Genomic DNA, 57,671 nt, shown 5'->3' with positions numbered 1-57,671 from the left:
TGTTGCAGGAGAACATGGGAATATTGCTGATCGGGAACCTGGTTGCTTTTGTAGTGGCCGTTATCGCGATCAGGTTCTTTATCGATTTTCTGACCAGGCACGGGTTCAAGGCGTTTGGATGGTACAGAATCATCGTCGGGGGAGTGCTGATTGCGTTGCTGTTGTCCGGAACTGTTTCAAACATAGCCTGATGGATTTTATTGAAGGAGAGATCTTACATATAGATAAACCCCTGCACTGGACTTCATTCCGGTTGGTGAGGGTGGTACGGGCAAAACTGTGCCAGAAACTGAAGATAAAAAAACTGAAGGTGGGACATGCCGGTACGCTCGATCCGCTAGCCACCGGCGTCATGACCATCTGCACGGGGAGAAAGACAAAAGAGATCGAGCAGCTGCAATACCTGACCAAAGAGTATATCGCCGAGATTATGCTGGGTGCAACTACACCCTCTTTCGATCTGGAGACGGAGGTGGATGCCGTATACCCTACCGGACACATTACCCGCGAAATAGTGGAAGAGTGCCTGAAGCAGTTTACAGGCAGGATTGAGCAGGTACCACCCCTCTTCTCGGCAGTGAAGGTAGATGGCAAACGGGCCTACGAATTTGCCCGCAAGAAAGAAGAGATTGAACTAAAACCAAAGATTTTGGTTATAGAGGATATTGAACTGTTAAGTTGCAATTTACCAACCATAACTATCCGGGTTGTCTGCAGCAAGGGTACATATATACGTGCTCTGGCGCGCGATATAGGTGAATGCCTGAAATCAGGTGCTCATCTTCTTGCACTCAAGCGAACACGAGTTGGAGATGTTACATTGAACGACTGTCTACAGGTGGAGGAGCTGGACGATTTTTTCAACAGGCAGATAGTTGCCGCAGATGACGACAGGCGTTGACGATGGAAATTTTTTCGATAGTAATTAATAAAGTATCAGTATAGTTATATATGAAGCTTTCTCAGTTTAAGTTTAATTTACCGGAAGAATTGATTGCCAAGTTTCCGAGTAAGCATCGCGATGAATCCCGGCTGATGGTGGTTCATCGGAATTCCGACAAAGTAGAGCACCTTATCTTTAAGGATATTCTGAACTATTTTGACGCTCACGATTTTTTTATTTTCAACGATACCAAGGTTTTTCCCGCACGACTGTTCGGGAACAAGGAGAAGACCGGTGCAAAAATTGAGGTGTTTCTGCTCAGGGAACTCAATCCTGCACAACATCTGTGGGATGTGCTGGTCAATCCCGCCAGAAAAATCAGGATTGGGAATAAGTTGTACTTCGGTGATAACGAGGAGCTTGTTGCTGAAGTAATCGACAATACCACTTCGCGTGGACGGACACTCCGTTTTCTTTACGACGGACCCTACGAGGAGTTCAAGGATCTGCTCTTCTCCATCGGGGAGACCCCCATACCGGAATATATGGAACGTCCGGCAGTTCCGGAGGATGCCGAGAGGTATCAGAACATTTTTGCATCGAACGAGGGGGCTGTCGTTGTTCCTGCCGCCGGGCTGCACTTCAGCCGTGAATTGATAAAACGGATGGAGATCAAGAATATCGATTACGGCTTCCTTACGCTTCATCATGGACTGGGTGCCTACCGTGATATCGATGTGGAGGATCTCACCAAGCACAAGATCGATTCGGAGCAGATGATCATTTCTCAGGAGTTGTGCGACAGGGTGAATACTGCAAAAGATAACGGACACAAGATCTGTGCCGTAGGCACGTCGGTGTTGCGGGCCATCGAGACCACCATCAGTACCGACGGACATATCAAGCCGAGGGAGGGTTGGACCAACAAGTTCATTTTCCCGCCCTACGACTTCACCTTGCCCGATGCGCTGATCACCAACTTCCACCTGCCTCTCTCCACGCTCTTGATGGTTACGGCGGCTTTTGGCGGATACGAACGGATCATGGATGTCTACCAGATAGCCATCAAGGAGAAGTATGAGTTTGGCGCTTACGGGGATGCGATGCTGATCATCTAGGTAACGCTGCTATGCAGAAAAATGGCGGATAAGATTTCGCATACCGTATTCCTTTCACTGGGCTCCAATCTGGGAGACAGGATAGGTGCTATCGGACGCGCATACGAAGAGATTGAAAAGCGGATCGGGAAGATTATCTCCCGTTCCGCTTTTTATCTTTCCGAACCCGAAGGGTTTGAATCGGAAAACAGCTTCGTCAACTCCGTTTGCAAGGTGGTTACCGACTTGTTACCCTACAAACTGCTGGAGGAGACCCGGCAGATCGAGAAGGAGTTGGGGCGGTGCGGGAAATCGATCGATGGGAGGTATGCCGACCGCATTATCGATATCGATATGCTGATGTATGATAGCCGGATAATTGAGGATCAGTTGTTGACGGTACCACACCCCCGGTTTCATCTGCGTGGATTTGTGCTGGTTCCGTTTGCTGAGATATCACCCGATACGGTGCATCCGGTTCAGGGTAAAACCATTCTGGTACTGAGAAATGAGCTGAGAGAGCCAACCGGTGTTCATCCCATCCGGTAGGGCAATTTTTTTTTGGGGGGTCACATTTTTTTACCATATTTGCAATAACTAAAAGGTACCGTCGTGGGAATATTTGGAAAAGATTATGACTACTATCTGGGCTATGCGCTGAGCGGTGGCGGTGCAAAAGGGTTTGCCCATCTGGGGGCTTTCATGGTATTCGAGAGCTACGGCCTGAAGCCGGATGTGATTGTAGGAACCAGTGCCGGCGCATTGGCCGGCGTATTCTATGCCGACGGTTTCACACCGGAAGAGATCAGCGAGCTTTTCAGAAAGCATGAGTTTCGTGAGTTTTTTGAATTTTCAGTACCCAAGGCAGGTCTCTTCAAGAATTCGGGATTGGAGAAATTTCTGAAGAACAATTTGAGGTCCTCCTCTTTCGAGCAATTGAAGGTCCCCTTCAAGGCGGTTACAACCGATTGGGAAAGGGCCCGTACCGTGGTCTTTTCGGAGGGACGTTCGTTGGTGGATGCCGTGGTGGCCTCATGTTCCGTTCCTATCGTTTTTACACCCAAGGTTATCGGCGGAACCCCTTATGTTGACGGGGGACTACTGAAAAATTTCCCGGTTTCGGTCATTCGGGACAACTGCAAATATGTTATCGGGGTAAATGTTTCGATGATCACCTCCCCGCCAGAAAAGGTGAGCATCAGGACTACTGCAGAACGTACATTCAAGTTGATGTCCAACTCAAATACACTGGTCGACAGGAGCATGTGCGATATTCTCGTGGAAACTGCAGAGGCCCAGAAATATTTCATGTTCGACCTGAACAATATCGACCGGATAAGGGAGATCGGGTATGAGTCTGCATCGTCGGCACTGGGTGAAGAGAGATCGCTGGAGATTGTCAAAAGATGTCACCGGCACTATCAACTGGAGGAGAGAGTGAAGCAGCAAATCGACAAAATAAGAAAATTAAGTTCATGAAGCCGCGGAAAAAGTTTATCTATCAACTGTTGCCGCGATTGCTCGGAAACACCAAAACCACCAACATCCCGAACGGAACCCTGGAGGAGAACGGGTGTGGAAAGTTTAACGATATCAGCGATATATTTCTCAATCAACTCAAAGAGAGTGGATATACCCACGTCTGGCTTATCGGTATTCTGGCACATGCTTCTGCCACCGATTACACCCGGTTCGGCATTCCTGCGGAGTATCCCGAAATCGTTAAGGGGAATGCGGGTTCACCCTATGCCGTGAGGGATGTATACGACGTGGATCCCGATCTGGCGGTGAATGTGGCCGACAGGATGGGCGAATTTGAGGCGTTGGTGGAGGGGATCCACCGTGCTGGCCTGAGCGTGATTATCGATTTCATTCCCAACCACCTGGCAAGGAACTTCAGATCTGTCAACCTTCCCGAAGGGGCTGAGGAGTTCGGGAGCAACGACGATACATCTGTAGCTTTCTCTCCTCAAAACAACTTCTATTACTTGCCGGGTGAGGAGCTGGAGATCCAGTTTCCGGTCAGAAAAAAGGCGGAGATAACCTATAGGGAGCGGCCGGCGAAGGTAACCGGGAACGACTGTTTTACGAGCAAACCGACGCAGTTCGACTGGTATGAGACGGTGAAGCTCAACTACGGTGTTGATATTCAGAATGGTTACACTAAACATTTTTCCGAAATTCCAGATACCTGGAAGAAGATGAGGAACGTGCTGGTATACTGGGCAAAGAAGCGGATAGATGGCTTCAGGGTAGATATGGCCGAAATGGTCCCGCTGGAGTTCTGGCAATGGGCGATTCCTCAGGTGAAACAGGAGTTCCCGGACATGATCTTCCTCGCCGAAGTCTACAATCCGGATGCTTACCGGTCGTTTCTCAGCCAGGGCAATTTCGATTACCTCTACGACAAGGTAGGGCTTTACGACGTTCTGCGCGATGTAGCCTGCGGCTATCGCCCCGCCTCGGATATCACCTTCGCCCTGAATGGTGTGGGTGATATTCAGCATCATATGCTCAACTTTATCGAAAACCACGATGAACAGCGGGTGGCTTCAGATTTTTTCCTGAAGGATGGAAAGAGGGGGAGGGCAGCCATGATTGTCACCGCATGCGTGAATCTCAACCCGGTGATGATCTATTTCGGCCAGGAGTTGGGTGAGCGTGGAATGGACGAAGAGGGTTTCAGCGGAAGGGATGGCCGTACCTCCATCTTCGACTACTGGTCGGTCGACACCATCCGGCGCTGGAACAACAACGGGAGATGGGACGGAGCCTTGTTGACCGATGAGGAACGGGAACTGAAGGGGTTCTATGCAGATCTCCTTACTTTGTGTAACCGCGAAACCGCCTTGAGTAACGGGCTTTTTTACGATCTGATGCCGGCAAATTACGAGAACATGGCATTTGATTCCACCAGGCAGTTTGCATTCCTGCGCGGATCTGCCGGCGAGTTGATCCTGGTGATTGCTAATTTCGATGACCATGAGGTTGAGGTTGAGGTAAATATTCCTCCTCATGCGTACGATTTTTTCGGTCTACCCTGCAGCGGGAGCTACAACGCCATGCCGTTGCTGGCCGGCAATGGTTCCGGTATCGTTTTTTTAGCAAATGATCCGGTTCGGGTAAAGGTAGCTGCAAACAGTGGTGAACTGTACAAAATTTCCTCTTTTTAAGCGATTTTCAGAATATAGTTTGTACTTTTGTCACTGCAAAGGTTATTAGCAAGAAAAAATCAGTCAATAGTATACTAACTCTATCATTATCAACAAAATCATGCAAGAAAAGCCGTTTAAGATCTTCTCGGGAACAAAATCACGCTATTTTGCCGAGAAGGTTTGTAATAGTTTAGGATGTCCGCTCGGGAATATGATTATCGAACATTTTGCCGACGGGGAATTTTCGGTTTCATACGAGGAGTCGATCCGGGGAAGACAGGTATTCCTTATCCAGTCCACGTTTCCCAATTCAGATAACCTGATGGAACTGCTGCTCATGATCGATGCCGCCAAGCGGGCATCGGCCAAGTCCATTATAGCGGTGATCCCCTATTTCGGATGGGCACGTCAGGACAGAAAAGATAAGCCTCGTGTAAGTATCGGAGCGAAGCTGATAGCCGACATGTTGAGTACAGCCGGTATCAGTAGATTGATAACCATGGACTTGCATGCCGACCAGATACAGGGATTTTTCAATGTGCCGGTTGACCATCTCTATGCATCCGGTGTATTTGTAGATTATATGAAGAGTATGAACCAGGAGAACCTGGTGATTGCCACACCAGATGTGGGTGGAACCAAGCGTGCCAGCGCCTATGCCAAGTTTCTGGGCTGCCCCATGGTCATCTGCTACAAGATCCGCAAAAAGGCGAACGTAATTTCTGACATGCAGATCATCGGAGATGTTGAAGGAATGGATGTGTTGCTGGTAGACGATATCGTGGATACGGCAGGAACCATGACCAAGGCTGCCGAGCTGATGATGCAGAAAGGGGCGCGGTCTGTAAGGGCCGTTGTCAGTCACGCCGTGATGTCGGATCCCGCCAGCGAACGGATCGAAAACTCCTCGCTCAGCGAGATCATCTTTACCGACAGTATTCCCTACACAAAATCGTGCAGCAAGGTAAAGGTGCTGTCGGTGGCCGATATGTTCGCAAATGCCATCCTGAGGGTATGTAACAACGAATCGATAAGTTCTCTGTATGTAGTATAATTTAAAAAAAGGAGTATGAAAAAGCTGGTAGTTGTCGCTCTTCTATTGTTGTGCTTCACCGCCCTCGATGCCCAGAAACTGATTTTTAACGAGGAGGGTACATTCAAGATTGTACAGTTTACCGATGTCCATTATGTACACGGCAATATCAAGTCGGATACGGCATTAATGGCAATAAACCGGGTACTGGATGCCGAAAAACCGGATATGGTGATCTTCACCGGAGATGTTGTCACCGGAAGGCCGGTAAAAGAGGGATGGGATGCCGTGACAAGACCGGTTATCGACAGGAAGATCCCGTTTGCCGTTACCTTTGGAAACCATGACGATGAGCAAGGCATGACCCGTTTGGCGCTGGAAAGACTGATCACTTCATACCCCTATAACTGCAACTATCCTACAGGCGGTGAACCCTCCGGCGTGTTGAATAACGTGATTCCCGTCTACGGGGGAAAGAGCGATATGGAGGTGAAAGGATTGATCTACTGCTTCGATTCAGGAGCCTACTCAACGGTGAACGATGTATCGGGATATGGCTGGATAACAACTGAAATTATCGAGTGGTACAAGAAACAGAGTTTACGCTTTACCCGCCAGAATAATTTCCAGCCGTTACCTGCATTGGCCTATTTCCATATTCCGCTTTCGGAGTACCAGATAGCTTTTGATGACGAGAGCAACAAGAGGGTGGGGGTGCGCAAGGAAGAGGAGTGCGCTCCAAAATTGAATCCGGGGATGTTTCTCGCCATGAAAGAGATGGGCGACGTGATGGGCACCTTCGTCGGTCACGATCATGTCAACAACTACATCGTGGATTACTACGGTGTGGCATTGGGATATGGTCAGTTCACCGGATGGCGGACCACCTATGTCCCTGAAATGAACGGAGCAAGGATTGTAAGGCTGAAGGAGGGGAAGCGCGAGTTCGATACCTGGATCAGGCTGCTTGACGGACGGGTTATCAACAACGTCTCCTTTCCTGCCGATCTGAAAAAGGAGCAGAAAAAGGATTGAAAAACTACCTGCCCTGGTAGTGGTAGGTGGGGATATACTCCTTCTTCAACCTCTTGGCGAGCAGATTGCTCTTCCGGGCCTTTTCGTAGAGCTTTTCCAGCGCCTTCATCTTCTCCTTGCCAGGGTCAAAATTATCTGTCAGCAGGAGGATGGAGAGAGTCTCTTCATCTTCCCTGCTGATCTTTAAAGCCACTGTCTGATTTTCGATAACGTTGTCCTTGGCAAGCGTTACCCTGAAATCGTTTCCCTCAGTTACATCAAAACGGATTTCGTCATACCCCAGGTTGGAGACCCTTATCTTTCTGATTTTCCGGTCACGGGGCAGCTGCGATTCACCCAGTTCATTGCTGATGTCGCTCCGGATAACCTTGCCCGATTCCGACATATACTCCAGCAGTGCTCCCTGAAGTGGATAGTTATTTGGTCCCAATACTTTTACAGTTACACTGTCCCTGCTGACGCCGTCAAGGATCTGAACAGCCGATTTTTCCCCGGGGTATTCGTGGGTATCTATCAGCAGGTAATCACCAACCAGTTCGTAACTCCCCTCGCCGATGATGCGGGTAACGAGGGCTCCGAAACCGCTCAGGCTGAAGGAGACCTTCCCTCTGGAAAAGGAGAGGGAGTCGCTCTTTTCCTTGTAATTGCCTTCCAGCTGCTGTGAAAGAAGCGAAGAGGAGAGTGAAATGAGTGCAAGAAGGATAAAATATTTTTTCATGTCGTTAGTATGAATCATCTCGTTTATGGCAATACAAAAGTAACATTTTTTTGTCAATATTCACCCTCCCGCCGATGTTGATTGGGGCCTGACGGACCCGAAAATTGCGCCATCCGCTTTTGTTTCGTATCTTTAACCCAAAAACGTGAAGATGCGTTACAGGCATATTGTTTTTGATATCGACGGCACCATGCTGGATACGGGAAGGGCCGACATGCTTGCCACACAGGAGACCTTCTTTCAACTTACCGGTGAGTGGAGGGCACCAGAGGAGTTCAGATTTGCCTTGGGCATTCCCAACTCAACGGTGTTTGCCCGGTTGGGGATTGAAGATGTTGAAGAAGCCAGTCTGATGTGGGAGGAGAACTTCAGCAAGTACCACCCGACGATCCGCCTTTTTGATGGGATCGTGGAGATTCTGAAAGCGTTGAGGGAGCTGGGTATTTACCCCGGAATCGTCACTTCCAGAAGGCGGCGGGAGTTTAATGCCGATTTTGCCGCATTCGGGCTGAACCACCTTTTCGGGACAGTAATATGCGTGGATGATACCCCTCGGCCGAAACCCTATCCCGATCCCCTGCTGGAATATCTGAAGCGGGTGGATGGTGTGCGCCAGGAGACCATATATATCGGCGACACCCTCTATGATGAGCAGTGTGCCCATGCCGCAGAGGTAGATTTTGCCCTCGCCGCCTGGGGTGCCCACAGTCGTGAAGGTATACGGGCCGACCATCACCTGGAATCACCCGGCGAGGTGCTGAAACTGGTGGTTGACGACCTATGACAGAACAGGGGCAGCCCGTCCGGACCGCCCCTGTTTGGATTAAATGGTTGTGAATGGAGATTGGTTTAATCCTCTTTCTCTTCTGCCTCATACTCTTTCAGCAGTCTTTCCTGTACATCCGAAGGAACGAGTTCATAGTCGGCAAACTTCATCGTAAACGATGCGCGGCCGCCGGTAATCGAACTCAACGAAGTGGAGTAGCTCGACATCTCTTTCAGCGGAACACGGGCTTTCAGCTTCTCAAACCCTTTCTCGCTCTCCATGCCCATGATCATGGCGCGACGTCCCTGGAGATCACTCATCACGTCACCCATATAGTCGCTGGGAACGGAAACAACCACGTCGTAGATCGGTTCCAGGATCTTGGGGCCGGCATTCTTGAATGCGGTGCTGAAAGCGTTGCGTCCGGCCAGCATGAATGAGATTTCGTTGGAGTCTACCGGGTGCATCTTGCCGTCGTAGACGATAACACGTACATCGCGGGCATAGGAGCCGGTCAGTGGACCCTGTTCCATGCGTCCCATGATTCCCTTCAGGATGGCCGGAAGGAAACGGGCATCGATGGCACCTCCCACGATACTGTTGACGAAAACGAGTTTACCTCCCCATTCCAGTTCGATGGTCTGTATGTCACGCGACTGTATCTTGAACTCCTGGCCGTTAAAACGGTACACTTCCGGCAGAGGCATACCTTCGGTATAGGGTTCCACGATCAGGTGAACTTCCCCAAACTGTCCGGCGCCGCCCGACTGCTTTTTGTGGCGATAGTCGGCACGCGCCTGCTTGGTGATGGTCTCGCGATAAGGTATCTTCGGTTCGAGGAAATCGATCTCAATCTTGTCATTGTTTTCGAGCCTCCATTTCATCGTCTTCAGGTGGAATTCACCCTGACCCGAAACGATGGTCTGCTTCAACTCTTTGGAGACTTCGATAACCAATGAGGGATCTTCTTCCCGCATACGGGTAAGCGCTTCGTTCAACTTCTCGGCGTTGGCTTCAACCTTGGCCTTTACAGCCCTGCGGTAACGCGGTTCGGGGAACTGGATGTAGTTGAAACGGTTATCACATCCCTTGGCATTCAGTGTGTTGCCTGTGCGTACATCTTTCAGTTTGACTGCTGCGGCAATACTTCCTGCCTGCAACTCCTCCACCTTGTTTCTCATCTGTCCGGCAACCAGGTAGATCTGGGCAACACGCTCCTTCGAGCTCCTGTCGGCATTGGTGAGGTCATCGCCCTCTTTCACCTTTCCGCTCATCACCTTGAAGTAGGAAACCTCGCCGATATGCGGCTCAACAGTAGTCTTGAAGAAGAAAAGCGATGTGGGGCCGTTAGGGTCGGGCTCGATGGTGACGCCATCTCTGTTTTTAGGTGCGGGAACCTGATCGGGCGAGGGTGCGGCCAGGCTGAGGAAGTTCATCAACCGGTGAACAGCCATGTTTTTCTCTGCAGAGACGCAGAACACCGGGAAAAGTCCCCTGGTGATCATCCCCTTCTGGATCCCTTCGAGCATCTCCTCTTCCGAGAGTGTTCCATGCTCGAAATATTTCTCCATCAATGTCTCGTCATTCTCAGCCGCAGCTTCCAGCAGCACCTGGTAATATTCGGCCGCCTTCTCCTTTTCGCTGTCGGGTATCTCCAGCACGTCTGGCGCGGTGGCTCCCGGTTTCCATTTGTAGAATTTCTGCTTGAGCACATCCACGATACCGTCGAATGCCAGACCGCTTCCGGTTGGATATTGGATGGGGGTTACCTTGCTCCCGTAGAATTCTTTCAGGTTGGTAATGGTGTTTTCAAAGTCGGCTTTTTCATGGTCGATCCGGTTCATTACAAACATAATAGGCTTGTTGAGCGTCTCGATCTGGCGGAATTGATTGATTGTTCCCACCTCCACTCCACTGGTCGCGTCGATCAGCATTACGGCCAAGTCGGTTACCCCAAGTGCCGAGGCAATATTCCCTGAAAAATCGTCCGACCCCGGACAATCGATCAGTGTCATCAGCTTGTTTTTCCATTCATATGAAAATACGGTAGAGAAGACCGAGTATCCATACTCCTTTTCAACTGGAAAATAGTCGCTCACGGTATTTTTCCCTTCGATCGTGCCGCGTCGTTTTATAAGACCACACTCGAAAAGCATTGCTTCTGCGAGAGTGGTCTTGCCCGATCCTGAATTGCCAACGATAGCAATATTCTTGATTTCGTTTGTCTTGTAAACTTTCATGATTAAAAATTTTATGTGTTTTAAAAGTATAAGCCGCTACAACAAAAAGGACTCTGCTCTTTTTAAAGATGCAGAGCCGCACTGCAAATGCGACGCAAGTTAGCCATTTTTAACGATATCACCCCTTGAGAAAAATATGTTTTATAACATATACAGAGCCTGTTAAACCGCAATTCTCCCTTTCTGGATTTGCCGTTGGAATTGAGATTTCCGGAATTGTTCCATTGCCGCGATGATGATGGAGGGTGTGAGGGGTGAACCAGCCAGAGTCGTGATCTCTCCACTAAAACAACATGATTTTCACCTGCTATTTATGCTTATAAATTGTAAATTCAAATAAAGAATTAGTATCTTTGCGTTCAAAATTTGATATCATTTGTTTCAAATAATAAACTGGCTTCTGTTTGTTGACAGTAATTTTCTAATAAACAATCAATAATGGGTAAGTACAAGATTAAGACCCTGAATGGAATCTCAAAAACGGGGTTGGATAAATTTGGTCAGAACTATGAGGTAGGGAGTGACATCGACACACCGGATGGTATCATCCTTCGCAGTGCTTCGCTGCACGAGACGGAGTTTCCCGGCAACCTGCACTGCATTGCACGTGCCGGAGCAGGTGTAAACAACATTCCGGTGGAGAGATGTTCGGAAAAGGGAATTGTTGTATTCAACACGCCCGGAGCAAATGCCAATGCGGTAAAGGAGCTTGCTGTTGCAGCCATGTTGCTGTCGTCGCGCAAGATTGTAGAGGGAATCAACTGGGCAAGGTCGCTTAAGGGTGATGATCTGCCTAAGCAGGTAGAGAAAGGAAAAGCACAATTTGCAGGTCCGGAGATCAGCGGGAAGAGGCTGGGAGTGATCGGACTGGGGGCCATCGGAGTGATGGTGGCAAATGCGGCGGTGAACCTGGAGATGGAGGTTTATGGCTACGATCCCTACATCTCCGTCGACCATGCATGGGGACTGTCTCGTGCGGTGAAGAAGGCCAATGACCTGCGAAAGCTCTTCAAGCATTGCGACTACATCACCCTCCATATCCCGTTGACCGACGAGACGAAGCATATGCTCGGCAAGGAGGCGTTTGCCGAGATGAAGGAGGGGGTACGGATCATCAACCTCTCCAGGGGAGAGCTTGTCAACGACGAAGATATCATCGATGCGTTGGGAGCCGGTATCGTGAGCGAGTATGTGACTGATTTTCCCAACGAGAAGCTGATTAATGTTCCGGGGGTTATTCCCGTGCCTCATCTGGGTGCCTCTACCCCCGAAAGCGAAGATAACTGTGCCGTGATGGCCGTAATGCAATTGAAGGATTTTCTTGAGAATGGCAATATCCGTAACTCGGTCAATTTCCCTGCATGCGATATGGGTGTCAGCATCGTCAAGCACCGACTGACCATTGCACATAAGAATATTCCCAAAATGTTGGGACAGATTTCGGCAGTACTCTCCGAACAGGGCACCAATATTGCCAACATGATCAACCGCAGCCGGGGTGATTATGCCTATACCATGGTCGACCTGGAGGAGGAGATTATCGATGAGAACGTGAAACGGATTAGAAATATTACGGGCGTATTGAGAGTGAGGGTGATTTAACCCCCGCTCTCACCCATTACTCATCAATCGAGGTGATCTCCACCAGTAACTCGTCCTGCATGATCGATTGACCGGGAGAAACGTGAATTTTGCGGATTACTCCGTTACAGCTGGCGTTGATCTCGTTCTGCATCTTCATCGCCTCAAGTCTCAGTATCGGCTCATCCTTGTTTACCAGGTCGCCTTCACTTACAAAAATGTCGACGATCTTCCCCGGCATGGGAGATTTCAGTTCATTGCCGACATCTACTTCAGCTCCCTTGTTGAGGAGGTTGCGGCGCAGATAGGAGAAGATGGACTCAATGCTGAACTTGTACTCCACGCCGTTCACCTTTACCGTGATCCGGTGCTGGTCGCGCTGGGTGATCTCGCACCGGTAGGTGACATCGCCCATCCTGAAAGAGGAGAAGTTGTTCTTGTGCTCCAGGAAAAAGACATCTCTCTCCTCACCGTTAATGATCGGCTTCGACTCCTTGGGCAGGTAGATCTTATACCTGTCGCCATTGTCGCGCATAGCGATGAAGAGCCTGGTGGCATCTCTCTTGTATACATATGATGTTGCCATATTGTTAACGCTTATTTATTTATTCGTTTATTCAATACCCAGACGTTGAGCGATTCACTCTTGAACATCGGGGAGTCGGAAGAGTATTGCAGATACTCTTTGGCATAGGTGATGGTTGCAGCCAGTGCTGCCATCATCGCTTCATCTTCCGACTCGAGCATGTCGGTTGTAAAGACCGAATCGACCCAATGGGTGGTGTAGGTGGCCTCCCTGAACTCCTTGCTGCGCAGGACGGTCCTGCAGAACGGCACGGTAGTTTTCAATCCCGAGATGGAGAACTCTTTCAGGGCACTCAGACTCTTGTCGATACAGTCGTCCCGGTTCTCACCATGCACAATGATCTTGGCGATCATCGAATCGAAATAGGGAGTAACCACCGAGAAATCCTTGACCCCGGTCTCCACACGGATATGATCTCCATGAGGAAAGGTGATCTTCTCGATAAATCCGGTCTGCGGTGAGAAGCGGTTCTGCGGATCCTCCGTGTTTACCCTGCACTCGATAGCCCAACCGTTGAAGGTGATCTCCTTCTGTTTCAACTGGAGCTTCTCGCCCATGGCTATCCGGAGCTGCCATTCGATCAGGTCTACCCCGGTAACCATCTCCGTTACGGGGTGTTCCACCTGGATGCGGGTATTCATCTCCATGAAATAGTAGGAGCCATCCTCGTCGAGAATAAATTCGATTGTTCCTGCAGAGTAATAGCCGATGGTTTTGGCGAACTTTACTGCCAGCGCGCCCATCTGCTCCCTCATTTTGGCATCGATACTGGCCGAGGGAGCCTCCTCCACCAGCTTCTGGTGTTTCCTTTGCAGGGAACACTCCCGCTCACCCAGATGGATGACATGCCCGAATTTGTCGCCAAGGATCTGGAACTCCAGATGCTTGGGATTGGTCAGGTACTTCTCGATAAAGATATCCCCGTTCCCGAAAGCGGCCACTGCCTCGTCGTAGGCCGACCTGAAATGGCGCTCCATGGTCTCCGGTTTCTCCACAATACGCATGCCTCGTCCGCCGCCACCGGCCGACGCCTTCAGGATGACCGGATAGCCGATCCTGTCGGCAAACTCCTTGGCGACCCTGGCATCGGTAATTGCGCCGTCGCTACCCGGCACTAGCGGCATTCCCGCCTCTGCCGCCATCTTCTTGGCGATGGTCTTGATTCCCATGTTGCGGATCAGCTCGGATGAGGGGCCCACAAAGATGATGCCGTTCTGTTCACACATGGCAGCGAAGTCGGGATTCTCCGACAGATAGCCGTAACCGGGATGGATCATGTCGATCTTATGCTCAAGAGCGAGCCGTATAATCTCTGCGGGATTGAGGAAGATAATCTTGTCGGCCAGATTCTCCCGGATAGGGATCACCTCGTCGGCATATTCCAGGTACATGGCGTCCGGTTCACGATTGCCCTGGATGACGCAGGTGGTCAGGCCCAGTTTTTTTGCAGACCGGATGATGCGTATGGCTATTTCTCCCCGGTTGGCGATTAGGATTCTTTTATTCATGCTGTGACTCTTTTTTTGTTTTACAGGAGAGGAACAGTTTTGTTCCACAGTGTATTACAATGGTATATTCCCGTGTTTTCTCTCGGGTTGGGAGTACTGTTTGTTGGCCAGTATCTCAAAAGCGGTGATAAGTACCCTCCGGGTATCCGACGGTTTGATCACGTCGTCGATCATTCCCAGCTCTTCTGCCTTGAAGGGATTGGCGATCTCCTCCTTGTACTTTTCCACCAGCTCCTGTTCGGCCGCCTTCCGGTCGGCCGCCGCGGCAAGCTCTGCCCTGTTTATGATCTTGATGGCTCCGGCAGGTCCCATGACGGCAATTTCGGCCGATGGCCAGGCGAAATTGAAATCACCCCCGATGCCGAGGCTGTTCATCACGATAAATGCTCCCCCGTACGCCTTGCGGGTGATTACGGTGACTCTGGGAACTGTAGCCTCACAAAAGGCGTAGAGCAGCTTGGCACCGTTGCGGATGATTCCGGTGTGCTCCTGTTCTGCACCGGGCATAAATCCTGGAACATCTTCCAGTACAAGGATTGGTATGTTGAAACTGTCGCAGAAGCGTACAAAGCGGGCCCCCTTTATGCTGGCGTTGATATCCAACGTACCAGCCATCACTTTCGGCTGGTTGGCCACAACGCCAATCGTCTTTCCGTTGAGTCGGGCAAAACCGACGAGGATATTCTGTGCGAACTTCTCATGAATTTCGAGGAACGTATTGTTGTCAACCAGGATGTTGACGATCTCTTTCATGTCGTACGGCCGGTTGGGATCGTCGGGAACGATCTTGTTGAGATACTCCTGCCGCTCCGCATTGAAATTGACATCCATCGAGACGGGTAACGGATCGAAGTTGTTCAGCGGCAGATAGGCCAGCAGTTTGCGGACCTGGATAATGGCATGCTCCTCGTCCTCGAACACGAAGTGTGCCACACCGCTTTTTTCAGCGTGAACATTTCCACCGCCCAGCTCATCCATGCTGATCTCCTGATTGAGCACCTCTTTCACCACGTCGGGTCCTGTTACAAACATGTAAGAGGTCTTATTGGTCATTATTACGAAGTCGGTCATGGCGGGCGAATAGACTGCTCCTCCGGCTGACGGTCCGAGGATGACGCTTATCTGCGGGATGATTCCGGACGACCGGACGTTGTTTCTGAAGATCCGTGCATATGCCGACAGGCTGTTGATGCCCTCCTGGATCCTCGCGCCGCCACTGTCGATCAACCCTATGCAGGGAGAACCGAACTTGAGGGCCATCTCCTGAACCTTGGCAATCTTCATCCCATGTGCATAACCCAGCGAGCCGCCCATCACGGTAAAATCCTGGGCATAGGCAAACACGCTACGTCCCTGTATCAGACCGCGGCCGACAACGACCCCGTCTCCATATGCATTCTGACTCTTTTTGATCTCCTTTGCCGGTTCAACGAAGGTGTTGAGCTCGAAGAAGCTTCCCTCGTCGAACAGGATATTCAATCTTTCGCGTGCAGTAAGCTTGAGCTTGGCATGTTGTTTTTGTACGGCAACCTCTTCCATCTGTTGCAAAAAGTGCCTCCGTTGCTCGAATATCTCTCTTTTGTTCATAAAATCATTTTACGGTATAGCAAAGAGTAAACAGTTGGATGGTAAAAAAAGTTTCTTGCGGAGTGACGAAATGGTGCAAGTGGATAGGGACAGGATTGGAAAAAAGTGCTATTTTTACCGTGAAAAGACCCTGGAACAATGCCATTAACGCTGCTTGTATGAAGAGAATCCTGATTGCTGCTGTTCTATTCCATGTTGTTGCGGCAAGCGCGCAACAGACCAACTGGCCTGCCACCTCGGCCGAAAGCAGGCCCTGGACACGCTGGTGGTGGTTCGGGAACGCCGTGGACCGGGCCAATCTGAGCTACAATCTAGAGGAGCTGGCCAAGGCAGGTATCGGAGGAGTGGAGATCACCCCGATTTACGGTGTAAGGAACGGTGAAGCGAACTATATTGAATATCTCTCACCGAAATGGATGGAGATGTTGAGCCATACGATAGGAGAAGCGGAGCGGCTGGGGATGAAGGTGGATATGAACACCGGCACCGGCTGGCCATTCGGAGGTCCCGGGGTGACAGTCGCCGATGCCGCAACGAAGGTGCAGTTTAAGGAGTATGAAGTGGAGGGAGGAGCACGAACGGAACTGGAGATTACCCGTCCCTTGCGGCTCTACGCCTTTTCTGATAAGGGTCGGAAATGCGACCTGACCTCTCTTGTTGATGACGAGGGGAGGCTCATTTGGGACGCACCGGCCGGAAAGTGGCGACTGATCGCGCTCTTTACCGGGAAGACATGTCAACAGGTGAAGCGGGCTGCTCCCGGTGGTGAGGGATTGGTGATGGACCATTTCAACCCGACAGCCGTGAAAAATTACCTGAGCCGGTTCGACGATGCCTTCTCTCGAAGCGGGGCACCCCGGCCGAACGCATTTTTCAACGACTCTTACGAAGTATACGGGGCAGACTGGAGTCCTAGTCTCCTGGATCACTTCAGCCAACGAAGGGGATACCGGTTGGAGGAGTATCTGCCCGAATTGCTGGGAAAAGGGGAGAGCGATCTCTCCCGTAGGGTGGTCTCCGATTACCGGGAGAGCGTGGGTGAGATGTTGCTGGAGAATTTTACGGTACCCTGGACGGAGTGGGCGCACCGGCATGGCGCAACCACCCGTAACCAGGCGCACGGTTCACCCGCCAACATCATCGACGTCTATGCGGCTGTGGATATTCCCGAATGTGAAATATTCGGCATGACCGATTTCAATATTCCCGGTTTGCGGAAAGATAGCCTGGTCAAAATCAACGACGGGGATCCGGTTACCTTGAAATTTGCAAGTTCTGCTGCCCATGTAGCGGGGAAGAGGTACACCTCCTCGGAGACATTTACCTGGTTGACGGAACATTTCAGGACCTCACTGTCGCAATGCAAGGTGGAGATCGATCAGCTCTTTACCTCGGGCGTCAACCGTGTCTGTTTCCACGGAACGCCCTATTCTCCAAGGGATGCCGCCTGGCCGGGCTGGCTCTTCTATGCGTCGGCGAACCTGTCGCCAACACAGCCCATCTGGAAAGATGCACCCGCATTCTTCTCCTATATCAACCGGGTACAGTCGTTCCTGCAGTATGGAGAGCCCGACAACGACCTGCTGCTCTACTTCCCGCTTCATGATATCTGGTATGGGGAACAGGATCACTTCTACTTCGCATTCTCCATCCATGGTCTGCGCGACAAACTTCCCAAGTTTTACCAGACCGTGGAAGAGATAAGGGCAAGCGGCAGGGAGGTGGACTATATATCTGACCGCTTTATCCGGTCGTCGACAGTCGAGGGTGGGCGCATCAAGACATCTGGAGGTGCCACATACCGGGCTCTGGTGTTGCCCGGCGTCAAGTTTATGCAGCCCGAAACCCTGGAGAAGATCTGGCAGCTGGCCAATGAGGGTGCGACCATCATTTTTATCGACCACTATCCCGATGATGTTCCAGGTCTGCAGGGCCTGGAAACCCGGAGGGCCAGATTCTCGCGGCTGATCTCCCGGTTTCCGCGTGTCGATTTCGGAAAAACAGTTATGGCAGGTATCGGCAAGGGATGGTTCATCACCGGCCGGGATTGCCGGCAGCTGTTTGAAGCGGCAGGAATCGGCCACGAAAGCTTTATCGCGGAGTACGGTGGACAGCTGATCCGCAGGCAAAACGAGACAGGTTATCACTACTTTTTTACCATGCTGACCGACAACGAGATTGATGGTTGGGTGCCACTGGGTGTCAAGGCACGGTCGGCCATCTTCTTCAATCCGATGGATGGCAGTTCGGGAAAGGCATTGTTGCGTGAGCATGAGGGCAGCTGTGAAGTATATATGCAGTTGGAACCGGGTGAGTCGATCATATTGAAAACCTTTACAGTTGATGATGTGGATCTGCCGGGGTGGACCTATTTTCGTGACACGGGAAGGGAGCTCAGGTTAACCGATGGCTGGAACCTGGAGTTTCTGGAGAGTGAACCGGCCATCGACACCCATTTCAGGCTCGATAGCCTGGTCTCCTGGACCCGAATCGGTGGTGAGGATACGAAGAGGAATATGGCTACCGGACGTTATCGCATCAGGTTTGCCATCAAAAAGGAGTCGGGAAGGGAATACCTGCTCAAGCTGGGTGATGTGAGGGAAAGCGCGCGTCTCCATGTAAACGGGAGGGAGGTGGGTACCCTCTATGCCGTCCCCTTCACAGCCGCTATCGGCAACTACTTGGTGGATGGCGAGAATCTGCTTGAGATCGATGTGACAAACCTGCCGGCAAACCGCATATCGGATTACGACAGGCGGGGGGTGGAGTGGCGCATCTTTAACGATATCAACGTGGTAGATATTAACTATAAACAAACACTTTATGATAGGTGGGAGCCGGTACCTTCCGGTTTGCTGGGTCCGGTATCAATAAAAGAGGTGCTGCTTACTCATGACCCGGTCGACCGCATCGTCAACCTGGGCAATCGATTCCAACCCTAATGTCATGCAGTGGATATTGGATTCGGCAAGTGCAAATTTCAGCGACTCTTCCCGCTCACTCTCACTGATGTGTCGACCTTCGCCGAAAATCTTCATGCCGATAACTCCCTTGCCGTTCTTCCGTGCCCTGCACAGAAGCTCCTTTACCGCATCGGGTGTATTGTCCATATGGGTCTGAAACGGGTTGATACGTGCCATGATCACATCCACCCAGGGGTTATCCACCGCCTCCACCATGGCCTCCCAGTTGTGGCAGGAGACGCCCATTGCACGGATAATACCCTCTTCCTTCGCTCTGGCCAATCCCTCCATATAGTGTTTGCGGTTCTGGCTCCAGTTGCCCTGCATCAGGCAGTGCATCAGTACGATATCGATGTAGTCGGTACCCAGTTCCCGCCGGTAGCGGTCGAGTGATTCCCGTACAGGAAGGTTCCTCTCCGAACCATCCTCGTAGGTCCAGATCTTTGTCAACAGGGTAATCTTCTCGCGGGGAAGTGACTTGATCGCTTCTCCCACATAGGGATGAGATCCGTACGAGTCGGCCATGTCGAAGAAGCTGATTCCACGTTGATATGCATGGCGAGCCATTTCTACAAATCTCTCCATTCCCAGCCGGGTCTGGTTGGATGCTTTTGAACTTCCCTTGGAGCCGGTACCCAAAGCGATGCGTGATACCTTCAGTCCCGAATTTCCCAAACTGACCCGATCTACCCTCGCATTGGGAATAGAGGTGAAGTTTAACAGCGCTGCACTGCTTACGGTCAATCCCGCAAAGCCCGCCAGTCCGGTACGGATAAATTTCCTACGTGATTGTTTTTCCATGTTACGCTCTATTTGATGTTTCCGGGAGTTACCCAACCTGTCAAAAATAGAAAATAAAATTGGTTGTGACAAGCTTTGATTCCAGATTGTGCTGAATTTTAACATCTTCCAGCCGCTTCATTCCTCCAGCACGATTCAGTTTTTGTTTGGATTGGCCGGTTTTTTTTTTACCTTTGTTGGATAGTTATAGCGATGAAACGAGCCGTCGGAATAGGAATGTTGTTGGTTGCCAATATGATTTTATTGGTGCACGCCTTTATTCCGCACCATCACCACCATCTCTGTTCCGACAGTTTCACTGAATTTTATCACTGGAACGATCCGCCACGCCACTGTTGTCACACAGACAACAAAGATGAACACCATGAGTTGTCATTGGTAGATTGTCTGCTTGACAATATCGTCTACCTCCCCTCTTTCCAGGAGAACGTTTCCGGTGATGACCCTGCAGACCAGGAGAGAGATACCGACTTCCCGACGCTTTGCCTCACGGCAGTAACCTCCGATCGCGGTGAACCGCTATATGGTTTGCCTTTTCGACGAAAACCGCAAGCTGATCCTCTATTTACCAACCATAATGCCCGTATCCGTGGATTGCGGGCTCCTCCTGCCTGCTGACTGAAGAGCCGCTCCGGCTACCTCTGATTCCCGAAACGAAGCTTTCCGGGAGATTTATCATTTAACTCTTATTCCATTCAGAAAACTGTAACGATGAAACTAAATTATCTGTTCCTGTCGTTGTTGCTGGTCTTGATTCCCATTTCCTGCAACCGGCATAGCAATCATAACGATCACGACGATGAACACCATCACCACCACGACCACGTGGATAACCTGCAGTTGGTTGCCTATGGCAACGGGCTGGAGTTGTACGTGCAGGCGAAACCCTTTGCTGTAGATCACGAAAGCGAGGTGATCGCCCATATTACCCGATTGGATGACTTCAAGCCACTCGATAAGGGTACCGTTACGGCCCGGTTGATAACAGGCAGCGATACGGTGATGCAGACCCTCAATTTTCCCGTAGAGCCGGGAATTTTCAGGTTTTCCCTCCAACCGCGGCAGAAAGGAGAGGCCAGGCTTCTATTCCAGGTAACTGAGACCGGACAAGATTCGGAAGTTGTTGTTGATGGGCTGACCGTGTTTGAAGATTTTCACGATGCCATTCATGCGGCTGAAGATGCCCTGATTAGAGGCAGCAATGCAATCCAATTTACCAAGGAGCAGAGTTGGAAAGTTGATTTTGCGACTGAGGAGGTGCGCAAGGTGCCGTTCGGACAGCTGATACGAACTGTCGGACAGCTTGAACCGACGCCGGCCGATGAACAGGTGGTGGCGGCGAGAACCGGCGGAATTGTCCTTTTCCCGGGCAGTGATCTGGTGGAGGGGAAAACAGTGGCTGCCGGCCAGACCCTCTTCTCCATCGATGGCAGTGGACTGGCTGACAATAATCTCTCTGTCCGTTTCGACGAGGCCAGAAATGAATATGAACGTGCCAGGGCGGAGTATGAGCGAAAGCAAGATTTGGCCAAGGATCAGATTATCTCGCAACGGGAGTTGCTCAATGCAAAGACCGAGATGGAGAATGCCCGGTCGGCCTTCGAGAATCTCCAACGCAACTTCTCTGCCGGAAAACAGGTGGTAAGTTCACCCATTGGCGGATTCATCGCGGCAGTGCTGGTGCGCAACGGCCAGTATGTGGATGCCGGTCAGCCGGTACTCAGGGTGACCCGGAACGGACGCCTCTTTGTGAAGGCGGAACTTCGTCCCAAGTATGCCGAGGAGCTCAACCGCATTGCCGCCGTCACCTTCCGGCAGTTGGGCCGTGATCTGGCTTACACGCTGGAGGAGCTGAACGGTAGGGTGGTCTCTGTCGGCAAGGTGACCAGTGAGGAGAACCCGCTGCTTCCCGTCATGTTCGAGATCGACAATCGTCCCGGTCTGATTCCCGGAAGTCTTGTCGAGCTCCATATCCTGACAGCAACAGTGGATGAGGTGGTGACGGTAGCCGATGATGCTATCGTGGAGGAGATGGGCAGCCATTTTGTCTATGTGCAGCTGACACCTGAGCTCTTTGAAAAACGTCCGGTCAGGTTGGGCCGTACCGACCGGCTCCGTACCGAAATCATCGCCGGGGTTTCACCGGGCGAGCGGGTTGTCAGCAAGGGGGCCATGCTGGTGAAGCTCTCCCAGGTGGCCGGTGCGATCGATGCCCACTCGGGTCATGCTCATTAAAATGGATAGGCTATGTTGAACAAGATCATCAAATATTCACTCAACAACAGGCTTTTTGTTTTGTTGGGTGCCCTCCTGCTCATCGTGGGCGGATTGTATACCGCCGGCGAAATGGATGTGGATGTCTTTCCCGACCTGACCGCCCCCACCGTGGCCGTCATGACCGATGCTCATGGCATGTCGGCCGAGGAGGTGGAGCGCCTGGTCACCTTCCATATCGAGACCTCCGTTAATGGTGCTACCGATGTGAGGCGGGTACGCTCCGCCTCCATGCAGGGATACTCCTTTGTCTGGGTGGAGTTTGACTGGGGAACCGATATCTTCAGGGCCCGTCAGGTGGTGAGCGAGAAGATGGTGACATTGGGCGGTGTGCTGCCCGAAGGGATTGTACCGGTACTGGCTCCGCAATCGAGCATCATGGGCGAGATCCTCTTTATCGGACTGAAGGCTGATACCACTACACTGATGGAACTGCGCACCCTGGCCGAATGGGTGGTCAAGCCGGCCATCCTGGCAACGGGCGGTGTGTCACAGGTGACAATCATCGGCGGAGATCAGAAGCAGTACCAGATACTGGCAGATCCGCAACGGATGGACCGCTTCGGGGTGACCATGGCGGAGCTGGCGGAGACGGGACGAGGTTTCAGCGCCAACTCATCGGGTGGGGTGGTCCGCGATTTTGGAAACGAGTATATGATCCGCGGAATTGCTCGTACCAACGATCTGGAGGAGTTGGGTGAAACCCTGGTTAAAACGGTAAACAACCGGCCGGTTGTGGTCTCCGACGTGGCCGATCTGGTGATCGGCAGTGCGGTGAAGTATGGTTTCGCCTCCGAGAATGGGGAGCCGGCAGTGATCATGGCCATCTCCAAACAGCCCAATGTCAATACGCTGAAGGTGACCGAGAAGATCGAGAAGAACCTGGCCGAAATCGAGAAGTCGCTACCGACCGATGTGGTGCTCAATACCCGGATATTCCGTCAGGCCGATTTCATCGAGGCATCGGTCAACAACGTGCGGAGCGCCCTGCTCGAAGGTGCCCTCTTCGTGGTGCTCATCCTCTTCCTCTTTCTGGCCAGCTTCCGGACTACCGTCATCTCGGTGCTGGCCATTCCCCTCTCGCTGCTGGGGACGGTGATCGTCCTGCATCTGCTGGGGTTGAACATCAATACGATGACCTTGGGCGGGATGACCATCGCCATCGGTTCGCTGGTGGATGATGCCATCATCGACGTGGAGAATGTCTACAAGCGGCTGAAGCAGAACCACCGCAAGCCGAGGGAGGAGCGGGAACCGGTCTTGGATGTGGTGCTGAATGCATCGATCGAGATTCGGGCCTCCATCCTGAACGCCACCCTGATCATCATGGTGGCCTTTGTTCCGCTCTTCTTCCTGACCGGCATGGAGGGACAGGGTCAACGCATTTAAATTTTCAACAACTGTAGCAAAAAGTTGTCATCCCACCCGGCCTTGAGACGTTTTGAAACCAAAGAACCCTTCGATGTGTCTTGTTTTAGAAGGTTGAGTGCTATTTTTCTGATGAAGGAAAAGTTTTGGGCGGAGTTCTTCGCCCTTTTCCTTTGCCGGTCTTCGTCAAAAACCATGTCCAATGTCCAGTGGAGTTTGTTTTCAATGCCCCAGTGCTGACGTATAAAAGTGTTGAAGTTTGCTGCTTGGTCAATGACACTGCTAATGTAGAAACGGGTTTCGGTCTCCTGTTTTTTACCCGTGTCCCTGTGGGCAGTAATCCTGACAATCGTCTTGAGTCCTTTCCAGTGTTCCCTGTTGTCGATGAAACCCAGGTTCGAGATAATTTCACAGGTACGTGTTTCAATCCGTCCGTGCCCTTTTTCCGTCACCTGATCGACCGAGTCCGGATTATGCCGGTTGAAACTGTCCTCCACCTGGGACAAAAGCTCTTTCTGGTTACCCTTGACCGAAAGGATATAATCCGCTTTATTTTCTATGATTTTTTCAGCAATCTTCGTTTGGGTACCAATGGCATCTATGGTAATAATGCTTCCTTCTATGTCAAGCAGGTCCAGCAATAACGGGATGGCCGTGATCTCATTGCTTTTCTCATCCACCTTGAGTTGGCCCAGGACCAATTGGTTTTCTGATGCCCAGGCGCTGACCATGTAGATGGCGTTCTTTTCATGAAAGCTGTCTTTGGACCCTTTTATACACTTGCCGTCCAAGCTGATAACCTCTTTTGTGATATGCTCATCCTTTAAAGAATCAACCCATTTGATGAAAGCTTCTTCAAAAAGACGTGGACGTAAACTGGAAAACACCCTGTTAATCGTATCGTGTGAGGGGATACCGTTGGGCAGTTTGAGGAACGTTTTCAGGAATGAAAGTTTTGTCTTGCCGAAAAGTTCAATTGAATCCCACGATTCCGCCCCACAAATAACGGCGAGTATCGACAGGATTATGATGTCGGATAGCAGGTGTTTCTTGTTCCTGTTGATTCGGTGGTCGGGAATGCACTCAAAATACCGGTGCAAAGAAGTGGCTGGACTTGTCATGTCTTTTTTGAGGCAAAGATACGCATTTACATTGCCTCAAAACAACACAAGTTATTAACAACCAGACGGATAAATTGTTGATAACACTGTCTTTTCTGATTTTTTTATGCGTTGACCCTGCATGGAGGGACGGATGTTGAAACCGCTCGGCATCGCCTATATCGTGGCGCTCTTCGTCTCGCTAATTGTGGCTATGACCATCACTCCGCTGCTCTGCAAACTGCTGCTTACCGACGGGAAATATCTGAACCGGAACCGGCAGGATAGCTGGCTGACACGGAAACTGAACGGAATCTATGAGAAATCGCTGGAGTGGGTACTCCGCAACAAGCGGAAGGTTTTCTACCCGACAGCAGGAATCTTCCTGGGTGCGATTGCCCTCTGCTTTACCATGGGACAGAGCTTCCTGCCGGAGTTCAACGAGGGTGCACTGGTGATCACGGCAGTGACCAAGCCCGGTGTCTCGCCCGAAGAGACCGACCGGCTAGGCCTGCTGATGGAGCAGGAGTTGTTGAAGATTCCGGAAGTGACCGGTACCGCACGACGTACCGGACGGGGAGAACTGGATGAACATTCGCAGGCGGGGAACAGCTCCGAGATCGATGTCCGGTTCAGCAAGCTCAAACGGAGCAATGAGGAGTTCCTGAACGAGATCCGCAGCGTGCTGAGTACAGTTCCAGGCGTAGCCGTAACGGTGGGGCAACCGTTGGGGCACCGCATCGACCACATGTTGTCGGGTACACGAGCAAATATTGCGATCAAGCTGTTCGGACCCGACCTGAGTGAACTCTTTATGCTGGGCAGCCAGATAGGGCATTCGATCGAGGGAGTTGAGGGTCTGGTGGATGTCTCGGTTGAGCAGCAGACCGAAACCCCACAGCTGCAGTTGAGACCTAACCGGGCGATGCTGGCCAGGTACGGCATCACGGTAGAGCAGTTCAACCGGTTTGTTGAACTGGCATTTGCCGGAGAGAAACTGGGCGATATCTATGAAGGAGAACGCAGTTTCGATCTGGTGTTGCGCCTGAACGACAACTATACCGGGAGTCTCGATGCGATTCGCTCAGCACTGATCGATATGGGCAATGGACGCAAGGTGCCCCTTGAGGAGGTTGCCGACATCGTTTCGGTGGGGGGTCCCGGCAGCATCTCGCGAGAAAACGTGCAACGGAAGATCGTGGTCTCCGCCAACACCGCTGGACGCGATCTGAAGAGCGTGGTAGATGATGTCCGCCGGACGGTAGACGAGAAGATCCGGTTGCCGGAGGGTTATAGGGTCGAGTATGGCGGACAGTTCGAAACCGCCGCCAAGGCGTCGCGCACCCTGCTCATTGCCTCACTGCTTGCCATCGGCCTGATCTTTCTGCTGCTCTACGGGGAGTTCAAGGAGTTGACCCTCTCGACCATCGTGCTGGTCAACTTGCCGTTGGCATTGATCGGAGGGGTGTTGGCGCTCTACCTCACTTCGGCCGTGATCAGCATTCCCTCCATCATCGGTTTCATCACCCTTTTCGGGATCGCCACGCGCAATGGAATCCTGCTGATTTCCAGATATCAACATATGCAACAGGAGGGAGAATCGCTTCACCGGAGGGTGTTGCAGGGCTCGGTCGACCGGCTCAATCCCATCTTGATGACTGCGCTCACGGCTGCCCTGGCCCTGATCCCGCTCGTCTTCCAGGGTGATAAGCCCGGCAACGAGATCCAGAGTCCCATGGCCGTGGTGGTGTTGGGTGGGCTGCTCACCTCCACGCTGCTCAATCTCTTCATTGTGCCTATCGTATATGAGTATGTTGAGACAAGGAGAAAAAATAATATCTTATGAAAAAATTGATCTATTTCGTCGTTTATCTCGTTCCCATTATGGCAATGGGGCAGGAGCGCTACGCCGCCATCCTGCAGGATATCGAGGCAAACAATACTACACTGGCCGCATTGCGGGAGGAGACCAATGCGCAGATGCTCGGTAACCGGACCGGCATCACTCTGCCCGATCCGGAGGCTGAGTTCAACTACCTGTGGGGCAACCCTTCACTCATCGGGAACCGTACCGATTTTTCGGTGACACAATCCTTCGACTTTCCGACTGCCTATCACCACCGCAGGGAGATAGCCGGCATGCAGAACCGCAATGCCGAACTCCGTTACAAGGCCCAACGGATCCGTCTGCTGCTGGAGGCCAAACAGACCTGTATCGAGCTGGTCTATCAGAATGCCTTGGTGAAGGAGTACTCGGTGCGGCTCGATCATGCCCGGCAGATTGCCGAGAGTTACCGGCTCAGGCTGGAGCAGGGTGATGCCAACCTGCTCGGATATAACAAGGCCCGTCTCAACCTGACGGCAGTAGATGCCCAACTGGCGAAAGCGGAGGCTGAGCGGGAGCGGCTGCTCTCCGAACTGAAACGGTTGAATGGCGGCAATGAGCCTATCTCACTGCCGGATCACTTTCTTCCATCGCCGCTGCCCACCGATTTTGAGACCTGGTATTCGGAGGCGGAAAACCGAAACCCGCTGCTCCAGTACGTGAAGGGGGAGGTTAATATTGTCAGGGCAGAGGTGAAGTTGAACCGTGCACTCCTGTTGCCGAAGTTTACCACTGGCTATATGAGTGAGACGGTGGTTGGTGAACAGTTCCGGGGCATTACGCTGGGAATCTCCCTGCCACTCTGGGAGAACCGGAGCCGGTTGCGGGAGGCAGAGGCCAGGATCAAGTCTTCGGAAGCCCAACTGGAGGATAGCCGGTTACAGTTTTACAACCAGTTGCAGGGGCTTTACCGCAAGGCGTCGATCCTGCGCGGGCATGCATTGGAACTTCGCCAGGCGGTTGCCGACAGCCGCAACAATGGCTTGCTGAATAAGGCGTTGGAGAGCGGGGAGATCTCGCTGTTGGAATACCTGTTGGAACTGGAGTATTACTATGATGCTGTTGAGCAGGCATTGGAGGTGGAACGCGACTATGAACTGGCACTGGCGGAATTGTCGGCTGTGGAACTATAATACCACCTTCACAAAACAATGTGGTTGATTGTTTGTTCTACATGGAAAATTGATTATCATGAATCCAATTAAAAAAGTGGGCATCGCAATTGCCCTTACAACAGCAATTCTTATGGGTGTAAATGCGCAAAGTGTATCTGGGGACTGGAAAGGGACCTTGTCGGTTCAGGGTGTGAGTCTCGACCTTATCTTCCATCTTGCGGAAGAAAACGGTATCTACTCGGGCTCCATGGATGTTCCCATGCAGGGTGCAACCGGAATTCCGGTAGACAAGGTGGAGACGGACGGAAAGTCGGTCAAGCTGGGCATATCGGTAGCGCAAATCGTCTTTAACGGCACGCTCCAGGGCGACAGTATCGTCGGAAACTACGAACAGGCCGGAATGACGTTGCCACTGACTCTGAAGAAGATCGAGAGCAGCCTGCCGGGCATCGCCGCGCTGGTCTCTTCAGAAGAGGAGCTACAGGCGTTGAAACTTTCCGATAAGGGAGAGTACAACTACAAGGTGGAAGACTATTTTACCAAACCCAAGGCCTCCTCCTTTCAGCTATCGCCAGACGGCAACTATCTGTCGTACATGGAGAAGGATGGACTGAAAAATCATGTCTACATCAAGGAGATCGCCACCGGTAAAGTTACCCGGGCCATCGAGGAGAAGAAGGAGCCTGTCAAAGGCTACGGTTGGGTAAACGACAACCGTCTGATCTACGTCATGGATAACGGGGGCAATGAAAACTACCATATTTATGCGGTCGATATCGACGGCAGCAACCAGATGGATCTGACTCCTTTCGAAGGGGTGAGGGCAATGATACTGAACGAGCTGAAAGACCAGAAAGATTACATCATCATCTCGATGAACAAGGATAACAGGCAGGTTTTCGAGCCATATAAACTGAATGTAAATACCGGTGCCCTCGAGAAGCTTTTCGAGAACGATGATCCGGCCAATCCGATCCAGGGATATGATTTCGACAAGGATGGCAACCTGCGCGGCTATACCCGGATGGTGAACGGCGTGGAGATGGAGTATTACTACAAGGACCTGCAGACGGGCAAGTTCAACCTGCTGAAGAGGATGAAATGGTACGACACTTTTACCGTTCTCAGTTTCAACTATGCCAGCAAGGATCCGGACGATGCCTATGTGATGACCAATCTTGATTCCGACAAGACGGAGATTGTACTTTACGACCTGAAACAGAACAAGAGTATCCGCAAGCTCTTTTCTAATCCCGACTACGATGTGGCCGGCATGAGGCTTTCACGGAAAAGGAACTACGAGATCGACTATTTTGCATACGAGGGGGAAAGATATGTGATCTTGCCCCAGAGCAACTTTTTCAGGGATTTTTCCAAAAAGATGGCTGCCGAGTTCAAGGATGTGGAGTATTACGTGACCGATTTCGACGACAATGAGACAAGGTTTCTGATTGTGGTCCAGAGCGACAAGGTGTATGGGAAATATTATGAGTACGATACCCGGACGGGCCGGTTCAGCCTGCTCTACGATCTGATGCCACAGCTCAACCCCAACGATATGGCGGAGATGAGACCAATCAGCTTCAAGAGCCGTGATGGCCTGACGTTACATGGTTATATCACCTTGCCAAAGGCTACCCTGGAAGGGGAAAAGGTCCCCTTGGTGGTCAATCCGCACGGAGGGCCGCAGGGAATTCGCGATTCGTGGGGATTCAATCCGGAGGCCCAGCTTTTTGCCAGCAGGGGATATGCCACCCTGCAGGTTAACTTCCGCATTTCGGGAGGTTATGGCAAGGAGTTCCTGAGGGCAGGTTTCAAGCAGATCGGACGGAAAGTGATGGAGGATGTGGAGGATGGAGTAAAGTACGTGATTGACCAGGGATGGGTTGATCCTGCCAAGGTGGCCATCTATGGCGGTAGCCACGGCGGTTATGCGACTCTGATGGGACTGGTGAAGAGCCCCGACCTCTATACCTGTGGCGTCGATTATGTAGGCATCTCCAATATTGAAACCTTTTTCGCCTCGTTTCCCGAGTACTGGAAACCGCTGACCGACATGGCCAAGGAGATATGGTACGACCTGGATAATCCCGAAGAGGCGAAGATAGCCAGGGAGGTTTCCCCGATCTATCAGATCGACAAGATCACCAGACCGGTCTTTGTGGTTCAGGGTGCGAACGATCCGAGGGTGAACATCAACGAGTCTGATCAGATTGTCACTGCATTGCGGGCAAAGGGGCTCTATGTTCCCTATATGGTGAAATACAACGAGGGGCATGGTTTCTACCGTGAGGAGAACCGGATGGATTTCTATAGCGCCATGATGGGCTTCCTGGCCAGGTATTTGAAATAGGGTGCAGCCTCTATCTTACTTATTGTTTGGGCTCTTCTTCGTTCGCATGGACCAGGAAGGGCCCGATTACTTTTTCAGGATTCCCTTCTCCACACTCTCGTTGATCAGTTTTTCAGCATACTCCCAGAGGGTAGCCGACCCCTCCCTGATCACCTTTTTTTTCTCATACACCTTCCGGTAATCCACATCGAACTCCACCCATGTTCCGCCATTGTTGGATACGTTCTGCAGCAAGGGTTCGAGCCGGTCTAGCGATCTGGCAAACTTAGCCTCGTTGCTGGCTCCCTCTTCAAACTCCTTCCAGAGCTCGATCAAATCGATGGCCTGTTCTACAGGTAGCAGTCCGAAAATACGTTCTGCAGCTGCCAGCTCCGCCTCGGTATTGGTGTGATTTTTTGTTGTATCGTAGATGAATATGTCGCCGGCGTCAATCTCCACGATATCGTGGATAAGGACCATTTTCAGCACCTTCAACAGGTCTACCGGCCTGTCGGCATGTCCGGCCAGTACCAGCGCCATCATGGCCAGATGCCAGCTATGTTCGGCATCGTTTTCCCGCCTGTCGCTGTTGAAGAGCTTTGTACGGCGCTGAATATACTTCAGCCTGTCGATCTCCTTTATGAAGCTGATCTGCCTTGAAAGGAGGGTAGTTGTGAATTGATTTTGATCTGTTCCTCTCTGCATATGGTTTGTTACTTGCATTGCCACTCGTCTTCTCGCTGTTTTACGACCTATCGACCGCTCGACAGCTTTTCTTTACAGGCATAGGGTTTCGCAGGAAGTATCCCCGCAAAACAGCTGTATATTCTCGTGGTCATTGTCTCATTTCTATTTATATTTGCACTGCCACTCGTTGAATGACAAGGGTACAACGAGCTGATGCGTGCGAAAGTTGGGTCAACTCTTTTTTTCGCTTTTTCGGGTTTTCCTCCAGATCTGATAGGAGTTCACCAGGTTCTGCCACAATACATAGAGTCCCGGACCGAGCGATGCCAACGGGTTCAGGTAGGTCTGGGTGAGCCAGATGGCCAGGATGGTGTTTTTTTGTCCCAATCCCTGTCCCCCGGCAATGATACGGTCGAACCGCCCGCCGATCTTTCTCCCTGTTCCGAACTGTAACAGGCAGACAATCAATGAGGAGATCCCTATAATGATCTCGATGGTGTGACTCTCGGCGTTTTGTGCGACAACGAAGTTGACCACGTTGCCGATAACGATTGTGAGGGCTGCAGCCCAAGTATAGAAGGAGAGAACTTGTGCCGAACGGACTTTCCGGTGGAAAGCGGGGGCGGTTCGCTTCAGAAAGAGCGCGACAAGAAGTGGTAGAACGATTACTGGAACCACTTTGCGGAAGATATACCAGAACGAAGTGAGAAACGGGACCTCACTGCCGGAATGGCCAATCAGCGACAGGTATAGAGGGGCGACGAAGGCCACGGAGATATTGCTGAACATGGAAAATGCGGCCACCGAAGCAATGTTACCCCCCAGGATGTTTGCAACCACCGGAGCGGAGGTGGCGGTAGGGGCCAGAATACAGATCATCACCGCCTGGGCGACTGTCTCGTTGAGCGGCCTGATGGCAAGATAGACCAACGCGCTTCCCAGATACTGAATGGCCAGCAATATATAGTGGAATCGGGTCAGCTGGATGTCTGCCCAGGAGATGCGACAATAGGTGATGAATAGCATCAGCGAAACCAGATAGGGGGTGAAGGGCGACAGGGTAGCCAGCTGATTGTGAAAGGCTATCCCGATTACCATCGCTATCGGGAGCAGATATTTCTCCAGGAAATGTTGCATAGGGGACTGTTTGATATTGCACTCACCATGCAGGATCTCCGGAACTTGTTTCCACCTGCATTGAATCTCTGAAGTTTAGTTATAGTAACTTCCCGGATCGACAGATCTCTCTGATTTTCGCAGTTTATCCTTCAGGCTTGTCTCCAGCTGCCACTGTTTCTTGTCAAGGACAAAGTTCCGGATAAAATGTTCAATCTCCGGCAGAAACTCCTTCATCGGATATTCAGATACCTCGTGACCGATCTCCTCCATCGTGTAGAACGCGTAGGGGTATCCCTGTTCCCTGAATCGTCCGGCCAGCGATTTTGAACCGAAGACCCCCAACCGGAAAAAGCGGGTTTTATTGTAGGGTACCAGCTTGTCTCCGCTCCCATGGAAGAAGAGGGTGGGAGCGGGCGTGGTCATGTAGGATGGGGTTCCCTCCTTACTGAATACGGAGCCGGCAAATGCTATCACGCCGGCATAACGGAAGCCTTCCGGCAGGACCTTTGCCGCCTCCCTACCGTTACAACGTTCGTAGTCGGCCTGCAATACCGTCATTGCACCGGCGCTTGAACCGCTGATAATGATCCTTGAAGGATCGATATGCAGCTCTTCGGCATGCTGAATCAGGTAACTGGTGGCGGAATAGAGATCATCTACGGCCATGGCAATGGCCTGCTGTAACGGTTTGTGGTTGAATATCCCGGGAGCCTTTTCCCCTTTCATCCCCAGCCGGTAATCGATCGAGACCACGGTGAAGCCTTTACCCGCAAAATAGCGGAAATAGTCATCATACTGCGGGGCATCGCGCCTCCCCTCCTTAAAGCCACCACCGAAAACGAAGATCAGGCAAGGCTGTGCCGTATCGCATGAGGAGCTGGAGAAGTAGATGTCCATGTTCAACTCCTGTTGATCCTTTACGGCGAAAAGCAGGGTCTCTTTCCCTATCTCTCCGGAATAGAGATAGAGTGGAACCAGGAGAAGGAGTATGAATGTGATTGCTTTATAGCGTTTCATTTTTCCAGAAATTCTTTTATCGCCTTGTAGGTCTCTTCTTTCGCCTTGTCGAAATCATCGTTCATGACAATCAGGTCGAACTGTGGGGCGAAACTGATCTCATATTCGGCTTTGGCGAGACGCCCCTCGATAATCTCGGGCGAGTCGGTTCCTCGCTTCTCCAATCTTTCTCGGAGTACCTGGATCGACGGCGGCATTACAAAAATGCTCAGTGCCCGGTCGCCATATATCCGCTTGACATTCAACCCTCCGATACAGTCGATATCGAAAACGACGTTCTTCCCTTCGGCGAGGATGCGATCGACCTCACTTTTCAGCGTTCCATAAAACTTGTCGGGATAAACCTCCTCGTACTCCAGAAAGTCGCCGTTTGCAATTCGTTCCTTGAATTCCCCGGGGGTGAGAAAGAAATACTCCACGCCGTTTTGTTCTTCACCACGGGGTTGACGGCTGGTAGCCGAGATAGAGAACTGCAGGTTCAGGTCCTGTGCCAGCATGTGCCGCACGATGGTGGATTTGCCTGCACCTGACGGTGCCGAGAAGATGATCAATTTTGACATAGTTACAATACGTTCAATATCTGTTCTTTTATCTGTTCCAGTTCATCCTTCATCCGGACCACGATCCGTTGCATGTCGCTATGATTTGATTTTGAGCCCAGCGTATTGATTTCGCGTCCCATCTCCTGCGCGATAAAGCCCAGCTTCTTCCCTTGCGACTTCTGCCCCTCCAATGTTTCGATGAAGTAATCGAGGTGATTGATCAGGCGGGCTTTCTCCTCGTTTACGTCAAGCTTCTCGATATAATAGATCAGCTCCTGTTCGAACCGGTTGACGTCGTACTCCTTGTTCTCGAGCGTGGCCAGTCCGTCGTAAATGCGCGACTTCACCTTCTCGATACGCTCATTTTCATATGGTTCAATCTCCTGCAACAGTTGCCGGATATTGGTCACCTTCTCAGTCAACAGGTTTTTGAGCATTTCTCCCTCTTGCGCCCTGAACCTGATCAGTTCGTCGACAGCCTTTTCCACGGCCTCCTCGATAGCCAGCCACTCCGTCTCGTCCAACTCTTCCACATCCTGTTTCATGACGTCCGGCATGCGTAACAAAATCTGGAACCAATCCTGCGGCACTCCGATCTGCAGTTCACCGGCCAATGTCGTTATCTCCTGATGATATTGTTTCAGCAGTGTATGATCGATAGTGGAGGATAGATCTTTTGAGATCCGCTCTACCGTAATGGAGAGATCGATCTTTCCCCTCTCTAGCTTTTTCGACAGGTAGTTCCGCAAACCAATCTCCTTTTCCCGATAGATGACGGGGATTCGCGTGAAGAGATCAAACTGTTTGCTATTCAGTGATTTGATCTCAATTGTCAGCTTCTTGTGCGGAAGTTCCGCAACGGCTTTTCCGTAGCCGGTCATTGAGTGTACCATTCCAATTTTTTTGCAAAGGTAGTTATATTCATCGGTTTTTGGGTGAAGCGTAATAAAAAAAGCCGCTCTTTGATGTGAGCGGCCCTTTCTCCTGTTTGTCGCGGTTATGCGTTGTTGCCATCCTCTTCGGTAGGTACAATAAGCTTGTATCCTTTACCGTGGATATTGATGATCTCGATGTTGGATTCCGGTTTCAGCAATTTGCGCAATTTGGTGATATAGACGTCCATGCTGCGCGCATTGAAATAGGTATCCTCCTCCCAAATCTGCTTCAATGCATGGTTCCGTTCCAGAATATCGTTGGCGTGCGAGCAGAGCAGCGACAACAGTTCAGACTCCTTGGTGGTGAGTTTGGTCTGTTCGTTGCCAATAGTCAGGATCTGCTTCTGTGTATCAAATGTCATGTTCCCGAATTTATAGATCTGCTGCTCTTTCGATTTTTTGCCCTTCACGCGACGGATGATGGCTTCGATACGAAGAACCAGCTCTTCCATACTGAACGGTTTGGTGATATAATCGTCTGCTCCTGCCTTGAAGCCTTCCAGTACATCGTCTTTCATGTTTTTGGCTGTCAGGAATATAACGGGAATCTCGGTGTTGATGCTCCTGATCTCCTTTACCAACGTGATGCCATCCTTTTTGGGCATCATTACGTCGACAATGCACAGGTCATACTTCGTTTTCACAAACCCTTTGAACCCGGCTTCTCCGTCGGGAAACAGGTCTGTTTCAAATCCTTTTGCCTGCAGATACTCTCTGAGTAGCATACCAAGATTTTCATCATCTTCGCATAAAAATAGTTTCAATTTCTCTTCCATATTATTTCTGTGTTATAACGGGTAAACTTATTAAAAATTTTGTTCCTTTGCCCAACTCGCTTTCAGCGCGAATTGATCCCCCCAAGTCTGTTACGATTTTTTTCACGTAAGCAAGTCCAAGTCCAAACCCTTTCACATCGTGAATGTTCCCGGTGGAAACGCGATAAAACCGGTCAAATATCTTTTTCACATCTTCTTTCTTGATTCCGATTCCGTTGTCTTCAACAGAAATGATGATCTTGTTCCCCTCGTTCCGGGTCCGGATCATCAATTTGGGCGGAACCTCCTCCTTCTTGTACTTCAACGCATTATCAAGCAGATTGAAAAGCACGTTGGTAAAGTGCATCTCATCAATATTTACTGTCGTATTCTCTGCCTGCAGATCGATATCGAGTTCACCGTTGAACTTCTCTACCTTCAGTATGTGGGTATTGGCCACATTGACAATGATGTCGTTTATATCTACCTCCTTGATCTTCAGTGTAGCTTTCTGCTTGTCAAACAGCGACATCTGCAATACTTTTTCAACCTGGAAACTCAACCGTTTTGTCTCGTCATTGATCACACCCGTCACATGCTTGAACACCTCCGGTGATTTTGTGATGGATTCGTCCTTCAGCATTTGTGAAGCCAGTGATATGGTGGATACGGGTGTTTTCAGTTCATGCGTCATGTTGTTGATAAAGTCGTTTTTCATTTCCGACAGCCTCTTTTGCCTGAAAAGGCTTACTATCGTGAAGATGAAAGTGAACAGCAGGATGAACGTGAAAATCATCGACGGCACGAAAAAGGTGAGCTCGCTGTACACATAGTCACGCTTCGTAGGGAAGTAGACTTTCAACGAATTGAGTCGCGATGGCGGATCGTTCGGAAAGAGAACCTGGGTATAAACCGATTTTTCGTCCCGCGACGAGAATCCTGGTGAAGCGTATACAACCCTGTTGTTGAAATCTACAACCTGAAAACTGTAAGGTACGTTTAACGCACTGTTCAGCAATTCAGCCCGGATATACTTGTCGAGATCGTAAAAGTTTATCCGCTCTTCAATTGGATCGTTGCTTGCCCTGTACAGGAGTTTCAGGATGACTTCATTCATCAGTGCCTGTTCGTACAGATACCGCTTCGAGAAGGATTGTTGCAGGTCGAACGACGTCTTGGAGATCGTATTCATGCCGTGTCTCGGTGAAAGGAATACTCCGCCACGTCCTATCCTGTCGACTGTGCTTCGGTTCTGGATGAACTCTTCAATCTTGGTCTCGCTTCCATCGGGATTGGTAATGCTTGTCTGTGACTGTTCTGTAACGATGGTGGTGGAAGATCCGGATCGCTTGTACTGGGAGTATCTGCTTTCAGATTCCAGCATATCCTCCTCAAGGTAGCGCCGGGTCTGCTCCTGTTCCAGATCTCTCGATACATTGATCAGGCTTCGTTTCACCATTTCGTCAAACTGCTGTTCTCTCACCGACATGCTCGTCTTCATGTATCTTAACTGAAGAAAGAGCAGCGAGAAGAAAGCAACAAACATAACCACCGCAAGCAACCAGATAGTCGACTTTTTCATACTTTTGCTTTACCTGTCTCCGTTTTAGTTGACAAAATTAAAAATTTTAAAGATCGTTTTATATTATCAATTTAACAAATAAACCGCTTTTTTGTTTAACATATCCCCTTAAAATTATAAAAAAATCAAAAATAGCCAAGGCTACAACATTATTTAAGAGAATGGCGAGGCGATAAGATGGTTTTTTAGGAAAATTTGCGTTGCCGATGAGTTGTTTAGGGTTGCCCGGGACCGATTGTCAACAAAAAACCCGATAGGTCGGTATCGGGTTTTCAATGCTGTTATCAGTTCGAATCAGGCGTTCTCCCTGTTCTGCTTCTGTATCTCCTCCGCTTTTATCCTTTTCTCTTCGATATCGCGTTGATTGGCAATTTTCAGTAATTTCCGCGCCTCTACAAAATTTGAGTAGAGCAGAAAAGCTGTGGCAAACGTGGTGAGATAATATATCGAGTGGGGGATAAACACCTCCAGCGTGATGATTGCTCCCAGGATAATGCGTACTTCGGTGGGGCCGAATATGCCGGAATCGATAGAGTATTGTCCACCCACCTTATACCTTAACTGTGCCGTGATCATCTGCCATCCGTACAAGACGACAAATAGAAAGCCAAGGTATTTCCAGGCACCTTCCGCATAAATCATATAGGCGAGTCCTATCAATATGGTCCCGACCCAGTCGACCGTGATATCCAGCGAAAAGCCGTACCATTTGCGTGGATTGTTGCGGTAATAGGCAATTCTGCCGTCTAGCGAGTCACCAAACCAGTTGATGATGAAGCCGGCAATGGTCATGAGTAGCCAGTAGCGACTGAAAAAGGCCCCCATCACAATGCTCGACGCAACCAAGACGTTTCCAAAGAATCCGATGGCTGTCAGCCCATCTGAATTGATCCACGACGGAATTTTCTGAACCAGGTATGCTATTAACTTCTGCTCGGAGTTTTTCAATATGTTGGTCCTCTTTCGGTCTTTCGCTATGATATTTAGCGTTTTAACCATTCGTTCTTTTGTCTCTTTTTTCATTTCCGTAGATTTTCCGTGCGGAATTCTATTCCTGCAAACTTATATCGTATTGCAAATTTAGCTTTTAAAACGGATGATGCGAATTTGTAAGGGAGATTTTATGTTTAAAAAAAGTTAACAATTTTTATGAAAGGCAAAAAATGCGCCGATAGGGCGCATTTTCAAAGAAGTATACAGTGAATCTGTTATTCTGCTTGCGGTTCTACAGCCTCTGTTTCAGTTGCTTCCGGGGTCTCTTCAGTTACCGGATTGTTGGCGGCTTCAGCTTCGGCTTTTTTCTTTGCCAACGCTTCAGCTTTGGCTTTGTTCACCTCTTTTTCAGCTTCCAGGCGTGCTTTTTCAGCTGCCAGTCTAGCTTCTTCATCCTGTTTTTTCAACTTTTGAGTGGTCTGTAACTTGGAGTTTTTCCATGCTTCGAACCTCTTTTCAGCTTCAGCTTCATCGAAAGCTCCCTTAGCCACACCTCCCAAAAGGTGCTTTTTCATCAATACCCCTTCGCTGGACAAAATATTACGAACGGTGTCTGTGGGTTGTGCTCCCACTTGCAGCCAATACAAAGCTCTGTCGAAGTCTAAAGTGATAGTAGCAGGATTTGTGTTCGGATTATAAGATCCGATCCTTTCAATGTACTTTCCATCACGTGGAGCTCTGCTATCTGCAACGATAATCTGGTAAAAGGCGTAATTTTTACGGCCTCTTCTTTGTAAACGCAGTTTTGTTGCCATTTAGTAGTCTTTGTTAAAGTTATTAATTTCAGTCAATGAATCAAAACTCTTCCTGAAAGTTAGAGTTTTGCGGATCACCTTGGTAATCAATGATTTGCAAATCAAAAACTAGATTACTCGACAGAATAGGCTATTTTCGACTTACTGCAAGTTTGACCCTCTCTCATTTTGCGACTGCAAAGATAGTCGATTTTCAGATAATTACAATAAAAAGGGTAAACTATTTTTATAATCCTCCACTCGAGTGTGAGAGAACCGGTCGATAAACCGTCCATTTCACGGTAGTTAGTTGTCTAGCCTACAGAAGACCAGAACCATATGGCCGGATTTCTCACCGGCAGGCTGCGGATCACCTCGTCGTTTTTGGGGAAATGGTCGAACCCTTTCCATACCTCGAGGTACTCCTCTCTCTTCAGGCCGATGGTGCCGAAGAGTAGGAAAGGTTGTGCCACTATTTTTCCCGTCGGCGGTGGTATAGTTCCAGAGGTTATCCTCTTCGGTGGTTAGCATCTGGCAGATCGTGGCCATCAGTAATCCCCTATTCATTCTCCTGGCGGCCCGGCGTGCAGGATCCCAAAAGCAGGAGGAGAGAGGACGCAAACAGTATCAAGCCTTGGATTCTCATTGTCTATTGTATCTTTGTGATGAATTCAGTTTGAAACTACCCCTTTTCAGGTATATTGACGATTTGGCTGCTCTTATTTCGCCAATCTCAATATGGTGTAGGCGCCTCTTGTTACTACTACAAACACTGTTGCCCCGACAATCAAATCGGGCAGGCTTGAATTGAGCCAATTCACCAAAAGCCCGGCCACAATCACTCCCGAATTGACAACGACATCGTTTGAAGTGAAAATCATGCTCGCCTGCATGTGCGACTCTTTACTCCTCTCTCTTTGCAGCAGGTAGAGGCAGAGTATGTTTGCCATCAATGCCAGAGTCGAGACGATAATCATCGTTTTAAAGTCGGGCATCCGTTCAAAGCCTAAAAAGCGCCTGATCACCTCGATAAAACCGATAACCGCCAATATGATCTGGAAGTAACCTGCAAACCTGGCAATCTCATTTTTTCTGGCAACCGTCCCTCCAACAGCAAAGAGTGCCAATGCGTAGACGATGCTGTCGGCAAGCATGTCGAGGCTGTCTGCTACCAGCCCCATCGAATTGGAGAGTATGCCCGACAATATTTCCACTCCAAAGAAAACCAGGTTGATCGTCAATACGGCCCAAAGCAACCTCCTTTGGTTGCTGTTGCCCTCTCTCTTAACCATGGTGTCGGCCTCAACGGTTGAAATCAGCGTGGTATTCAGGTTCAGTGTCTCCAGGGCCAATAGGATCGATTCTGCTTCGCCATCATGATAGATGGTCACTCTCCTGTCTGGAATATCAAACTCCAATGACTTTACAGCATTGAAGTTTTGCAATTTCATGCGAATCAGCTGCTCCTCACTCGGGCAGTCCATTTTAGAGACATTTATTGTTGTAATCTTCATCATCAATCAAGTTTACTCAATTTTTCGTATCTATCGGTTATCATCTCCGGTGCGCCGACAACGATTACCCTTCCCATTCGGCAGGCAAGCGGCAGAGGGGACGCAACATGCAAAAATAGTCAAAATAGTGATTGAATATCATAAGCTTATTCCATATTGATGCTTCAGCTCAGCCATGACAAAGGTGCTTTCGAGTGATCCCAGACTCTCGATGGTTCCCAATACATTGAGGATAAACTCCTGGTAATACTTCATATTGGGGGCATGAATCTTCAGGAGGTAGTCGTAGCTTCCCGATATGTTATAACATTCGGTGACTTCGGGAATCTCCTGGACAATCCGTGAAAAATCTGCCGCGATATCCCTATTGAGACGGCGAAGCTTTACCCTGCAGAACACGATAAATCCCTGGTTGAGCTTTTCGGCATCCAGCACGGCAATATATTTCTTGATGTACCCTCCCGCTTCCAGCCGTTTGAGCCTTTCGAAAACAGGGGTGGAGGAGAGGTTGACCCTGGCGGCCAGCTCTTTGGTGGTCAAACGGGCATTCTCCTGCAATGTGCGGAGTATCATCAAATCTACTTTATCCAACTTGTCGAAAGTACCCATAGAATAATATTCTTTTAGATGCTGTTTTACATATATGAAATAGTGATTATATTCTATACTAAAGTGCAAATATAGTAATATATTCCAAATATTTTAAACACATTGTTTGATAATTCTGCACATTCTATCTTTGTTGGAAAATTATAAATTAATTAATCATTTAATATTTGGTTTATGGCAAGAGAAAAGTTACATTTCGAGACTTTACAGGTTCACGTGGGACAGGAACAACCAGATCCGGCAACGGATGCCCGTGCAGTACCTATTTATCAGACCGCCTCTTATGTATTTCATAATGCAGCCCATGCAGCGGCCCGTTTCAGCCTGCAGGATGCAGGAAACATCTATGGACGTCTTACCAACTCCACACAGGGGGTATTTGAACAACGCATAGCCGCCCTTGAGGGAGGTGTGGCGGGATTGGCCGTCGCTTCAGGTGCTGCCGCCGTCACCTATGCGTTCGAGAATATCACCCGCGCAGGCGATCATATTGTTTCCGCCAAGACCATATATGGCGGGAGTTATAACCTGCTTGCACATACTCTCCCCAATTACGGTGTGACAACCACTTTTGTCGATCCGTCAGATCTGTCGAACTTCGAGAAGGCTATCCGTGAGAATACGAAGGCTCTCTTCATTGAGACATTGGGCAATCCCCATTCAAATATCATCGATATTGAGGCTCTATCTGAAATTGCCCACCGGCATAAGATACCTTTAATTGTAGACAATACTTTCGGTACGCCCTATCTTATACGCCCCATTGAACATGGTGCCGACATCGTGGTACACTCTGCTACAAAATTTATCGGGGGACATGGTTCATCGCTGGGAGGTGTAATTGTTGATTCCGGGAAGTTCGACTGGGTAGCATCCGGAAAATTTCCACAACTGACCGAACCCGAACCCAGCTATCATGGAGTACGCTTTACTGATGTTGCCGGAGCGGCGGCCTACATTATCCGTATCCGTGCCACGCTGTTGCGCGACACCGGAGCGGCCATCAGTCCCTTCAACGCCTTTATCCTGTTACAGGGTCTCGAAACCCTCTCATTGCGTATAGAACGCCATGTGGAGAATGCATTGAAAGTAGTAGCCTTCCTGAATAACCATCCGAAGGTAAAACGGGTGAACCATCCATCACTTCCCGACCATCCCGACCATCAACTGTATCAACGCTATTTTCCAAGAGGTGCAGGTTCCATCTTTACCTTCGATGTCAATGGGGGACAGGAAGAGGCGTTCCGTTTTATCGACAGCCTGGAGATCTTCTCATTGCTGGCCAATGTGGCAGATGTGAAGTCGTTGGTTATTCATCCGGCAAGCACCACTCACTCGCAACTCAGCGCAACCGAACTGGCAGAGCAGGAGATCTATCCGGGCACCGTACGTCTCTCAATCGGAACAGAGCATATCGATGACCTGATTGCCGATCTGAGCCAGGCCCTGGATAAGATTTAGCTGCGATTGACCACTCTTGTATATCACCTGATTCCTGACCTGAATTATTAATCTCTTAGCCTCTCTTGGTACAGGGGAGGATAGGATGAATCAAGGATTCTTGTCAAGAATCGGGTGATTTTTTCTGTTTTTCACGCTGACTTTCTTATAAATCGCTAAATTTGTGCCAGTGTGGTGTTTCGTATCATTGAGATTGTTTGCAAACACCCCGAATCCATAATAGATTACAACTTTCCGACTTTGCGAGAAACGATATTCCGGACTCTTTCTGCCGGTACGGTCATAGTTGGGCAAGAATGAATAGGTAACCATAAAAAACATATACACGATGGAAACTAGAAAAATTGTCAACCTGTTATCCGCAATAGTTCTTTGCCTAATTATCGCTCTTTTTTCAGGATGTGAAAAGCAACAGATTCACAGCTTTCGAGATATCGAGAAGAACTTTCCGTATCCCGATAACTCATTCCGGTCTGCGCCGTTGCTGGTTTTCAACGAAGTGGTTACCAACGCAGAAATCGACAGAATGGTAGCAGATTTGCACAATAAAGGATTTGGTGGCTTTTTTATTCATCCTCGTCCCGGACTTGTTACCGAATATCTATCGGAGGAGTGGTTGTCGCTATATCAACATGCAACGGAGGTAGCCCGGCAATACGGCATCTCTGTCTGGATCTACGATGAGAACTCCTATCCCAGTGGCTTTGCCGGGGGACATGTCCCAGCCGACTATCCCGACTCTTTTAATCAGGGGCAGGGGCTTGAGCTGGAAAGAGCCACACAACTGCCGGAAGATATCGGTTCGGTCTTTCTCTGTTTGCTGCGGGAAAATGATTCCTGGAAGGATATCACAGAAGAGATGACGGAGTATGCAGGAGAAACGGGAGATTTCTATCTCTATCGAAAAACCTATTATGAAAAGGGCGACTGGTATGGAGGTTTTTCCTATGTCGATCTGCTTCTGCCGGGTGTGACGGAGAAATTCATTGAAACCACGATGAGGGGGTATGAGAAGCAAGTTGGCAACCAGTTCGGGAAGACCATACCGGGAATTTTTACAGATGAGCCCAATATCGTCACATCGGGAGGCCTCCGATGGACACCCGATCTGTTTGAGCAGTTCGAAAAGAGGTGGGGATACGATCTGAAACTGTTTCTACCTCTGCTGAGTGAAGAGACGGGTGAGTGGAAGAGGGTCCGCTATCATTACATGGAGACACTGCTACAGCTCTTTATCGACCGATGGGCCAAGCCCTGGCATGCATACACGGAGAAGAACAATCTGATATGGACCGGCCATTACTGGGAGCATGGATGGCCCAACATGAACGACGGGCCCGACAACATGGCAATGTATGCATGGCACCAGATGCCGGGCATCGATATGCTTTTCAATCAGTTCAACGAGCAATCGCCCCAGGCGCAGTTCGGAAATATACGGGCCGTGAAAGAACTGCGCAGTGTAGCCAACCAGATGGGTTACAAACGCACGCTCAGCGAGACATACGGCGGTGGCGGATGGGAGGTTACCTTCAAGGACCTGAAACGGTTGGGCGACTGGGAATATGTGCTGGGGGTAAACTACATGAACCAGCATCTGTCGCACCAGACGCTGACAGGTGCCCGTAAATATGATTATCCTCCTGTATTCACCTACCACTCACCTTGGTGGAGCAACTATAAGGTGTTGAACGATTATTTTGCCAGACTCTCCTATCTGCTGAGTGAGGGGAGTCAGGAGAATTGCATTGCCGTAATTGAGCCCAATTCCACCCTTTGGAGCTATTATTCCCACACAAAAAGTAATCCCCGTCTGATACAAATTGGTGAAAGCTTTCAGGCCTTCATCACCGCGCTCGAGAAGAGTCAGGTTGAATATGATCTCGCCTCCGAGAATATCATCAAAGATCAAGGCAAGATTGTCAAGGGGAAATTTGTGATTGGAAAAGCAGGCTATTCCACCATAATAGTGCCACCACACACCGAAAATATCAGTCGGCATACCTTCTTCTTATTGCAACAGTTCCTGTCAGAGGGAGGAAGATTGATCTGCTTCTCAGAGCCGGAAAACGTCGATGGAGAAAAAAGAGCAGAGCTTATAGGCCTGATAAGATCTGAAAAGGTAAACCGGGAAGAGCGCCTGACCAGTGAGTTAATTGAGAAGCTGAAAGGGGAGAATGTGGTCCGTATCAGTCACGAGAACGGGAATCTGTATCACCAGCGCAGAAGGTATGCAGATGGGGAGCTCATCTTCCTGGTCAATTCGTCGATGGATGAAAAAACATCTGTACAGCTCGCCTATCCTGAAGGAAACGCACTCTATGAACTGGATGCGCTCACCGGTAAGATCTACACCTATCCTGCCAATGGCAAGGGGAGTGTCACCTTTGAAGTGGAGCCGGCTGGAAGCCTGTTGCTTTTCATAGGAAAAGGGAGCGAGAAATTCCCCGCAAGAGAGTTGCAGCAGTCTGCGACAACCTTGCCCTCACTCAACAGGACAACCATGAAGCGAACAAGGGAAAATGTTTTGCCCGTCGACTTTTGCGACTTGCACCTGCAAAATGAGACATTCAGACAGATCCACGTGTCGGAAGCCTCAGACAGGGCATTCAAGGCACACGGATTTAGAGCGGGCAACCCCTGGAACACATCTGTGCAATACCGGCGAAACATAGTAGATAGAGACACTTTCAAGTCGGGAGGGTATACCGCCAAATACCATTTCAGGATTGATCAAACGGTCGATTACTCTGCCTTCCGACTGGTAGCCGAACGTCCCTGCCTCTTCACGGTCAGGGTGAATGGAGTAGAAGCAGAAACCCTTGACGGCGAGTGGTGGCTCGATAGATCGTTTGGCGTCTATCCTGCAGGCAGTTTGTTGAAGCACGGGGAGAACGTGGTTGAACTGAGCCTGAGTCCGATGAAACTTCTGGCAGAGATAGAGCCTGTTTATATCCTGGGTGATTTTGGCGTGATCCCCGAAGGGATTGGGTGGAGTATCACTGCTCCCGTCCAGGAGTTGCAGTTGGGGAGCTGGAAAAGCCAACGGATGCCTTTCTACTCATGGGAGGTTCAATACAGCAAGGATTACCAGTTGGATGAAGTTGGTGGAAGCTATATGGTTCAACTTGGTAAGTGGAACGGTACTGTGGCGGAGGTCTATGTGAATGGTGAAAAAGCAGGCATCATCGGGTTTGATCCCTTCCGTTTGGATATCACCTCCCATCTGCAACCCGGGAAAAACAAGGTGGCTGTACGGGTAGTCGGCAGCCACAAGAACCTGTTGGGTCCTCACTACAATAGTCCCGAAAAAGGGTTCGTCTCTCCCTGGCACTGGAAAGGGATCAAGAAGCCAATTCCTGGCGAAGCGTATCAGTTGATCGACTACGGACTCTTCGACGATTTTGAGTTGTTGAAATATTCGCGGTAAAACTCGAGGGGGATGATATCGGGTTGACCGATCAATTTTGTCCGAAAGCGTAAATGCGTAGAAAATAAAAAAGCGGCTTACTTTCGTGAGTCGCTTTCCATATGCTAAAGTGTTGGTTTTCTTTTAGTGATCCGCCTGGGGCTCGAACCCAGGACCCCATCCTTAAAAGGGATGTGCTCTACCAACTGAGCTAGCGAATCAGCCTGTGCTTTCTTTCAAAAGCGAGTGCAAAGGTATGGTAAAAAATCGAATTAACAAAACTTATAGGGATAAAATTGCCATATTTTTCCCAAAGTTTTGATAATCGATTAATACCTATAGTGTTCCGGTTTATAGGGACCGTCGACTTCTACTCCGATGTATCGGGCCTGTTCGGCTGTAAGGGTTGTCAGTTTAACCCCGATCTGCTCCAGGTGGAGTCTGGCGACCTCCTCGTCGAGCCGTTTCGGGAGCCTGTAAACCCCAATCTCGTAGTTGTTTTTCCACAAATCAATCTGAGCCAGGGTCTGGTTTGTAAATGAGTTGCTCATCACAAACGAAGGGTGTCCAGTTGCACAGCCCAGATTTACCAACCGCCCTTCGGCCAGCAGGAAAATCGAGTTTCCCGTCGGAAAGGTGTATTTGTCCACCTGCGGCTTGATATTGGTATGGACAATTCCCGGATAGCTAACCAGCTTGTCTACCTGGATCTCATTGTCGAAATGGCCAATGTTGCAGACAATGGCCTGATCCTTCATCTGCAGCATATGATCGATGGTTACCACATCCCGGTTGCCGGTGGTGGTCACAAAGATGTTTCCCTCTTTCACTGCCTCCTCCATGGTAGTTACTTCGAATCCCTCCATGGCTGCCTGCAGGGCGCATATGGGATCGATCTCCGTGACGATAACCCTTGCACCGTAGGAGCGCATTGATCGGGCACAACCTTTTCCAACGTCACCGTAGCCTAGCACAACTACCACTTTGCCGGCTATCATGACATCGGTCGCCCGTTTTATACCGTCGGCCAGTGATTCACGGCAACCATACAGGTTGTCGAATTTCGATTTGGTAACCGAGTCGTTCACATTGATGGCGGGAACCAGCAACTCTCCGTTCTCCATCATCTGGTACAACCGGTGCACACCGGTTGTGGTCTCCTCAGATATTCCTTTCAATTCGGCAACGGTGCGGTGCCAGCGTTGATTGTCCTCCTTCAGGATGCGGTTCAACGTATCCAGCACAATCTGCTCCTCCCGGTTGCTTCCTTCCCGGTCGATGGTTTTGGGATCGATCTCTGCGCGGTAACCCATATGGACGAGCAACGAGGCGTCGCCACCATCGTCGACAATCAGGTTCGGTCCCTTTCCCCCGGGAAAACGGAGTGCCATTTCGGTACACCACCAATACTCCTCAAGTGTCTCTCCCTTCCAGGCAAAGACCGGGATCCCGGCGGCGGCAATTGCAGCGGCGGCATGATCCTGGGTGGAGAAGATGTTGCAGCTGGCCCAACGTACATCGGCACCTAGCTCGACCAATGTTTCGATCAGTACGGCAGTCTGTACGGTCATATGCAGTGAGCCCATGACCCGGGCTCCCCGTAGCGGCTTTTCCTGAGCATATTTTTTACGGATCGACATCAATCCCGGCATTTCATGTTCGGCGATCTCAATTTCTTTCCGTCCGAAATCGGCCAGGGAGATATCTGCTACCTTGTAAGGCAGATCCAATGCGAAATTTTTGTCCATGTTCGTTTTATTTATTTTTAAGCCTACAAAGTTACACATTTTAGGGAATGTTTTCTACCTTTGAGACCGGCAATCAATGAATTTGTTGCCTCTTTTCGCATACGTTAAGGCTTTAGAGAGGGAGAGAGAATGAAGATCATCTATTCCAGGTACCTTCCCGTAAAGGGTTTCCGCGCGATCAATCTCTTTGGAATCCTGTTTGCCCGGAAGGAACAACCGCTACCGAACAGTGAGATCATCAACCACGAGTTGATCCACACGCGACAGATGCTGGAGCTGCTGGTTATCGGATTCTACCTTTGGTATGTGGTGGAATGGCTGATCAAATGGCTGGTTTACAGGGATCGGCTAGTCGCCTACAGAAACATCGGATTTGAGCGGGAGGCGTTTGAGAATGAAGCAAACCCCGATTACTTGAAGTCGCGGAGACGATATCGTTTTTTAAGTTACATCTTTGTAACGGGAAACTTGACAAAGAATCACAGCAGATGAAACCGGTTTCAATTACACAAATGTTACTCATGCTGGCTTTTTCCATGATTAGCCTCATTGCTTGTGCGCAAAGGAGTGAAAGTAAAAAGGAGATCAACTTTAAAAAAAATACGACTATGGGATACAATCCATTGACACCCGAAGAGGAGCATGTGATCCTGCATAAAGGAACTGAACGCCCCTTTTCCGGAGCGTTGTTGAATAACAAGGCAGCAGGGACCTATCTCTGCAAACGGTGCGACGCGCCGCTCTACCGCTCTGAGGACAAGTTCGATTCACATTGTGGATGGCCGTCGTTCGACGATGAGATTGCCGGTGCGGTCAGAAGGGTTCCGGATGCCGACGGTAGACGGACCGAAATTCTCTGCAACAATTGCGGGGCACACTTGGGTCACCTCTTTCTCGGCGAAGGTTTTACAGCCAAACAGACACGTCACTGTGTCAATTCCATCTCCATGAAGTTTATTCCTGCAGACCGTCCCGATCTGCGAAAGTGCTACTTTGCGTCGGGCTGCTTCTGGGGAACCGAATACTTTTTCATGAAGGCCAAGGGGGTAAAGGCAACCGCTGTAGGATTTATGGGCGGTCATGTGGAGAACCCCACCTATCAGCAGGTCTGTCAAAAAAAGACCGGACACCTGGAGACGACCGAAGTTCTCTTCGATCCGGCGCAGACCACCTATGAAGAGATGGTAAAGCTCTTCTTCGAAACCCACGACTTCACCCAGACCAACGGACAGGGTCCCGATATCGGACCGCAATACCTCTCCTGTATCTTCTACTCCTCGCCGCAGGAGAAGGAGATAGCCGAGAAGTATATCGGCATGCTGACGGCCAAGGGATATGAGGTGGCCACCATGCTCAGGCCGGTGTCTACCTTCTGGAAGGCGGAAGATTACCATCAACAGTATTATGAACATAAGGGGAGCACTCCCTATTGCCATCGCTACACTCCAATTTTCTGATCTTTAGTTTTTTTTAAACAACTTTTCATTGACGGGTAGCGTTTTAACTGTACATCGTTTAAATATAGAATGATAGAAAGTTTAACCAATTAAAAGAGTGAGTTATGAAAACGATTCGTTTGGTATCGGTGCTCGCATTGATGCTTGCAGTGGGGGGTGTGGCAACCTCCTGCAAAAAGGTGAATGATGCCGATGTGCAAACCGCCGTTCAGGCGGTATTGGCCTTGAATCCGGATTTTTCCGGTGTCTCTGTTTCGGTGATGGACCAGGTGGCCACATTATCGGGCACGGTAAAGGACGAGACGTCAAAATCACTTGCAGACAGTACGGTGGCTGCTGTTGAACATGTGAAATCGGTGGTAAATAACATCGAGGTGGTTCCACCTGCTCCCGATTTTACCGCTGTTGACTCCCTGCTCAATACCGGCCTGGCCGACCTGTTCAAGTCGAAAGGGTTTGAAGCTGTCAAGGCTGAGGTGAAAGAGGGGATTGTCACCCTGACAGGTGAGATCCGCAAAAGAGATCTGCCGGCACTGCTGGAGAGGGTAGACTCGTTGAAACCGAATCAGGTGATCAACAACATCACCGTTAAATGAACGGTTTGAAATCGGTCGCCATCATGAGGCAAGGAGGGTGTAATCGATATCTGGATTGCATCCTCCTTTTGTTCAAATCCCCAAATCGGGGAGATCACCTGCCATCTTGTGGCACTTTCTATAAAATGAGATTTAACACCGATAAACTTTGCAATTTATCCCACCATCAATGATGAGATTGGGTTGAAATAAGGTTATGCAGACTGACAAGAATCAGACGGAACAGTACACCTTTACCATTATTGTTCCGGTCTACAATGAGGAGGAGAATATTGACCGGCTGGAGCAATCCCTCAGCAACTATCTACCCCAGGCCCTCTACAAGACATGCGTGCTGTTTGTCAATGACGGCTCCACCGACGAGAGTGGAAACCGCATCCGGCAGGTGTGTGAACGGCATCCCCACTTTTTTTATCTCGACCTGGACCGGAACGGTGGACTCAGTGCCGCGCTCAAGGCTGGCTTCGATCACTGCTGTTCGAAGTATGTGGGTTACATGGATGCCGATATGCAGACCGATGTGGAGGATTTCAACCTGCTACTGCCTGGTCTGGAGAGCCATGTGTTGGTCACCGGCATCCGTGCCAACCGCAAGGACTCCCTTTTCAAGAACCTGCAATCCAGGATTGCCAACGGTTTCCGTCGGATGATGACGGGCGACGGTGTTTCAGACACCGGCTGTCCGCTGAAGGTGATGGATACCGGATATGCCCGGCGGCTTCCCATGTTCAAGGGGATGCACCGGTTTCTTCCGGCTCTCATCCTGCTGCAGGAGGGTAGCGTACAGCAGGTGCCGGTGAGACACTATCCCCGTCTGGCGGGGAAATCGAAATATCACTTGTGGAACCGCCTTACCGGACCTTTTGTCGACTGCTTTGCCTACCGCTGGATGAAGCGTCGTTATATCAATTATCGTGTAGTAACCACAAATCTTTAATTATCATGCAAGCAAGCCCGGTCTGGATATATGTGATCGGTTTCCTGGCACAGGCCTTCTTTTCGGCCCGCCTGTTGTATCAATGGATTGTTACCGAGAAGGCCCGGAAAATCCTCTCTCCACCTGCCTTCTGGATCCTGAGCATCTTCGGCTCCTACCTGCTATTCGTATATGGTGTTCTCCGGGACGATTTTGCCATTATCCTCGGACAGGTCATCTCCTATTATATCTACCTCTGGAATCTGGGGGTGAAGGGGATCTGGAAAAAGATCGCAATGCCATTCAGGTTTCTGCTGCTGTTTACCCCGGTTGCGGCCACCCTGTTTTTGCTTCGCGATATCCCGGCCTTTACCGCCACCTTCTTTCAGAATAGGCATGTTCCCTTCTGGCTGCTTCTGTTCGGTTCGGCCGGACAGATCCTCTTCACTTTCCGCTTCATCTATCAATGGATCTGTTCGAGGCAGCAGCATGAATCGGTATTGCCGGTCGGCTTTTGGGTGATCAGCCTGCTGGGTTCGGCCACCATCATCGCCTACGGGATCTTCAGGCTTGATCCGGTGCTGATCATCGGACAGCTGTTTGGGTTCGTGGTTTACGTCCGGAACATCATGATCGGTTGTGCAATAGGAAAAAAGGTTGCCGCATGAAGAGAAATTACCTTTACCTGATCTGGTTTGCTGCCTTGTTGCCGGTCATGTTGCTGCGTGACTACACACCCGACAACGAGCTGCGTTATCTGAGCATTGTGGACGAGGCGCTGCAGAGTGGGCACCTCTTCACATTCACCAACCAGGGGATACCCTATGCCGATAAGCCACCGCTCTACTTCTGGCTGATGATGGCGGGCAAGTTGCTGTTGGGCGGACACCGGATCTGGTTCCTCTCCCTGCTGTCGTTTCTTCCAGCCGTCGTTATCGTGCGGACGATGTCCGTCTGGGTGCGCCGGGAGGAGGGTGTCGACCTGAACCTGGCCAGCCTGATGATGATGACTACCGGACTTTTTACCGGTCTTGCCCTGGTGGTACGGATGGATATGCTGATGTGCATGTTCATCGTCCTGGCCCTACACACCTTTTTCAAGATCTACCGGGGAAGGGGCCGCAAACGTGACAGCCTCCTCTTCCCGCTCTATGTTTTCCTTGCCCTCTTTTCCAAAGGACCTGTGGGGATTCTGGTTCCGCTTGTTTCAACACTGATTTTCCTCCTCTACAGGCGCAGACTCCACACCTGGAGTGACTACTGGGGCTGGAAAAGCCTGCTGGTGCTGCTGCTGGGCTGTGCCATCTGGTTTGCCGGCGTCTACCTGGAGGCGGGGAGCGGTTATCTGCACAACCTGCTGGTCCACCAGACGGTAGACCGGGGCATCAATGCCTTCCACCACAAGGAGCCCTTTTACTACTACGGCATTACGGTCTGGTACTCCCTGGCACCCTGGATGTTTCTCGCCGTCGGACTAATCATCGCCGGCGCGGTGCGTCGCAATATCCAGCGTGAAGTGGAGCAGTTCTTTCTGACTGTAATCCTCTCCTCACTGCTGATGTTGTCGCTGATCAGCTCTAAACTGGCTGTCTATCTCCTTCCGGCCTTTCCCTTCTTTATCTATCTGACCGCCCTGCTGCTGCGGAAGTTTGGTGAGGAGAACGGCTGGCTGCGTCTCTCGCTGGCGATCCCGGCCCTGATCTTTGCCCCGGCATTGCCGGTTCTTCTTCTCTTTCTTTCGCGACGGGAAGATGCCTTTTATGCCGGCTTCCCGCTGGTACAACTTGCGGCGGCTATCATCTCTCTTTGCGGGGTGGCAGTATTGTACCTGCTGGTGAAAAAGCAGCTCTACCGTTCGATCCGGGTGATGGCCACAGGGGTATTGCTGACACTCTTTGTTGCCGGACTCTCCATGCCGGAAATGAATCGTTACTTGGGATGGAGGGAGTTGTGTGAAACCGCGGTCGGCCTTGCTGCCGAAAAGCAGACCTCCAACTACTATGTTTACGGTATCAGACGGGCCGAGAATATGGATGTGTTTCTGAAGAAGGATGTGATCTTTGCCGACAGGGAGGAGATCCTGCAAGAGAGGCTGGATGGGGGAGTACTGATGCTCTCCGATAAAACGGTCAGGAAAGAGCGGGAGATCAGAGATTTCCTGGCTGGCAAGGAGCGGCATCGTGTGGGAAATAATTGGATTGTCAAGTTATAAGGTAGAATAGGAATGAAACTGTTGGTTACCGGCGTTGCCGGCTTTATCGGTCACCATATTGTTGAAAGAGCGGCTGCCGATGGAATTGAAGTGGCAGGAATCGACAACATCAACGACTACTACGATTTGGAGTTGAAGTTTGCCCGCTTGGCCGATTCGGGAATACCTAAGGAGGAGGTGCTGCCCGGTCGGTGGGTACAGAGTCGCAAATACCCGAACTACCGCTTCTTGAAGCTCGATCTGACCGATCGGGAGGCCCTGTATGACCTGTTCAGGGAGGAGGGGTTTACCCATGTGGTTCACTTGGCGGCACAGGCGGGGGTCAGGTATTCGCTCATCAATCCCGACAGCTATATCCAGTCGAACATCGTGGGGTTCACTCACCTGCTCGAGGCTTGTCGCCACTCCTCCATTCAGCATCTGGTATATGCCAGCTCCAGCAGCGTATATGGCGATGATACCCCGGTTCCTTACCGTGAGTCGGCCCGGACCGATCATCCGGTCAGCCTCTATGCCGCCACGAAGAAGACGAACGAATTGCTGGCCTATGCCTACAGCCGGCTCTACAAGTTGCCCACAACCGGCATCCGCTTTTTTACCGTATATGGACCGTGGGGACGGCCCGACATGGCACCCTGGCTCTTTATGTCGGCCATCACGAAGGGCGAGACCATCCGGGTCTTCAACAACGGGGAGATGTCGCGCGACTTCACCTATATCGACGATGTGGTGGAGGGGGTGGTGAAGATTGTGCCGGTTCCGCCCAAAAGTGATGTTCCCGGTGTCGTTTACAACATGGGATGTTCATCGCCGGTACAGTTGATGGAGTTTATCGGCATCATCGAGCGGGTAACCGGCAAGAGGGCCATTATGGAGATGGCAGGAATGCAACCGGGGGATGTGGCGGTCACCTATGCCAGCACCTCCTTGCTGGAGAGCGAGTTTGGCTATAAGCCCTCCACACCGGTGGAAAAGGGTATCAGGGAGTTTTACGACTGGTTCTGCCGTTACCAGTCAGAAGTTATCGCTCATGTAGCTTGCCCAGAATAGCCGACGAGATAAAATCGGCAGCCTTGCTGTTCAATCCTCCGCCCATCACCAGCATGTCGGCACGTTCGCGCGACGGTTTGATAAACTCCTCGTGCATGGGCCGTACGGTCTGGTAGTAACGTTTTATTACATCATGGGCTGATCTACCTCGCGACTCCATATCGCGTTCGATGATGCGCGAGAGCCGATAGTCGGACTCCACCTCCAGATAGATACGCATATCCATCTCCTCGCACAGTTCGGGTTGGGTGAGAATCAGAATCCCTTCGATCAGCAGGATCTTGTTGGGTTTTACCCTCACCGTCTCGGGTTGACGGGTACAGGTGAGGTAGGAGTAGGTGGGTGCATCAATCTCATGTCCCGATTTCAGCAGTTGAATATGTTCCATCATCAGTTCCCATTCGATGGCATCGGGGTGGTCGAAGTTCAATACCCGCCGTTGCTCGATGGGCAGATGGCTGCTGTCTTTATAGTAGGAGTCTTGCGTGAGCAGTGAGATCTGGTCGTAGGGAACCCTCTCCAGGATGGAGTTGACCAGCGTGGTCTTTCCTGAGCCGGAACCTCCGGCAATACCAATAATAAACATAAATCGAACAGGTTTTAAACGGATAGGGGTTATCGGTTGTTTCCCCCAAAGGTGAATTCAACGGGAATGGGTGCGGGAACCTTTACCAGGTTATTTCCCACCATAAGTTTGGGCCAGAGCTTTACAGTTACCTTGGTCGGGTCGGAAGACAACCCCAGAAAACCACTCATCTCTCGGGCTACACGGTTACGTGAATATCTGTTAATCAGATTTTTAATATCCACGCCGACCGATATCGGCAGTACTGCCGTTTGACCGGGTTCCACGCGAAGCGGAACATCAATCTTGCCGGTTGTAAACTCCATTTCATTGATCTCGATAACATACTCGAGAGCGTTTAGAAATGCGGCTGCCCGATTGGGATTGGTCACATCCATGTTGAGGGTCATACTGAAGGGGATGGTCTGTAGATTTCCCCCGGTAAGGATGCTCGATATGGTGGTGAAGTTCGAAAGCGAGATGGTTGAACCATTCCCCAAGTTTATCCCGGCCAGCTGGATATCGGAAATGGAGTTGTACTTGTAATCGCACTGGGATAACTGAATTACTCCACTCACCTGATTCAACACGTCACAGCTTGACAGCGGGATAATCAGCAATAAAAGTATTAGCACTGTTTGTTTCATCTCTCTATGTATGTATATGTTTGTTAATTATCGGATCGTTATCATGGTCGCACCATACCCATATTCGCGGAATGAGGCATCCTGGCAGTAGCAGTTTCTGTATTTTTTCCTGACTTCACCGAGCAACGCATTTTTTAGCACACCATCACCCTTGCCATGAATAAAGACAATCTTCTGTCCTTTTCGTTTAATGTTCTCCTGCATTATTTCATTGAATTTGGAGAGCTGGTATTCGAGCATCTCGGTATTACTCATGCCTTCGGTATTGTCGATCAGTTCACTGATATGAAGGTCCACCTCAATCACCGGCTGCTGTTCCCTCTTTTCTGTTTTCCGTACGCGGGGATGCTCATCAGCAAGACTCTTCTCCTGCATGGCTCGCTGGAGATCTGCGGCTGATACCACCATTTCCCGCTCTGGAATATCGTTCCGGGTGATATAATAAACCAGCGCATTCTCGTCGAAATAGTCGTTTTCGGTGAAGCAGTGCAGTTTGTAGAACTTCACCGTGTCGATACGCAACTCTACCGAAACAGGGCTCTTGAACCGGAATGTTTTGTTCTGCTTGAACGATACGAACTGGACACAAACTTTCTCCAGGTCGTTCAGTTGCGATTTGTCGAACTCCTCGATGAAGATCTGGGTATTAGGCTCGACGATACCGTTGTAGCGGCTCTTCCAGGAGTTGTTCTCCCGGCTCATGTAGTTGAGAAAGAGAAAATAGTTGCTGTCGTTTACAAAATAGCATTCGAACGAGGTCTGGGTCATGTTGCGGGCATCGACAGGCAGAAAGAGCAGACAAGTGGTGATTTTCTCGCCTTCAATGGTTTCGGTAACCGGTTCAGCTGCTTCAATACGTGCCACCGGTTCCGGTTCCTTGCTGGAGGGTTCGGGTGCCGGTTGTCCCAACTTTTCGTTGCCGGCGGTTTCTACAACCACACATTCAGAAATCAGCACCGGGATGTCGAATCCGTTCTCCTCTTCCACAATAACCAGTTGCTTGTTTAAAAAACTCTTCACCTGTCCACCACCAACGGTGTTCAGAAACCTGACCTTGTCGCCGACTTGTAATTTTCTCATTGGAGCGCTCAGTTTCTTAAATGCTTTTTTTGATGCAAGCGCAAAGTTGCCTAATTTTGTCGGATTATTTGCTGAAAACGGAATAAAAAAAGACTAATTTTCTTAAAAATGAAAAAATGTGACGCCGAAAAAGTCAGGATCGCCGACTACAACTATACGCTTCCCCAGGAAAAGATTGCCAAATATCCACTCCCCAAAAGAGATGCTTCCAAGCTGTTGCTTTTCTGCAACAACCAGATATCCACCCTCGCCTTCTCGTCGATTGCCGAAGAGATACCGGAAGGCAGCCTGATGATCTTCAACGATACCCGGGTGATACATGCCCGGCTGATCTTCGAAAAGGGTAGCGGGGCGCTGATCGAGGTGTTTTGCCTTTCACCCCATTCACCGCGCGATTATTCCGAAAATTTCCAGCAAAGGAGAGGCTGCTCCTGGCATTGCATGATTGGCAACGCAAAACGGTGGAAGGATGAGGTGTTGCAGATGCGAATCGTCATGGAGGGGTCGGAGCTGTTGCTCTCGGCCAGGAAAATTGCCAAGAACGGAAATGATACGGTGGTTGAGTTTTCGTGGGACAGACCGGAAGTGACCTTTTCCGAATTGCTGGAGGTAGCAGGGAAACTGCCTATTCCTCCTTATTTGAACCGCAATTCCGAAGCGAGCGATGACGAGACCTACCAAACGGTCTATTCCGAAGTGGAGGGATCGGTGGCTGCTCCTACGGCGGGCCTCCATTTTACTCCCGAGGTGATGGCGTCGCTTGAAAAGAGAGGTATTCGCATAGCCCGTGTAACATTGCATGTCGGTGCCGGCACCTTCAAGCCGGTCAAGTCGGAAACCATCGGCGATCACGATATGCACACTGAGTTCATATCCGTTTCGAGAGAAACGGTACAGGCGTTGTATGAAAACAGAAACAAGCTGATTGTGGTGGGAACCACGTCGATGCGAACCGTGGAGAGTCTCTATTACCTGGGAAAGAGAGTGTTGCTCCATCCCGACATCAAACCGGATGAACTGCTGGTTTCCCAATGGGAACCATATGAAGAGGAGACTCCTGTCTCACCGCAGCTTGCTCTGAAAGCGATTATCGATTATCTCGACAGGAACAGTGCCGATCAGTTGATTGCCCATACCCAGGTCATGATCGTTCCCGGCTACAGGTTTCATTATCCCCAGGCGATCGTCACCAACTTCCACCAACCCCAGAGCACGCTGCTTCTGCTGATAGCAGCATGTATCGGCGAGCGGTGGCGTGATCTCTACCAGTACGCCTTGCAGAACAATTACCGTTTTCTGAGCTATGGCGACAGCTCGTTGCTCTGGCTCACCGCAAGTCACTGATCCTGTTTTGGATGCAACGAGGAGATTTCTTTGCAGTTTGTGTATGTCGAGACTTGCAATCAGAAAGATTTTGGTCTCGATTTGTTTCTGTTTGGAATATTTTATGCCTTTGTTGTAAAATATTTTATTATATTTGTGCATTAAACTTATACATTAAAATTTTAAATTGCTTTCCCTCGTTAATGCATTAATGGGTTATCAATCTGAAAATAAGGTGGTTTTATGGAAAATATCAACGAAGCACTGGGACTTTTACTGGTGGGCTTGACAACTGTGTTTGTCATACTTTATCTGGTGGGTTTAATTGGAAATGGGGTAATTTATCTTACCAACCGGTTTGTTCCGGAGGAGACCATGGCCAAGAGAAAAGAGATTGTCAAGGGGAAGGCTAAACCCACCAATCCTGCAAAAATTGCCGCGGTTATTGCTGCTGTTGAAGCCGTAACCGGAGGAAAGGGGAAAATTGAGAAAATCGACAAAATCGACAAAATTGAAAAGTAGATAATAGACATGGCTAAGGAGATTAAATTCAGTTTATTATACAGAGACATGTGGCAATCGTCGGGGAAGTATGTCCCAACGGTTGACCAGTTGCTGGAGGTGGCTCCGGCAATTATCGACATGGGTTGCTTTGCCCGGGTGGAGACCAATGGAGGCGGGTTTGAACAGATC

General features: G+C 50.1%; 52 protein-coding genes and 1 tRNA gene (2 of these 53 running past the window's edge). 29 read left to right on the top strand and 24 right to left on the bottom strand.

All coding sequences use genetic code 11. The features are described 5' to 3' along the window. The 8 genes from ING2E5A_RS09045 to ING2E5A_RS09010 all read left to right on the top strand — a co-directional run. Positions 1-191 carry the 3' portion of an undecaprenyl-diphosphate phosphatase gene (locus ING2E5A_RS09045; protein ID WP_071137131.1) on the top strand. It extends 694 nt beyond the left edge of the window, so the window shows 191 of its 885 coding nt (coding positions 695-885); its start codon lies beyond the left edge, outside the window; it ends in the stop codon at positions 189-191. After that, a complete protein-coding gene (gene truB / locus ING2E5A_RS09040; protein WP_071137130.1) occupies positions 191-901 on the top strand; it encodes a tRNA pseudouridine(55) synthase TruB in 711 nt (236 codons plus the stop codon). The genes ING2E5A_RS09045 and truB overlap by 1 nt, the downstream gene beginning before the upstream one ends. A gap of 50 nt (positions 902-951) precedes the next feature. Beyond that, the gene (gene queA / locus ING2E5A_RS09035) at positions 952-2,001 is read left to right on the top strand and encodes a tRNA preQ1(34) S-adenosylmethionine ribosyltransferase-isomerase QueA (protein ID WP_071137129.1); all 1,050 of its coding nucleotides are present in this window, start codon (positions 952-954) and stop codon (positions 1,999-2,001) included. Positions 2,002-2,022: 21 nt separating this feature from the next. After that, positions 2,023-2,529: a 2-amino-4-hydroxy-6-hydroxymethyldihydropteridine diphosphokinase gene (folK, locus tag ING2E5A_RS09030; protein ID WP_071137128.1), complete on the top strand. Its 507-nt coding sequence runs from the start codon at positions 2,023-2,025 to the stop codon at positions 2,527-2,529. Between the two features lie 63 nt (positions 2,530-2,592). Next, complete coding sequence (locus tag ING2E5A_RS09025) at positions 2,593-3,459, top strand: patatin-like phospholipase family protein (RefSeq protein WP_071137127.1); 867 nt, start codon at positions 2,593-2,595, stop codon at positions 3,457-3,459. Further along, positions 3,456-5,153 carry an alpha-amylase family glycosyl hydrolase gene (locus tag ING2E5A_RS09020; protein WP_071137126.1) on the top strand — a complete coding sequence of 566 codons (1,698 nt, stop codon included), beginning with the start codon at positions 3,456-3,458 and terminating at the stop codon, positions 5,151-5,153. Before ING2E5A_RS09025 ends, ING2E5A_RS09020 begins: the two co-directional genes overlap by 4 nt. A 100-nt stretch (positions 5,154-5,253) precedes the next feature. Next, positions 5,254-6,189: a ribose-phosphate pyrophosphokinase gene (locus ING2E5A_RS09015; protein ID WP_071137125.1), complete on the top strand. Its 936-nt coding sequence runs from the start codon at positions 5,254-5,256 to the stop codon at positions 6,187-6,189. 15 nt (positions 6,190-6,204) lie between these two features. Next, positions 6,205-7,203: a metallophosphoesterase family protein gene (locus tag ING2E5A_RS09010; RefSeq protein WP_071137124.1), complete on the top strand. Its 999-nt coding sequence runs from the start codon at positions 6,205-6,207 to the stop codon at positions 7,201-7,203. 4 nt (positions 7,204-7,207) lie between these two features. On the opposite strand, the gene ING2E5A_RS09005 is transcribed toward ING2E5A_RS09010, so the two are convergent. Next, complete coding sequence (locus ING2E5A_RS09005; RefSeq protein ID WP_154670068.1) at positions 7,208-7,939, bottom strand: hypothetical protein; 732 nt, start codon at positions 7,937-7,939, stop codon at positions 7,208-7,210. Positions 7,940-8,072: 133 nt separating this feature from the next. Between ING2E5A_RS09005 and ING2E5A_RS09000 the strand changes: the two genes are divergently transcribed. Beyond that, positions 8,073-8,705, top strand: coding sequence for an HAD family hydrolase (locus ING2E5A_RS09000; RefSeq protein WP_071137122.1), 633 nt, complete (start codon positions 8,073-8,075; stop codon positions 8,703-8,705). A gap of 65 nt (positions 8,706-8,770) precedes the next feature. On the opposite strand, the gene ING2E5A_RS08995 is transcribed toward ING2E5A_RS09000, so the two are convergent. Next, positions 8,771-10,927, bottom strand: coding sequence for an elongation factor G (locus ING2E5A_RS08995; RefSeq protein WP_071137121.1), 2,157 nt, complete (start codon positions 10,925-10,927; stop codon positions 8,771-8,773). Positions 10,928-11,365: 438 nt separating this feature from the next. Here ING2E5A_RS08995 and ING2E5A_RS08990 point away from each other — a divergent pair, with 438 nt between their 5' ends. After that, on the top strand, positions 11,366-12,529 hold the full coding sequence (locus ING2E5A_RS08990) for a phosphoglycerate dehydrogenase (RefSeq protein WP_071137120.1): 1,164 nt from the start codon (positions 11,366-11,368) through the stop codon (positions 12,527-12,529). Positions 12,530-12,545: 16 nt separating this feature from the next. On the opposite strand, the gene ING2E5A_RS08985 is transcribed toward ING2E5A_RS08990, so the two are convergent. Genes ING2E5A_RS08985 through ING2E5A_RS08975 form a run of 3 tightly spaced genes read right to left on the bottom strand, consistent with a single transcriptional unit; the run spans position 12,546 to position 16,189 of the window. Further along, positions 12,546-13,094 (bottom strand): acetyl-CoA carboxylase biotin carboxyl carrier protein subunit, encoded by a 549-nt coding sequence (locus ING2E5A_RS08985; RefSeq protein WP_071137119.1) that lies wholly within the window; start codon positions 13,092-13,094, stop codon positions 12,546-12,548. Positions 13,095-13,105: 11 nt separating this feature from the next. Further along, entirely contained in the window at positions 13,106-14,602 is a 1,497-nt protein-coding gene (locus tag ING2E5A_RS08980) for an acetyl-CoA carboxylase biotin carboxylase subunit (protein ID WP_071137118.1), read from the bottom strand. A 54-nt stretch (positions 14,603-14,656) separates the two neighbouring features. After that, the gene (locus ING2E5A_RS08975) at positions 14,657-16,189 is read right to left on the bottom strand and encodes an acyl-CoA carboxylase subunit beta (RefSeq protein WP_071137117.1); all 1,533 of its coding nucleotides are present in this window, start codon (positions 16,187-16,189) and stop codon (positions 14,657-14,659) included. Between the two features lie 158 nt (positions 16,190-16,347). Between ING2E5A_RS08975 and ING2E5A_RS08970 the strand changes: the two genes are divergently transcribed. After that, the gene (locus tag ING2E5A_RS08970) at positions 16,348-19,131 is read left to right on the top strand and encodes an alpha-L-rhamnosidase (protein WP_071138294.1); all 2,784 of its coding nucleotides are present in this window, start codon (positions 16,348-16,350) and stop codon (positions 19,129-19,131) included. On the opposite strand, the gene ING2E5A_RS08965 is transcribed toward ING2E5A_RS08970, so the two are convergent. Then, a complete protein-coding gene (locus ING2E5A_RS08965) occupies positions 19,057-19,953 on the bottom strand; it encodes an aldo/keto reductase (RefSeq protein WP_071138293.1) in 897 nt (298 codons plus the stop codon). The two genes, ING2E5A_RS08970 and ING2E5A_RS08965, sit on opposite strands and share 75 nt — an antisense overlap. 192 nt (positions 19,954-20,145) lie before the next feature. On the opposite strand from ING2E5A_RS08965, the gene ING2E5A_RS15345 reads away from it, so the two are divergent. The 3 genes from ING2E5A_RS15345 (at position 20,146) to ING2E5A_RS08955 (ending at position 23,616) form a co-directional block, all read left to right on the top strand. Next, positions 20,146-20,571, top strand: coding sequence for a hypothetical protein (locus ING2E5A_RS15345; protein WP_154670067.1), 426 nt, complete (start codon positions 20,146-20,148; stop codon positions 20,569-20,571). Positions 20,572-20,664: 93 nt separating this feature from the next. Then, positions 20,665-22,188 carry an efflux RND transporter periplasmic adaptor subunit gene (locus ING2E5A_RS08960; protein ID WP_071137116.1) on the top strand — a complete coding sequence of 508 codons (1,524 nt, stop codon included), beginning with the start codon at positions 20,665-20,667 and terminating at the stop codon, positions 22,186-22,188. 12 nt (positions 22,189-22,200) lie between these two features. Then, positions 22,201-23,616 carry an efflux RND transporter permease subunit gene (locus tag ING2E5A_RS08955; RefSeq protein ID WP_071137115.1) on the top strand — a complete coding sequence of 472 codons (1,416 nt, stop codon included), beginning with the start codon at positions 22,201-22,203 and terminating at the stop codon, positions 23,614-23,616. On the opposite strand, the gene ING2E5A_RS08950 is transcribed toward ING2E5A_RS08955, so the two are convergent. Then, on the bottom strand, positions 23,613-24,716 hold the full coding sequence (locus ING2E5A_RS08950) for an ISAs1 family transposase (protein ID WP_071137114.1): 1,104 nt from the start codon (positions 24,714-24,716) through the stop codon (positions 23,613-23,615). The genes ING2E5A_RS08955 and ING2E5A_RS08950 overlap by 4 nt on opposite strands. Before the next feature lie 133 nt (positions 24,717-24,849). Between ING2E5A_RS08950 and ING2E5A_RS08945 the strand changes: the two genes are divergently transcribed. The 3 genes from ING2E5A_RS08945 to ING2E5A_RS08935 are packed head-to-tail and all read left to right on the top strand — an operon-like array spanning position 24,850 to position 30,048. Continuing rightward, positions 24,850-26,541 (top strand): efflux RND transporter permease subunit, encoded by a 1,692-nt coding sequence (locus ING2E5A_RS08945; protein WP_161941975.1) that lies wholly within the window; start codon positions 24,850-24,852, stop codon positions 26,539-26,541. After that, complete coding sequence (locus tag ING2E5A_RS08940) at positions 26,538-27,713, top strand: TolC family protein (protein WP_071137112.1); 1,176 nt, start codon at positions 26,538-26,540, stop codon at positions 27,711-27,713. Before ING2E5A_RS08945 ends, ING2E5A_RS08940 begins: the two co-directional genes overlap by 4 nt. A 58-nt stretch (positions 27,714-27,771) precedes the next feature. Further along, positions 27,772-30,048, top strand: coding sequence for a S9 family peptidase (locus tag ING2E5A_RS08935; RefSeq protein ID WP_231960366.1), 2,277 nt, complete (start codon positions 27,772-27,774; stop codon positions 30,046-30,048). A gap of 66 nt (positions 30,049-30,114) precedes the next feature. On the opposite strand, the gene ING2E5A_RS08930 is transcribed toward ING2E5A_RS08935, so the two are convergent. The 12 genes from ING2E5A_RS08930 to ING2E5A_RS08880 form a co-directional block, all read right to left on the bottom strand. Further along, the gene (locus ING2E5A_RS08930) at positions 30,115-30,732 is read right to left on the bottom strand and encodes an HD domain-containing protein (protein WP_071137110.1); all 618 of its coding nucleotides are present in this window, start codon (positions 30,730-30,732) and stop codon (positions 30,115-30,117) included. Between the two features lie 213 nt (positions 30,733-30,945). Further along, the gene (locus ING2E5A_RS08925; protein WP_071137109.1) at positions 30,946-31,851 is read right to left on the bottom strand and encodes a bile acid:sodium symporter family protein; all 906 of its coding nucleotides are present in this window, start codon (positions 31,849-31,851) and stop codon (positions 30,946-30,948) included. A 75-nt stretch (positions 31,852-31,926) separates the two neighbouring features. Then, complete coding sequence (locus ING2E5A_RS08920; RefSeq protein ID WP_071137108.1) at positions 31,927-32,850, bottom strand: alpha/beta hydrolase; 924 nt, start codon at positions 32,848-32,850, stop codon at positions 31,927-31,929. Then, a complete protein-coding gene (gene gmk / locus ING2E5A_RS08915) occupies positions 32,847-33,410 on the bottom strand; it encodes a guanylate kinase (protein WP_071137107.1) in 564 nt (187 codons plus the stop codon). Before gmk ends, ING2E5A_RS08920 begins: the two co-directional genes overlap by 4 nt. Positions 33,411-33,412: 2 nt before the next feature. Beyond that, positions 33,413-34,285: a YicC/YloC family endoribonuclease gene (locus tag ING2E5A_RS08910; protein ID WP_071137106.1), complete on the bottom strand. Its 873-nt coding sequence runs from the start codon at positions 34,283-34,285 to the stop codon at positions 33,413-33,415. A 104-nt stretch (positions 34,286-34,389) separates the two neighbouring features. Beyond that, the gene (gene rprY / locus ING2E5A_RS08905; protein WP_071137105.1) at positions 34,390-35,103 is read right to left on the bottom strand and encodes a response regulator transcription factor RprY; all 714 of its coding nucleotides are present in this window, start codon (positions 35,101-35,103) and stop codon (positions 34,390-34,392) included. A 1-nt stretch (position 35,104) separates the two neighbouring features. After that, positions 35,105-36,664 carry a sensor histidine kinase gene (locus ING2E5A_RS08900; RefSeq protein WP_071137104.1) on the bottom strand — a complete coding sequence of 520 codons (1,560 nt, stop codon included), beginning with the start codon at positions 36,662-36,664 and terminating at the stop codon, positions 35,105-35,107. Positions 36,665-36,958: 294 nt separating this feature from the next. Then, a complete protein-coding gene (locus ING2E5A_RS08895; RefSeq protein WP_231960365.1) occupies positions 36,959-37,687 on the bottom strand; it encodes a CDP-alcohol phosphatidyltransferase family protein in 729 nt (242 codons plus the stop codon). Between the two features lie 185 nt (positions 37,688-37,872). Beyond that, a complete protein-coding gene (locus tag ING2E5A_RS08890) occupies positions 37,873-38,412 on the bottom strand; it encodes a 30S ribosomal protein S16 (protein WP_071137103.1) in 540 nt (179 codons plus the stop codon). Between the two features lie 293 nt (positions 38,413-38,705). Next, the gene (locus ING2E5A_RS15340; RefSeq protein ID WP_154670066.1) at positions 38,706-38,864 is read right to left on the bottom strand and encodes a hypothetical protein; all 159 of its coding nucleotides are present in this window, start codon (positions 38,862-38,864) and stop codon (positions 38,706-38,708) included. 246 nt (positions 38,865-39,110) lie between these two features. Further along, a complete protein-coding gene (locus ING2E5A_RS08885; RefSeq protein WP_231960364.1) occupies positions 39,111-39,875 on the bottom strand; it encodes a cation transporter in 765 nt (254 codons plus the stop codon). Between the two features lie 168 nt (positions 39,876-40,043). Beyond that, the gene (locus ING2E5A_RS08880) at positions 40,044-40,514 is read right to left on the bottom strand and encodes an Lrp/AsnC family transcriptional regulator (RefSeq protein ID WP_071137102.1); all 471 of its coding nucleotides are present in this window, start codon (positions 40,512-40,514) and stop codon (positions 40,044-40,046) included. A 174-nt stretch (positions 40,515-40,688) separates the two neighbouring features. On the opposite strand from ING2E5A_RS08880, the gene ING2E5A_RS08875 reads away from it, so the two are divergent. Together ING2E5A_RS08875 and ING2E5A_RS08865 are read left to right on the top strand one after the other, a co-directional pair. Further along, complete coding sequence (locus ING2E5A_RS08875) at positions 40,689-41,975, top strand: O-acetylhomoserine aminocarboxypropyltransferase/cysteine synthase family protein (RefSeq protein WP_071137101.1); 1,287 nt, start codon at positions 40,689-40,691, stop codon at positions 41,973-41,975. 328 nt (positions 41,976-42,303) lie between these two features. Beyond that, complete coding sequence (locus ING2E5A_RS08865) at positions 42,304-45,405, top strand: glycosyl hydrolase (protein WP_071137099.1); 3,102 nt, start codon at positions 42,304-42,306, stop codon at positions 45,403-45,405. A 127-nt stretch (positions 45,406-45,532) separates the two neighbouring features. Here the strand turns inward: ING2E5A_RS08865 and ING2E5A_RS08860 are convergent. Then, positions 45,533-45,605 (bottom strand) — tRNA-Lys (locus tag ING2E5A_RS08860). 108 nt (positions 45,606-45,713) lie between these two features. Continuing rightward, positions 45,714-47,132 (bottom strand): adenosylhomocysteinase, encoded by a 1,419-nt coding sequence (gene ahcY, locus ING2E5A_RS08855; protein ID WP_071137098.1) that lies wholly within the window; start codon positions 47,130-47,132, stop codon positions 45,714-45,716. A 129-nt stretch (positions 47,133-47,261) separates the two neighbouring features. Here ahcY and ING2E5A_RS08850 point away from each other — a divergent pair, with 129 nt between their 5' ends. From ING2E5A_RS08850 to ING2E5A_RS08820, 7 genes are all read left to right on the top strand, one after another. Then, the gene (locus ING2E5A_RS08850) at positions 47,262-47,624 is read left to right on the top strand and encodes a hypothetical protein (RefSeq protein ID WP_071137097.1); all 363 of its coding nucleotides are present in this window, start codon (positions 47,262-47,264) and stop codon (positions 47,622-47,624) included. A gap of 116 nt (positions 47,625-47,740) precedes the next feature. After that, positions 47,741-48,589 (top strand): bifunctional methionine sulfoxide reductase B/A protein, encoded by an 849-nt coding sequence (locus tag ING2E5A_RS08845; RefSeq protein ID WP_071138290.1) that lies wholly within the window; start codon positions 47,741-47,743, stop codon positions 48,587-48,589. A gap of 104 nt (positions 48,590-48,693) precedes the next feature. Beyond that, positions 48,694-49,185 (top strand): BON domain-containing protein, encoded by a 492-nt coding sequence (locus ING2E5A_RS08840; RefSeq protein WP_071137096.1) that lies wholly within the window; start codon positions 48,694-48,696, stop codon positions 49,183-49,185. A 196-nt stretch (positions 49,186-49,381) separates the two neighbouring features. After that, positions 49,382-50,122, top strand: a complete 741-nt coding sequence (locus ING2E5A_RS08835; protein WP_071137095.1) for a glycosyltransferase — start codon at positions 49,382-49,384, stop codon at positions 50,120-50,122. Positions 50,123-50,127: 5 nt separating this feature from the next. Then, the gene (locus ING2E5A_RS08830) at positions 50,128-50,769 is read left to right on the top strand and encodes a lipid-A-disaccharide synthase N-terminal domain-containing protein (RefSeq protein WP_071137094.1); all 642 of its coding nucleotides are present in this window, start codon (positions 50,128-50,130) and stop codon (positions 50,767-50,769) included. After that, entirely contained in the window at positions 50,766-52,313 is a 1,548-nt protein-coding gene (locus ING2E5A_RS08825) for an ArnT family glycosyltransferase (RefSeq protein WP_071137093.1), read from the top strand. Before ING2E5A_RS08830 ends, ING2E5A_RS08825 begins: the two co-directional genes overlap by 4 nt. A 12-nt stretch (positions 52,314-52,325) precedes the next feature. After that, positions 52,326-53,363: an NAD-dependent epimerase/dehydratase family protein gene (locus ING2E5A_RS08820; protein WP_071137092.1), complete on the top strand. Its 1,038-nt coding sequence runs from the start codon at positions 52,326-52,328 to the stop codon at positions 53,361-53,363. Here ING2E5A_RS08820 and udk read toward each other — a convergent pair. From udk to ING2E5A_RS08805, 3 genes are read right to left on the bottom strand one after another with little or no spacing between them, the layout of a single operon-like run. Then, positions 53,335-53,949 carry a uridine kinase gene (gene udk / locus ING2E5A_RS08815; RefSeq protein ID WP_071137091.1) on the bottom strand — a complete coding sequence of 205 codons (615 nt, stop codon included), beginning with the start codon at positions 53,947-53,949 and terminating at the stop codon, positions 53,335-53,337. The genes ING2E5A_RS08820 and udk overlap by 29 nt on opposite strands. Positions 53,950-53,978: 29 nt before the next feature. After that, entirely contained in the window at positions 53,979-54,575 is a 597-nt protein-coding gene (locus ING2E5A_RS08810) for an NDR1/HIN1-like protein (protein WP_071137090.1), read from the bottom strand. A 27-nt stretch (positions 54,576-54,602) separates the two neighbouring features. Then, on the bottom strand, positions 54,603-55,655 hold the full coding sequence (locus ING2E5A_RS08805) for a DUF2027 domain-containing protein (protein ID WP_071137089.1): 1,053 nt from the start codon (positions 55,653-55,655) through the stop codon (positions 54,603-54,605). A gap of 108 nt (positions 55,656-55,763) precedes the next feature. Between ING2E5A_RS08805 and ING2E5A_RS08800 the strand changes: the two genes are divergently transcribed. The 3 genes from ING2E5A_RS08800 to ING2E5A_RS08790 form a co-directional block, all read left to right on the top strand. After that, positions 55,764-56,999 (top strand): S-adenosylmethionine:tRNA ribosyltransferase-isomerase, encoded by a 1,236-nt coding sequence (locus ING2E5A_RS08800; protein ID WP_071137088.1) that lies wholly within the window; start codon positions 55,764-55,766, stop codon positions 56,997-56,999. Positions 57,000-57,221: 222 nt separating this feature from the next. Further along, positions 57,222-57,500: an OadG family transporter subunit gene (locus tag ING2E5A_RS08795; RefSeq protein ID WP_071137087.1), complete on the top strand. Its 279-nt coding sequence runs from the start codon at positions 57,222-57,224 to the stop codon at positions 57,498-57,500. A 9-nt stretch (positions 57,501-57,509) separates the two neighbouring features. After that, on the top strand, positions 57,510-57,671 hold the 5' portion of the coding sequence (locus ING2E5A_RS08790; protein ID WP_071137086.1) for a biotin/lipoyl-containing protein. It continues 1,755 nt past the right edge of the window; 162 of the gene's 1,917 nt are visible here — the first part of the coding sequence; it begins with the start codon at positions 57,510-57,512; its stop codon lies off the right edge, out of view.

The organism is Petrimonas mucosa, assembly GCF_900095795.1.
GTDB lineage: Bacteria > Bacteroidota > Bacteroidia > Bacteroidales > Dysgonomonadaceae > Petrimonas > Petrimonas mucosa.
This window is presented reverse-complemented; position numbering and strand designations above follow the sequence as displayed.

Excerpts from the sequence above, each read along its gene's own strand:
- truB (WP_071137130.1), top strand. The coding sequence starts at position 191 with ATGGATTTTATTGAAGGAGAGATCTTACATATAGATAAACCCCTGCAC.
- queA (WP_071137129.1), top strand. The coding sequence starts at position 952 with ATGAAGCTTTCTCAGTTTAAGTTTAATTTACCGGAAGAATTGATTGCC.
- folK (WP_071137128.1), top strand. The coding sequence starts at position 2,023 with ATGGCGGATAAGATTTCGCATACCGTATTCCTTTCACTGGGCTCCAAT.
- ING2E5A_RS09020 (WP_071137126.1), top strand. The coding sequence starts at position 3,456 with ATGAAGCCGCGGAAAAAGTTTATCTATCAACTGTTGCCGCGATTGCTC.
- ING2E5A_RS09015 (WP_071137125.1), top strand. The coding sequence starts at position 5,254 with ATGCAAGAAAAGCCGTTTAAGATCTTCTCGGGAACAAAATCACGCTAT.
- ING2E5A_RS09010 (WP_071137124.1), top strand. The coding sequence starts at position 6,205 with ATGAAAAAGCTGGTAGTTGTCGCTCTTCTATTGTTGTGCTTCACCGCC.
- ING2E5A_RS09005 (WP_154670068.1), bottom strand. The coding sequence starts at position 7,939 with ATGATTCATACTAACGACATGAAAAAATATTTTATCCTTCTTGCACTC.
- ING2E5A_RS09000 (WP_071137122.1), top strand. The coding sequence starts at position 8,073 with ATGCGTTACAGGCATATTGTTTTTGATATCGACGGCACCATGCTGGAT.
- ING2E5A_RS08995 (WP_071137121.1), bottom strand. The coding sequence starts at position 10,927 with ATGAAAGTTTACAAGACAAACGAAATCAAGAATATTGCTATCGTTGGC.
- ING2E5A_RS08990 (WP_071137120.1), top strand. The coding sequence starts at position 11,366 with ATGGGTAAGTACAAGATTAAGACCCTGAATGGAATCTCAAAAACGGGG.
- ING2E5A_RS08985 (WP_071137119.1), bottom strand. The coding sequence starts at position 13,094 with ATGGCAACATCATATGTATACAAGAGAGATGCCACCAGGCTCTTCATC.
- ING2E5A_RS08980 (WP_071137118.1), bottom strand. The coding sequence starts at position 14,602 with ATGAATAAAAGAATCCTAATCGCCAACCGGGGAGAAATAGCCATACGC.
- ING2E5A_RS08975 (WP_071137117.1), bottom strand. The coding sequence starts at position 16,189 with ATGAACAAAAGAGAGATATTCGAGCAACGGAGGCACTTTTTGCAACAG.
- ING2E5A_RS08970 (WP_071138294.1), top strand. The coding sequence starts at position 16,348 with ATGAAGAGAATCCTGATTGCTGCTGTTCTATTCCATGTTGTTGCGGCA.
- ING2E5A_RS08965 (WP_071138293.1), bottom strand. The coding sequence starts at position 19,953 with ATGGAAAAACAATCACGTAGGAAATTTATCCGTACCGGACTGGCGGGC.
- ING2E5A_RS15345 (WP_154670067.1), top strand. The coding sequence starts at position 20,146 with ATGAAACGAGCCGTCGGAATAGGAATGTTGTTGGTTGCCAATATGATT.
- ING2E5A_RS08960 (WP_071137116.1), top strand. The coding sequence starts at position 20,665 with ATGAAACTAAATTATCTGTTCCTGTCGTTGTTGCTGGTCTTGATTCCC.
- ING2E5A_RS08955 (WP_071137115.1), top strand. The coding sequence starts at position 22,201 with ATGTTGAACAAGATCATCAAATATTCACTCAACAACAGGCTTTTTGTT.
- ING2E5A_RS08950 (WP_071137114.1), bottom strand. The coding sequence starts at position 24,716 with ATGACAAGTCCAGCCACTTCTTTGCACCGGTATTTTGAGTGCATTCCC.
- ING2E5A_RS08945 (WP_161941975.1), top strand. The coding sequence starts at position 24,850 with ATGTTGAAACCGCTCGGCATCGCCTATATCGTGGCGCTCTTCGTCTCG.
- ING2E5A_RS08940 (WP_071137112.1), top strand. The coding sequence starts at position 26,538 with ATGAAAAAATTGATCTATTTCGTCGTTTATCTCGTTCCCATTATGGCA.
- ING2E5A_RS08935 (WP_231960366.1), top strand. The coding sequence starts at position 27,772 with ATGAATCCAATTAAAAAAGTGGGCATCGCAATTGCCCTTACAACAGCA.
- ING2E5A_RS08930 (WP_071137110.1), bottom strand. The coding sequence starts at position 30,732 with ATGCAGAGAGGAACAGATCAAAATCAATTCACAACTACCCTCCTTTCA.
- ING2E5A_RS08925 (WP_071137109.1), bottom strand. The coding sequence starts at position 31,851 with ATGCAACATTTCCTGGAGAAATATCTGCTCCCGATAGCGATGGTAATC.
- ING2E5A_RS08920 (WP_071137108.1), bottom strand. The coding sequence starts at position 32,850 with ATGAAACGCTATAAAGCAATCACATTCATACTCCTTCTCCTGGTTCCA.
- gmk (WP_071137107.1), bottom strand. The coding sequence starts at position 33,410 with ATGTCAAAATTGATCATCTTCTCGGCACCGTCAGGTGCAGGCAAATCC.
- ING2E5A_RS08910 (WP_071137106.1), bottom strand. The coding sequence starts at position 34,285 with ATGGTACACTCAATGACCGGCTACGGAAAAGCCGTTGCGGAACTTCCG.
- rprY (WP_071137105.1), bottom strand. The coding sequence starts at position 35,103 with ATGGAAGAGAAATTGAAACTATTTTTATGCGAAGATGATGAAAATCTT.
- ING2E5A_RS08900 (WP_071137104.1), bottom strand. The coding sequence starts at position 36,664 with ATGAAAAAGTCGACTATCTGGTTGCTTGCGGTGGTTATGTTTGTTGCT.
- ING2E5A_RS08895 (WP_231960365.1), bottom strand. The coding sequence starts at position 37,687 with ATGAAAAAAGAGACAAAAGAACGAATGGTTAAAACGCTAAATATCATA.
- ING2E5A_RS08890 (WP_071137103.1), bottom strand. The coding sequence starts at position 38,412 with ATGGCAACAAAACTGCGTTTACAAAGAAGAGGCCGTAAAAATTACGCC.
- ING2E5A_RS08885 (WP_231960364.1), bottom strand. The coding sequence starts at position 39,875 with ATGGACTGCCCGAGTGAGGAGCAGCTGATTCGCATGAAATTGCAAAAC.
- ING2E5A_RS08880 (WP_071137102.1), bottom strand. The coding sequence starts at position 40,514 with ATGGGTACTTTCGACAAGTTGGATAAAGTAGATTTGATGATACTCCGC.
- ING2E5A_RS08875 (WP_071137101.1), top strand. The coding sequence starts at position 40,689 with ATGGCAAGAGAAAAGTTACATTTCGAGACTTTACAGGTTCACGTGGGA.
- ING2E5A_RS08865 (WP_071137099.1), top strand. The coding sequence starts at position 42,304 with ATGGAAACTAGAAAAATTGTCAACCTGTTATCCGCAATAGTTCTTTGC.
- ahcY (WP_071137098.1), bottom strand. The coding sequence starts at position 47,132 with ATGGACAAAAATTTCGCATTGGATCTGCCTTACAAGGTAGCAGATATC.
- ING2E5A_RS08850 (WP_071137097.1), top strand. The coding sequence starts at position 47,262 with ATGAAGATCATCTATTCCAGGTACCTTCCCGTAAAGGGTTTCCGCGCG.
- ING2E5A_RS08845 (WP_071138290.1), top strand. The coding sequence starts at position 47,741 with ATGGGATACAATCCATTGACACCCGAAGAGGAGCATGTGATCCTGCAT.
- ING2E5A_RS08840 (WP_071137096.1), top strand. The coding sequence starts at position 48,694 with ATGAAAACGATTCGTTTGGTATCGGTGCTCGCATTGATGCTTGCAGTG.
- ING2E5A_RS08835 (WP_071137095.1), top strand. The coding sequence starts at position 49,382 with ATGCAGACTGACAAGAATCAGACGGAACAGTACACCTTTACCATTATT.
- ING2E5A_RS08830 (WP_071137094.1), top strand. The coding sequence starts at position 50,128 with ATGCAAGCAAGCCCGGTCTGGATATATGTGATCGGTTTCCTGGCACAG.
- ING2E5A_RS08825 (WP_071137093.1), top strand. The coding sequence starts at position 50,766 with ATGAAGAGAAATTACCTTTACCTGATCTGGTTTGCTGCCTTGTTGCCG.
- ING2E5A_RS08820 (WP_071137092.1), top strand. The coding sequence starts at position 52,326 with ATGAAACTGTTGGTTACCGGCGTTGCCGGCTTTATCGGTCACCATATT.
- udk (WP_071137091.1), bottom strand. The coding sequence starts at position 53,949 with ATGTTTATTATTGGTATTGCCGGAGGTTCCGGCTCAGGAAAGACCACG.
- ING2E5A_RS08810 (WP_071137090.1), bottom strand. The coding sequence starts at position 54,575 with ATGAAACAAACAGTGCTAATACTTTTATTGCTGATTATCCCGCTGTCA.
- ING2E5A_RS08805 (WP_071137089.1), bottom strand. The coding sequence starts at position 55,655 with ATGAGAAAATTACAAGTCGGCGACAAGGTCAGGTTTCTGAACACCGTT.
- ING2E5A_RS08800 (WP_071137088.1), top strand. The coding sequence starts at position 55,764 with ATGAAAAAATGTGACGCCGAAAAAGTCAGGATCGCCGACTACAACTAT.
- ING2E5A_RS08795 (WP_071137087.1), top strand. The coding sequence starts at position 57,222 with ATGGAAAATATCAACGAAGCACTGGGACTTTTACTGGTGGGCTTGACA.